The sequence below is a fragment of the Providencia sp. genome, assembly GCF_052096715.1.
Taxonomy (GTDB): domain Bacteria; phylum Pseudomonadota; class Gammaproteobacteria; order Enterobacterales; family Enterobacteriaceae; genus Providencia.
The window spans coordinates 215635-273305 of sequence record NZ_JBQDNB010000002.1; the positions used below are offsets into that span (position 1 = coordinate 215635).

The 57671-nt window shown below is 37.9% G+C and carries 46 protein-coding genes, 3 pseudogenes and 1 other annotated feature (1 of these 50 running past the window's edge); of the genes and pseudogenes, 26 read left to right on the forward strand and 23 right to left on the reverse strand.

Annotation, left to right across the window (positions count from 1 at the left end; translation table 11 throughout):
- The 7 genes and pseudogenes from ACTH6U_RS02775 to osmB all read left to right on the forward strand — a co-directional run.
- Window positions 1-487, forward strand: a pseudogene (locus ACTH6U_RS02775) (electron transport complex subunit RsxC); the annotation flags it as partial.
- Window positions 488-497: 10 nt separating this feature from the next.
- Window positions 498-1583, forward strand: coding sequence for an electron transport complex subunit RsxD (gene rsxD, locus ACTH6U_RS02780; protein WP_441831543.1), 1086 nt, complete (start codon window positions 498-500; stop codon window positions 1581-1583).
- Window positions 1584-1592: 9 nt separating this feature from the next.
- A complete protein-coding gene (rsxG, locus tag ACTH6U_RS02785; RefSeq protein ID WP_294106161.1) occupies window positions 1593-2222 on the forward strand; it encodes an electron transport complex subunit RsxG in 630 nt (209 codons plus the stop codon).
- Between the two features lie 2 nt (window positions 2223-2224).
- Window positions 2225-2938, forward strand: a complete 714-nt coding sequence (locus ACTH6U_RS02790; protein WP_294106158.1) for an electron transport complex subunit E — start codon at window positions 2225-2227, stop codon at window positions 2936-2938.
- Between the two features lie 18 nt (window positions 2939-2956).
- The gene (gene nth, locus ACTH6U_RS02795) at window positions 2957-3598 is read left to right on the forward strand and encodes an endonuclease III (RefSeq protein ID WP_294106155.1); all 642 of its coding nucleotides are present in this window, start codon (window positions 2957-2959) and stop codon (window positions 3596-3598) included.
- A 149-nt stretch (window positions 3599-3747) separates the two neighbouring features.
- Window positions 3748-5691: an exoribonuclease II gene (locus ACTH6U_RS02800; RefSeq protein ID WP_441831544.1), complete on the forward strand. Its 1944-nt coding sequence runs from the start codon at window positions 3748-3750 to the stop codon at window positions 5689-5691.
- Window positions 5692-5886: 195 nt separating this feature from the next.
- Window positions 5887-6102, forward strand: coding sequence for an osmotically-inducible lipoprotein OsmB (gene osmB / locus ACTH6U_RS02805; protein WP_294106150.1), 216 nt, complete (start codon window positions 5887-5889; stop codon window positions 6100-6102).
- An 87-nt stretch (window positions 6103-6189) separates the two neighbouring features.
- Here the strand turns inward: osmB and yciH are convergent, their stop codons facing one another.
- The 5 genes and pseudogenes from yciH to pgpB form a co-directional block, all read right to left on the reverse strand.
- A complete protein-coding gene (gene yciH, locus ACTH6U_RS02810; RefSeq protein WP_441831545.1) occupies window positions 6190-6516 on the reverse strand; it encodes a stress response translation initiation inhibitor YciH in 327 nt (108 codons plus the stop codon).
- Window positions 6516-7250: an orotidine-5'-phosphate decarboxylase gene (gene pyrF / locus ACTH6U_RS02815; protein ID WP_294106201.1), complete on the reverse strand. Its 735-nt coding sequence runs from the start codon at window positions 7248-7250 to the stop codon at window positions 6516-6518. The genes yciH and pyrF overlap by 1 nt, the downstream gene beginning before the upstream one ends.
- A gap of 45 nt (window positions 7251-7295) precedes the next feature.
- The gene (lapB, locus tag ACTH6U_RS02820; protein WP_336430066.1) at window positions 7296-8465 is read right to left on the reverse strand and encodes a lipopolysaccharide assembly protein LapB; all 1170 of its coding nucleotides are present in this window, start codon (window positions 8463-8465) and stop codon (window positions 7296-7298) included.
- 6 nt (window positions 8466-8471) lie between these two features.
- A pseudogene (locus ACTH6U_RS02825) lies at window positions 8472-8789 on the reverse strand (LapA family protein).
- Between the two features lie 132 nt (window positions 8790-8921).
- On the reverse strand, window positions 8922-9656 hold the full coding sequence (gene pgpB / locus ACTH6U_RS02830; protein ID WP_441831546.1) for a phosphatidylglycerophosphatase B: 735 nt from the start codon (window positions 9654-9656) through the stop codon (window positions 8922-8924).
- Between the two features lie 215 nt (window positions 9657-9871).
- Here pgpB and ribA point away from each other — a divergent pair, with 215 nt between their 5' ends.
- A complete protein-coding gene (gene ribA, locus ACTH6U_RS02835; protein WP_294106199.1) occupies window positions 9872-10468 on the forward strand; it encodes a GTP cyclohydrolase II in 597 nt (198 codons plus the stop codon).
- A gap of 212 nt (window positions 10469-10680) precedes the next feature.
- Window positions 10681-11658 carry a porphobilinogen synthase gene (gene hemB, locus ACTH6U_RS02840; protein ID WP_294106139.1) on the forward strand — a complete coding sequence of 326 codons (978 nt, stop codon included), beginning with the start codon at window positions 10681-10683 and terminating at the stop codon, window positions 11656-11658.
- Window positions 11659-11731: 73 nt separating this feature from the next.
- Here the strand turns inward: hemB and ACTH6U_RS02845 are convergent, their stop codons facing one another.
- From ACTH6U_RS02845 to cysB, 4 genes are all read right to left on the reverse strand, one after another.
- Window positions 11732-12853: a hypothetical protein gene (locus ACTH6U_RS02845; RefSeq protein ID WP_441831547.1), complete on the reverse strand. Its 1122-nt coding sequence runs from the start codon at window positions 12851-12853 to the stop codon at window positions 11732-11734.
- Between the two features lie 280 nt (window positions 12854-13133).
- Complete coding sequence (locus ACTH6U_RS02850) at window positions 13134-13577, reverse strand: hypothetical protein (RefSeq protein ID WP_294106134.1); 444 nt, start codon at window positions 13575-13577, stop codon at window positions 13134-13136.
- A 302-nt stretch (window positions 13578-13879) separates the two neighbouring features.
- Window positions 13880-16552 carry an aconitate hydratase AcnA gene (gene acnA, locus ACTH6U_RS02855; protein WP_441831548.1) on the reverse strand — a complete coding sequence of 891 codons (2673 nt, stop codon included), beginning with the start codon at window positions 16550-16552 and terminating at the stop codon, window positions 13880-13882.
- Window positions 16553-16929: 377 nt separating this feature from the next.
- Window positions 16930-17904 (reverse strand): HTH-type transcriptional regulator CysB, encoded by a 975-nt coding sequence (gene cysB, locus ACTH6U_RS02860; protein ID WP_336430048.1) that lies wholly within the window; start codon window positions 17902-17904, stop codon window positions 16930-16932.
- 308 nt (window positions 17905-18212) lie between these two features.
- On the opposite strand from cysB, the gene ACTH6U_RS02865 reads away from it, so the two are divergent.
- The gene (locus ACTH6U_RS02865; RefSeq protein WP_441831549.1) at window positions 18213-20246 is read left to right on the forward strand and encodes a M13 family metallopeptidase; all 2034 of its coding nucleotides are present in this window, start codon (window positions 18213-18215) and stop codon (window positions 20244-20246) included.
- 206 nt (window positions 20247-20452) lie between these two features.
- On the opposite strand, the gene sodC is transcribed toward ACTH6U_RS02865, so the two are convergent.
- The 3 genes from sodC to ACTH6U_RS02880 form a co-directional block, all read right to left on the reverse strand.
- Window positions 20453-20977 carry a superoxide dismutase [Cu-Zn] SodC gene (sodC, locus tag ACTH6U_RS02870; RefSeq protein ID WP_441831550.1) on the reverse strand — a complete coding sequence of 175 codons (525 nt, stop codon included), beginning with the start codon at window positions 20975-20977 and terminating at the stop codon, window positions 20453-20455.
- Window positions 20978-21284: 307 nt separating this feature from the next.
- Window positions 21285-22475 (reverse strand): cystathionine beta-lyase, encoded by a 1191-nt coding sequence (gene metC / locus ACTH6U_RS02875; protein WP_441831551.1) that lies wholly within the window; start codon window positions 22473-22475, stop codon window positions 21285-21287.
- Between the two features lie 35 nt (window positions 22476-22510).
- Window positions 22511-23755 carry a dicarboxylate/amino acid:cation symporter gene (locus ACTH6U_RS02880; protein WP_294106119.1) on the reverse strand — a complete coding sequence of 415 codons (1245 nt, stop codon included), beginning with the start codon at window positions 23753-23755 and terminating at the stop codon, window positions 22511-22513.
- A 225-nt stretch (window positions 23756-23980) separates the two neighbouring features.
- Between ACTH6U_RS02880 and ACTH6U_RS02885 the strand changes: the two genes are divergently transcribed.
- Window positions 23981-24907, forward strand: coding sequence for a LysR family transcriptional regulator (locus tag ACTH6U_RS02885; RefSeq protein WP_294106117.1), 927 nt, complete (start codon window positions 23981-23983; stop codon window positions 24905-24907).
- 60 nt (window positions 24908-24967) lie between these two features.
- Here the strand turns inward: ACTH6U_RS02885 and topA are convergent, their stop codons facing one another.
- The gene (topA, locus tag ACTH6U_RS02890) at window positions 24968-27577 is read right to left on the reverse strand and encodes a type I DNA topoisomerase (protein ID WP_294106115.1); all 2610 of its coding nucleotides are present in this window, start codon (window positions 27575-27577) and stop codon (window positions 24968-24970) included.
- A 290-nt stretch (window positions 27578-27867) separates the two neighbouring features.
- Between topA and ACTH6U_RS02895 the strand changes: the two genes are divergently transcribed.
- Window positions 27868-28122 (forward strand): DUF2498 family protein, encoded by a 255-nt coding sequence (locus ACTH6U_RS02895; RefSeq protein ID WP_336430033.1) that lies wholly within the window; start codon window positions 27868-27870, stop codon window positions 28120-28122.
- Between the two features lie 78 nt (window positions 28123-28200).
- Here ACTH6U_RS02895 and sohB read toward each other — a convergent pair whose 3' ends face one another.
- Complete coding sequence (gene sohB / locus ACTH6U_RS02900; RefSeq protein WP_294106113.1) at window positions 28201-29247, reverse strand: protease SohB; 1047 nt, start codon at window positions 29245-29247, stop codon at window positions 28201-28203.
- Between the two features lie 178 nt (window positions 29248-29425).
- Between sohB and ACTH6U_RS02905 the strand changes: the two genes are divergently transcribed.
- Complete coding sequence (locus tag ACTH6U_RS02905; RefSeq protein ID WP_294106110.1) at window positions 29426-30190, forward strand: YciK family oxidoreductase; 765 nt, start codon at window positions 29426-29428, stop codon at window positions 30188-30190.
- Window positions 30191-30194: 4 nt separating this feature from the next.
- Window positions 30195-30785, forward strand: a complete 591-nt coding sequence (cobO, locus tag ACTH6U_RS02910; RefSeq protein WP_441831552.1) for a cob(I)yrinic acid a,c-diamide adenosyltransferase — start codon at window positions 30195-30197, stop codon at window positions 30783-30785.
- Between the two features lie 60 nt (window positions 30786-30845).
- Here cobO and ACTH6U_RS02915 read toward each other — a convergent pair whose 3' ends face one another.
- Window positions 30846-31748 (reverse strand): hypothetical protein, encoded by a 903-nt coding sequence (locus tag ACTH6U_RS02915; protein WP_441831553.1) that lies wholly within the window; start codon window positions 31746-31748, stop codon window positions 30846-30848.
- A 721-nt stretch (window positions 31749-32469) separates the two neighbouring features.
- Between ACTH6U_RS02915 and ACTH6U_RS02920 the strand changes: the two genes are divergently transcribed.
- Window positions 32470-34617, forward strand: coding sequence for a two-partner secretion domain-containing protein (locus ACTH6U_RS02920; protein ID WP_441831554.1), 2148 nt, complete (start codon window positions 32470-32472; stop codon window positions 34615-34617).
- Between the two features lie 125 nt (window positions 34618-34742).
- Here ACTH6U_RS02920 and rluB read toward each other — a convergent pair whose 3' ends face one another.
- The 3 genes from rluB to rnm form a co-directional block, all read right to left on the reverse strand.
- Window positions 34743-35666 (reverse strand): 23S rRNA pseudouridine(2605) synthase RluB, encoded by a 924-nt coding sequence (gene rluB, locus ACTH6U_RS02925; RefSeq protein ID WP_294106102.1) that lies wholly within the window; start codon window positions 35664-35666, stop codon window positions 34743-34745.
- A gap of 176 nt (window positions 35667-35842) precedes the next feature.
- Window positions 35843-36463: an L-threonylcarbamoyladenylate synthase gene (locus ACTH6U_RS02930; RefSeq protein ID WP_294106101.1), complete on the reverse strand. Its 621-nt coding sequence runs from the start codon at window positions 36461-36463 to the stop codon at window positions 35843-35845.
- A 279-nt stretch (window positions 36464-36742) separates the two neighbouring features.
- Window positions 36743-37615: an RNase RNM gene (gene rnm / locus ACTH6U_RS02935; RefSeq protein WP_434719012.1), complete on the reverse strand. Its 873-nt coding sequence runs from the start codon at window positions 37613-37615 to the stop codon at window positions 36743-36745.
- A 191-nt stretch (window positions 37616-37806) separates the two neighbouring features.
- Window positions 37807-37908, forward strand: a sequence feature (Trp leader region).
- 27 nt (window positions 37909-37935) lie between these two features.
- Between rnm and ACTH6U_RS02940 the strand changes: the two genes are divergently transcribed.
- From ACTH6U_RS02940 to ACTH6U_RS02970, 7 genes and pseudogenes are all read left to right on the forward strand, one after another.
- Window positions 37936-39510, forward strand: coding sequence for an anthranilate synthase component 1 (locus ACTH6U_RS02940; RefSeq protein ID WP_294106098.1), 1575 nt, complete (start codon window positions 37936-37938; stop codon window positions 39508-39510).
- Window positions 39510-41143: pseudogene (trpD, locus tag ACTH6U_RS02945) on the forward strand (bifunctional anthranilate synthase glutamate amidotransferase component TrpG/anthranilate phosphoribosyltransferase TrpD). Before ACTH6U_RS02940 ends, trpD begins: the two are co-directional and overlap by 1 nt.
- Before the next feature lies 1 nt (window position 41144).
- Complete coding sequence (gene trpCF, locus ACTH6U_RS02950; RefSeq protein ID WP_441831555.1) at window positions 41145-42521, forward strand: bifunctional indole-3-glycerol-phosphate synthase TrpC/phosphoribosylanthranilate isomerase TrpF; 1377 nt, start codon at window positions 41145-41147, stop codon at window positions 42519-42521.
- A gap of 63 nt (window positions 42522-42584) precedes the next feature.
- Window positions 42585-43775, forward strand: coding sequence for a tryptophan synthase subunit beta (gene trpB, locus ACTH6U_RS02955; protein WP_441831556.1), 1191 nt, complete (start codon window positions 42585-42587; stop codon window positions 43773-43775).
- Window positions 43775-44581 carry a tryptophan synthase subunit alpha gene (trpA, locus tag ACTH6U_RS02960; protein ID WP_441831557.1) on the forward strand — a complete coding sequence of 269 codons (807 nt, stop codon included), beginning with the start codon at window positions 43775-43777 and terminating at the stop codon, window positions 44579-44581. Before trpB ends, trpA begins: the two co-directional genes overlap by 1 nt.
- 571 nt (window positions 44582-45152) lie before the next feature.
- Window positions 45153-47297, forward strand: coding sequence for a two-partner secretion domain-containing protein (locus ACTH6U_RS02965; protein WP_441831558.1), 2145 nt, complete (start codon window positions 45153-45155; stop codon window positions 47295-47297).
- A 202-nt stretch (window positions 47298-47499) separates the two neighbouring features.
- Window positions 47500-49176 (forward strand): ShlB/FhaC/HecB family hemolysin secretion/activation protein, encoded by a 1677-nt coding sequence (locus tag ACTH6U_RS02970; RefSeq protein ID WP_441831559.1) that lies wholly within the window; start codon window positions 47500-47502, stop codon window positions 49174-49176.
- Window positions 49177-49574: 398 nt separating this feature from the next.
- Here the strand turns inward: ACTH6U_RS02970 and ompW are convergent, their stop codons facing one another.
- The gene (gene ompW, locus ACTH6U_RS02975) at window positions 49575-50213 is read right to left on the reverse strand and encodes an outer membrane protein OmpW (protein ID WP_441829186.1); all 639 of its coding nucleotides are present in this window, start codon (window positions 50211-50213) and stop codon (window positions 49575-49577) included.
- A 415-nt stretch (window positions 50214-50628) separates the two neighbouring features.
- Between ompW and ACTH6U_RS02980 the strand changes: the two genes are divergently transcribed.
- Window positions 50629-51381 carry a YciC family protein gene (locus ACTH6U_RS02980; RefSeq protein WP_441831560.1) on the forward strand — a complete coding sequence of 251 codons (753 nt, stop codon included), beginning with the start codon at window positions 50629-50631 and terminating at the stop codon, window positions 51379-51381.
- A gap of 93 nt (window positions 51382-51474) precedes the next feature.
- On the opposite strand, the gene ACTH6U_RS02985 is transcribed toward ACTH6U_RS02980, so the two are convergent.
- Window positions 51475-53292 carry a SulP family inorganic anion transporter gene (locus ACTH6U_RS02985; RefSeq protein WP_441831561.1) on the reverse strand — a complete coding sequence of 606 codons (1818 nt, stop codon included), beginning with the start codon at window positions 53290-53292 and terminating at the stop codon, window positions 51475-51477.
- Window positions 53293-53518: 226 nt separating this feature from the next.
- Here ACTH6U_RS02985 and ACTH6U_RS02990 point away from each other — a divergent pair, with 226 nt between their 5' ends.
- Window positions 53519-54076 (forward strand): septation protein A, encoded by a 558-nt coding sequence (locus ACTH6U_RS02990; RefSeq protein WP_294106073.1) that lies wholly within the window; start codon window positions 53519-53521, stop codon window positions 54074-54076.
- A gap of 94 nt (window positions 54077-54170) precedes the next feature.
- On the opposite strand, the gene ACTH6U_RS02995 is transcribed toward ACTH6U_RS02990, so the two are convergent.
- Window positions 54171-54359, reverse strand: coding sequence for a YqaE/Pmp3 family membrane protein (locus ACTH6U_RS02995; RefSeq protein ID WP_294106197.1), 189 nt, complete (start codon window positions 54357-54359; stop codon window positions 54171-54173).
- Between the two features lie 300 nt (window positions 54360-54659).
- Here ACTH6U_RS02995 and yciA point away from each other — a divergent pair, with 300 nt between their 5' ends.
- Window positions 54660-55076 carry an acyl-CoA thioester hydrolase YciA gene (gene yciA, locus ACTH6U_RS03000; protein ID WP_294106070.1) on the forward strand — a complete coding sequence of 139 codons (417 nt, stop codon included), beginning with the start codon at window positions 54660-54662 and terminating at the stop codon, window positions 55074-55076.
- 121 nt (window positions 55077-55197) lie between these two features.
- On the opposite strand, the gene ACTH6U_RS03005 is transcribed toward yciA, so the two are convergent.
- Together ACTH6U_RS03005 and ACTH6U_RS03010 are read right to left on the reverse strand one after the other, a co-directional pair.
- Complete coding sequence (locus tag ACTH6U_RS03005; RefSeq protein ID WP_441831562.1) at window positions 55198-55917, reverse strand: TonB family protein; 720 nt, start codon at window positions 55915-55917, stop codon at window positions 55198-55200.
- A gap of 123 nt (window positions 55918-56040) precedes the next feature.
- Window positions 56041-56214, reverse strand: coding sequence for a YciY family protein (locus tag ACTH6U_RS03010; RefSeq protein ID WP_294106063.1), 174 nt, complete (start codon window positions 56212-56214; stop codon window positions 56041-56043).
- A gap of 311 nt (window positions 56215-56525) precedes the next feature.
- On the opposite strand from ACTH6U_RS03010, the gene cls reads away from it, so the two are divergent.
- On the forward strand, window positions 56526-57671 hold the 5' portion of the coding sequence (gene cls / locus ACTH6U_RS03015) for a cardiolipin synthase (protein ID WP_294106060.1). It continues 315 nt past the right edge of the window; the window shows 1146 of its 1461 coding nt (coding positions 1-1146); it begins with the start codon at window positions 56526-56528; its stop codon lies off the right edge, out of view.

The window sequence follows — 57671 nt, forward strand, 5'->3', positions numbered from 1 at the left end:
TGACCCACGCAAAGCGGCAGTCGCAGCTGCGATTGCACGTGCAAAAGCCAAAAAAGCGGCACAAGGGCAATCTCAACCTGAATCGATAGCCACAGAAACAGTGACAACATCAACCGAAACGGAAGTTGACCCGCGTAAAGCGGCGGTCGCAGCAGCGATTGCGCGTGCAAAAGCCAAAAAAGCGGCACAAGAGCAATCTCAACCTGAATCGATAGCCACGGAAACAGTGACAACATCAACCGAAACGGAAGTTGACCCACGCAAAGCGGCAGTCGCAGCTGCGATTGCACGTGCAAAAGCCAAAAAACTAGCCCAAGCACAAACGGAATTAGCGACACAAGTGACGATTGAAGATGAACTAGCTCCTGCCGCGCAGATGCCAATTGAAGAAGAAACTGATCCCCGTAAAATTGCAGTAGCTGCAGCAATTGCCCGCGTGAAAGCGAAGCAAACTCAGAAACAAAATGAACAGACAACTACAGAGTAAGTGATAAAAGATGAAATTTAGGCCACTTGATGCGAAAAATCGCCGATTAAAAATAGCTAGTGCCCCATTTACTCATGATAGGCAAAGTACCAGTCAGATAATGTTCTGGGTTTTACTTGCAGCAATCCCCGGTATTGCTGTTCAAACCTATTTTTTTGGTATCGGTACACTTTATCAAATTATTTTAGCGATGGTGACGGCGACTATAACAGAAGCTATTGCAATTCGCTTACGCAAACAACCTATACTTCCCGTACTGAAAGATAATTCAGCGATTGTAACTGCCTTATTACTTGGCGTAAGTTTACCGCCATTAGCACCTTGGTGGCTTATTGTACTCGGTACTGTATTTGCCATTATTATTGCCAAACAGTGTTATGGTGGATTAGGGCAAAATCCATTTAATCCGGCAATGGTTGGTTATGTTGTCTTACTTATTTCATTTCCCGTCCAAATGACTAACTGGTTACCCCCACAAGAATTACAAACGCTTTCTATTTCTGCAATGGATAGCTTATCTGTCATTATGAGTGGTCATACTCCCACTGGAGTTACTTTAGAGCAGTTACGGATGGGTGTCGATGGCATGAGCCAAGCAACACCTTTAGATAGTTTTAAAACAGGTTTATTAACCCACTCTATATCTGAAGTATTACAGCAACCTATTTTGCAAGGGTCTCTTGCTGGTATAGGTTGGCAATGGGTCAATATTGCTTATCTTATTGGTGGTTTGATTATGCTTAACCGCCGTATTATTAGCTGGCAGATCCCTGTCGCATTTATCGGCACTTTAGCATTTTTCTCTATCATCAGTTGGTTAATTGATGATGGCCGTTATTCGCAACCTTTAGTTCAATTGTTATCAGGCGCAACGATGCTTGGAGCATTTTTTATCGCAACCGACCCAGTCACCGCCTCAACGACACCTAAGGGCCGAATTATATTTGGTATCATGATTGGATTTTTAGTCTGGGTAATACGCGTTTATGGTGGATATCCAGATGCCGTCGCCTTTGCGGTATTATTGGCCAATATTACAGTGCCATTAATTGACTACTATACGCAGCCTCGCGCGTACGGACATGGACATAAGTAGGAAACCAATATGTTAAATACGATGCGACGCCATAGTACAATTTTAGCACTATTTGCTGCGGGAACTACCGCACTAAGTGCCGCAGTCTATACTTTGACTAAAGAAACTATTGCGGAACAAGCAGCTCTCGTACAAAAGAAATTACTCGATCAAGTCGTGCCATCTGAGCTATATGATAATGATTTGGCCAAAGAGTGTTATCTTGTCACCAATGAATCTGTTTTAGGTAATAAACTACCAAGACGGCTTTACATAGCCCGAAAAAATGGTGAACCCGTTGCAGCCGCATTAGAAAGTACCGCTCGCGACGGTTATTCAGGTGCTATTCATCTTTTAGTTGGTGCGGATTTCAAAGGTACGGTACTAGGAGTCCGAGTGACTGAGCATCATGAAACACCAGGTCTTGGTGATAAAATTGAAACACGTATTTCTGATTGGATAACCCATTTTAGTGGTAAAAAAATGGAATCCGATAACGACCCTAAATGGGCAGTAAAAAAAGATGGTGGTGAATTCGACCAATTCACTGGCGCAACGATAACCCCCAGAGCGGTTGTTAATGCCACAAAACGTACCGCTGTATTTATGCAACATATACAGCAAGAATTATCGAGTTACCCTATTTGCGGGGATGAATAATAATGAGTGAATCGAAAGATCTGATGGTTCAAGGGTTATGGAAAAATAACTCTGCTCTAGTGCAATTATTGGGTTTATGCCCATTATTAGCGGTTTCTTCAACAGCAACCAACGCATTGGGGCTTGGATTAGCCACGACGTTAGTTCTAATTTGTACTAATGTCGCTATCTCTGCCTTTCGCCGCTGGGTTCCGGCAGAAATACGTATCCCAATTTATGTTATGATCATCGCTTCGGTTGTTAGTGCTGTTCAAATGCTTATTAATGCCTATGCCTTTGGCTTATATGAATCACTTGGAATATTTATCCCTCTTATCGTTACAAACTGTATCGTCATTGGGCGCGCCGAAGCTTATGCGTCACGAAATCCTGTCCATTTATCTGCGATAGATGGCTTAGCAATGGGACTTGGTGCTACCGCTGCACTTTTTGTGCTTGGCGCAATGCGTGAAATTTTAGGCAATGGAACCCTATTTGATGGTGCCGATTTATTACTAGGATCATGGGCTAAATCCATAAGAATTGAAGTCTTACACCTTGACTCACCATTTTTACTCGCTATGCTGCCCCCAGGTGCATTTATTGGCTTAGCCTTAATGTTAGCCTGTAAGTATTTGATAGATGAAAAAATGAAAAAAAGAGCCGCCCTGAAACTGGATCAACAACCAGCCCGCGAATATGAAAAACAACAAGGGTGCGGTAGTCATATTTCTTAAATTAATATTATGTGAGCAATGAATAAATCAAAACGCCTTGAGATTCTAACTCGCCTACGCGATAACAATCCTCATCCAACAACGGAGTTAAAATTTAACTCCCCTTTTGAGTTACTTATTGCGGTATTGCTTTCAGCGCAAGCAACTGATGTCAGTGTTAATAAAGCAACCGCAAAATTATATCCTGTTGCAAATACCCCAGAAAAGCTCATGGCTCTGGGTGTCGATGGCATAAAATCATATATAAAAACCATTGGCTTATTTAATACTAAAGCTGAAAGTGTTTTTAAAACCTGTAAAATTTTAATTGAAAAACATAATAGCCAAGTTCCAGAAGACCGTGAAGCGCTTGAAGCTTTACCGGGTGTTGGTCGTAAAACAGCCAATGTAGTACTGAATACTGCATTTGGTTGGCCAACAATTGCTGTTGATACGCATATTTTTAGAGTTTGTAATCGTACCAATTTCGCATCAGGTAAAAATGTCGTTGAAGTCGAAGATAAGTTATTAAAAGTCGTCCCAGCAGAGTTTAAAGTTGATTGTCATCATTGGTTTATACTACATGGCAGATATACTTGCATTGCGCGAAAACCGCGTTGCGGCTCTTGTATTATCGAAGATTTATGCGAATTCAAAGACAAAGTATATCCTGAAAATTAATAAATTTGACTCTCAGCTAATCGTTATTAACCTTTAGTTAATTCCTATTAGCTCTCAGATATGGTTAAAAGCGCATTTTTTTCTTGCCCTAATACTTTGTCTTACGTAACAATAGAGTCAAACTCAACCTCACAAAATAAATGGTAAGTATGTTTCAAGATAACCCATTGCTCGCACAGCTTAAACAAAAATTACATGCCCAAACCCCCCGAGTTGAAGGCCTAGTTAAAGGTACTGAAAAAGGTTTCGGTTTTTTAGAAGTTGATGGACAAAAAAGTTACTTTATCCCACCTCCGCAGATGAAAAAAGTCATGCATGGTGACCGCGTTATTGCCTCCGTACATACAGATAAAGACCGTGAATTTGTAGAGCCAGAAGAGCTTGTAGAACCTTTTCTTGAACGTTTTGTCGGTAAAATTCAGAAAAAAGAAAACGACAATCGATTATTTATTATCCCCGATCATCCTTTATTAAAAGACGCTATTTCCTGTCGCCCAATAGATGGAATTACACATCAATTCAAACAAGATGACTGGGCCGTCGCACAAATGCGTCGCCATCCCTTAAAAGGTGATAAGGCATTTTATGCAGACATCACTGAATACATTACTGATGGCGCTGACCATTTTGCTCCTTGGTGGGTAACGTTACGCCGTCACCAATTAGACCGTGATGAACCACAAATGGTTGACTGTGAACGTGATGATCAGGGTATTGAACGTGTTGATTTAACTGAGCTGCATTTTGTAACTATTGATAGTGCAAGCACTGAAGATATGGATGATGCGCTTTATATTGAAAAAACTGAAAACGGCGATTTAAAATTATTTATCGCCATTGCTGACCCAACTAGCTATATCAGCGAAGGAAGTGAGCTCGATAAACTCGCCCTTTCCCGCTCTTTCACTAACTATTTACCGGGTTTTAATATCCCGATGCTACCGCGCATATTATCTGACAATCTATGTTCCTTACGTCCAAATGAGCGTCGGCCAGCCTTAGTTTGTGTTGCCTTGATCCACCAAGATGGTTCTATTTCTGAAAATATTGAATTTTTCAGTGCATGGGTAGAGTCAAAATCTAAGCTAGTTTATGATGAACTTTCTGATTGGCTAGAAAATACAGGTAGTTGGCAGCCAAAGAATGAAAGCGACAAGCAACAAATTCTGTTATTAAAAGAGATGGCAGATAAACGCCTACAGTGGCGTGATGATCATGCACTCGTGTTTAAAGACAGACCGGATTACCGCTTTGTGTTAGATGATAAAGGTGATGTCGTTGACATCGTTTCAGAAAGCCGTCGTAGTGCTAATCGCATTGTCGAAGAAGCCATGATAACGTCAAATCTGTGCGCTGCGTCTGTATTAAAAAATAAATTAGGTTTTGGTGTCTTTAACGTACATATGGGCTTTGACCCATTACAAATTGATCAAGTAGTTCAAACCCTTAAAGATAACGGTATTGAAACAACAGCGGAGTCACTACTTTCACTTGAAGGATTCCGCCAATTACGCCTTCAATTAGATTCACAACCTACCCAATTTTTAGATAACCGTATTCGCCGTTATCAGACATTTGCAGAAATTAAAGCCGATCCAGGCCCACATTTTGGCTTAGGATTTAATGCTTATGCAACATGGACATCTCCAATTCGTAAATATACCGATATTGTCAACCACCGCCTGTTAAAGTCCATTATTGCCGGTAAACCATCAACCAATAAGCCGAATGAAGAACTGTCACTTAAACTGGCTGAGCGTCGCCGAGCTAACCGTATGGCTGAACGAGACGTTGGAGATTGGTTATATTCCCGATTCTTGAAGCCATTTGAAGGTACTGATAAAAAATTTCCTGCTGAAATTATTGATATTACCCGTGGCGGTATTCGAGTCAGACTGACTGGCAATGGTGCGGTCGCTTTCATCCCTGCGCCATTCCTTCATAGCGTACGCGATGAAGTTCAATGCAGCCAAGAAACTGGGTGTGTTCTGATTAAAGGTGAAAAAGCTTATCAGCTTAACGACATCATTGATGTCAATATTGCCGAAGTTCGTATGGAAACTCGAAATATCGTTGCTCGCCCTGCGGCATAGTAACAATTGTGCTATTATCTAAAGACTGCTGACAAAATCGTCAGTAGTCTTTTATTTTTTAGCCTTAACACAAAAATCGCATTTAACGTTAAAAAATCTACATTTATTGATATTTATTCCTGATTATTCTTATTTGTTAAATCAACGACCATGATATTTTAAACATGTAATAATTTGAATTTAAGGATCAATAAAATGAATACTCTAAGCAAACGCATTCTATCTTTTGTTATTGTAACGACTATCGCTATCAGTGTGGGCGCATGCTCAAACATGTCGAAACGAGATAAACATACGACAATCGGCGCTGGCGTAGGTGCAGTTGGTGGGGCAATACTCACTGATGGTAGTCCACTAGGAACGATCGGTGGTGCAGCGGTTGGTGGTATTATTGGTCGGCAGGTCAAATAGACCATAGCCAGCTGGGCTCAGATTCAATAATAAGGGGAAACATTTGATTTCCCCTTACTTTTCAATGCTACTGGATTAATTAGCGAATCAACCACCAGCTAATTTAACTTTAAATCCTTTGGCTTCAAGAAGTTGCTTGATAAAGTCACGCTTTTCACCTTGGATCTCAATATTACCGTCTTTAACTGCACCGCCACAACCACACTTCTTTTTTAATTCAGCGGCGAGTAAACTAAGTGCATTATCATCAAGATCAAGGCCAGTCACAACGCATACACCTTTACCTTTTCGTCCTGATGTTTCACGACGAATCCTAACAATGCCATCACCTTTTGGTCTTTCTGATTCAATTTTCTCTTCTTCAATACGACCAACATCAGTGCTATAAACTAAACGGCTATTTGAGTCATTCATTATAACCCCTTGATTGACTGATTAATTTGTTGCAACGTCAAAGTTGGGTTATCACTACGCGTAATGGGACGACCAATGACCATATAATCAACCCCTGCTTTTACCGCATCTTGTGGCGTCATAATACGGCGTTGATCGCCAATATCACTGCCTAATGGGCGAATACCAGGCGTGACTAATTTAAAATCGTTGCCACATAAATCTTTTAGACGAATAGCTTCATGGGCTGAACAGACGACACCATCAAGACCACATTGTTTGGTAAGTAGAGCAAGACGTTCTGCATGTTCCGCGGGGGTTGCATTAATACCAACGCCAATAAGATCAGACTCATCCATGCTAGTCAGCACAGTTACAGCTGTTAATAATGGTGCATCCTTGCCATAGACTTCCAGTGAATTACGCGCAGCTTCCATCATACGAGCACCACCACTAGCATGCACATTCACCATCCACACCCCCATTTCAGCAGATGCTGCGACAGCTCGAGCAACCGTATTTGGAATATCATGGAATTTTAAATCAAGGAAAACATCAAATCCACGCTCATGAAGTGACTTAACGAATTGAGGACCATTGAAAGTAAACATCTCTTTACCCACTTTTAGACGGCAATCACGTGGGTCAAGACGATCAACAAAGGCTAACGCCGCATTTGCATCATCGTAATCAAGCGCAACAATGACAGGCGAATGCGTCATTACGCAGGTCTGGTTCTCAGTTGAGGAAATCATTTCATAGCCTTTAATTGAGTTGTAATAATTGAAAAGGTGACGTTGTCACTGACCATCTAATCCTCTTATTGGCTTGATAGTGTCCCAAGAGCGACAAGATGGACAATGCCAATAGAGTGAATGTGAGGTAAATCCGCATTTATGACAGCGATAATCAGGTTTTGTTTTAATTTGCTCACCAACCATTTTACGCAATAAAATCAAACTTTCTTTCGCCCGACCATCTTCTGCTTCTTGGAGGTGGTAATCCATCAAACGATAAAATAAGCGCATGGTTGGATGACGTTGTATTTGATCATTAACGTAACTGGCAGCCGCTTCTCGATTTTGTTTTTCTGCGATGATATCAGCCAAATACAGTTGGGCAATCGCACCTGAATTGCCTGCAACACATTGACGTAAGTAATCTTCCCACTCATCAGAATCGCCAGTATGTTGGTAGCAGTCATAAAGAAGAGGTAAAGCCTCTGCGACAAGTTCACGATCTTGTTCGTAAACTTGCTTTAAAACATTAATTGCTTTTTCAAAGTTAGCTTGTTCAATAAAAATGCGCCCTTTCATAATTGAAACCCGCGCACAATTTTTATCCGCTTGAGCCGCTTTATTAAGTAAATTCAGAGCATCATCAAGATCATCACTACCGAGTTGCTGAGTCGCAAGTTCACAGTAAAAATGGGCAATTTGTTCACGTAGCTCATCGTTACCTAGCTTGACTAGTTTACCCGCAACATCTATCGCTTTGCTCCAATCACTGGTTAACTGATAAATACTTAGTAAAGATTGTAATGCACTTTGTTTGAAATCGATTTCATCAGTAAGTTGTTGAAACATATTCTCAGCACGGTCATAAACTCCAGCAGTCATATAATCTCGACCTAACTGCTGAGTTGCTAAAAGTCGTTGTTCAAATGAAAGAGAGGCACTTTCCACCAGCGACTGGTGAATTCGAATTGCGCGTTCAACTTCGCCGCGAGAGCGAAATAAATTACCTAAAGTGAGATGGGCTTCAAAAGCAGAGCTATCTTCTTTCAACATATCCAAAAATAGATCAACCGCTTTATCTTGTTGATTGGATAATAGAAAATTCACGCCTGTTACGTAATCACGTGACAAGCGATTCGCATGTTGCTGCTTATCTTGTTGAACGCTTCTACGCCCCATGTACCAACCGTATGCTGCGGCAACAGGTAGCAACAGAAACAGCAACTCAAACATACAGGACTATTCCTTATCCTGAGCTGTCACTATCGAGGTTGACTCTGAAGTTTTTTTATCTCCAACCTCTAATTGTGACTCTAAACGTTTAATTTTACGTCGTGCATTTTTAAGACTTACAACAGTGCGTAAATAAAAGACTGCACAGATTAGCCAACCAAGCACAAAACCGACACCAAAAAGTAATGCAAGCAGAGATGATAAAGAAAAATCCCCTTTTGCTATCAGTTATTTAAATTTATTTACCTTATAATTGCTTGAGCCCAGCTTAATCGAAATGATAAAAAAAGCGACCGCTAGTAATAAAATCAGAAAATATTTCACATTTGTTCCCGTTGTCAGTTCTTATGATCCTAAAATATCTACCTGATAAGGTAGCATTTCCGGCGCATTCAGACAAAGTAATTTATTTTATACAAACTACTTTAACTAAAATAAAACACCTATTTTCAGTCTCTAATTGCAATCACGATCAACCATCTTATTTGAGAGTTTATAATCGAATAATGCATACCCAAAAATGGCAAAACAACCGCTAATAATAATAGAAACAATTATATCTATTGGCCAGTGCATCCCCAAAATCATACGACTAAATCCAATTCCTTCTGCCCAAATAGCTAAAAATAAACAAAATGTATATTGGCGACGTTGCCATAACAGCCCTATCAGTAGCAATGCCCAACCAGCAGCAAATAACATATGCCCAGAAGGAAATGAGTAACCAGTTTCTGATTGCCAATGCGCAAGCTGCCAGTTTGGAACGTTTTCATTTTGGTTCACCGTTGTTTGAACTAGCTCTGCACGTTGTAGCCGTGTTAAATCATAAAATTCTGAATTTGAAATATCATATTGTTGTTCTATCCAAACAATATAGGGTCTAGGCTCTTGAAAATAACTTTTAAGTATCGACTTAAGACCCTGCATGGCTAATATGCAAAAAATCATAATAGCGATCAATTTAACGAATAAATGACGTTGTGAACGGAACACAAATAATGTGATAGAAACGAAAATGAGAGAAGTAACAATGCTATAAGGTGCGCCTGCCGTATCGGTTAGCCAAAGTATCCACTTCATCGATTTTGGCTGATTTTCAGGTGACCAATTCCATCCTATCATCATTAATATAATCGGTGGAATTAACAACAACACAGCAAAACAGGTAACAATATAAACGTTTTTTTTCATCTCATGTATTCCATACAGATAAGTTATTTCCTATACATAAATATTACATTCACTCTTCCTTAACTCTGCTATAGTAATATACCGCTGGCAGTGTGCAAAGGTGTCAGCCTCTATATGCTAAACGTTATAGAGTATCGATATTTTAAACTCAATGTAGTTTATATCGATTAACGTTAATAATTAAGCAAGAGTTACTTTAACTAATGAATGAAAATATGCAGCTAAAACGCGTAGCCGAAGCAAAATTACCCACTCCATTTGGCGAATTTCTGATGGTTGGCTTTGAAGAAATCGCCACAGGTCATGATCACGTAGCACTAGTTTTTGGTGATATTACCGGCTCTGTGCCTATTCTTAGTCGTATTCATTCTGAATGCTTAACGGGTGATGCATTATTCAGCTTACGTTGTGATTGTGGATTTCAATTAGAAGCCGCACTCTCTCAGATTAGCAAAGAAGGTCGAGGTGTTCTTCTTTACCATCGTCAAGAAGGTAGGAATATTGGCCTACTCAATAAAATTCGTGCCTATGCATTACAAGATCAGGGTTTTGATACCGTAGAAGCTAATCTCAAACTGGGTTTTAAAGCCGATGAGCGTGATTTTACGCTTTGTTCTGACATGTATAAACTATTAGGCATAAATGAAGTTCGTTTATTGACCAATAACCCGCAGAAAATTGATATCATGCGTGAAGCCGGAATTAATGTTGTAGAACGCGTACCTTTAATTGTTGGACGTAATCCTAGCAATGCGCACTACCTTGATGTCAAAGCTGAAAAAATGGGTCATTTGTTATTTAAGCATCAATAATCGTATCTAAAGGAAGTGCGCCCCCGCGCTTCCTTCCTCCAATTACGCCTTATTTATATATCCGATTATAACAATCAAATGTTAGACATTTACGCATTGTCATATTCACATTCTTTTTATAAGGTTTATACTGTCTGCAATATTATTACCTTGATAAATATGTCAATAATTGCTGCCAATTATACCTATTTTTCATACTGCAAGGAGATATTGTGAATAACCTGCATTCCATTCAGCGCATGAGAAGATTGCGTAAAAATGAACAATTTCGCGCCCTATTTCAAGAAACTCACCTATCACTAAATGACTTGTGTTTGCCTATTTTTGTTGAAGAACAACTCGATGATTATATGCCAATTAAAAGTATGCCGGGCGTCATGCGCATCCCTGAAAAGCGTTTGGCTTATGAAATTGAACGCATTGCCAACGCAGGCATTAAATCCGTAATGACATTTGGTGTTTCGCATCACCTTGATGAAACAGGGAGTGATGCATGGCATGAAAATGGCCTAGTTTCACGTATGTCACGTATATGTAAAGACACAGTTCCTGAAATGATTGTCATGTCAGATACATGTTTTTGTGAATATACCTCTCATGGACATTGCGGCGTAATGCATGGTGATATCGTTGATAACGACACCACTATTCATAATCTCGGTTTACAAGCTGTTGCCGCAGCGCGCGCAGGGGCTGATTTCATTGCGCCATCCGCAGCAATGGATGGACAAATTGCAGCAATTCGCCATGCTCTTGATACCGCGGGTTTTACAGATACCGCTATCATGTCTTACTCCACTAAATTTGCCTCAGCACTTTATGGCCCATTCCGTGATGCCGCAGGTTCTTGTCTTAAAGGTGATAGAAAAACCTATCAAATGAATCCAATGAACCGCCGTGAAGCTATTCGCGAATCATTAATTGATGTACAAGAAGGCGCTGATGCATTGATGGTTAAACCCGCGGGTGCGTATCTTGATATCATTCGTGATTTACGTGAATGTACACAATTACCCATTGGGGCTTATCAAGTCAGTGGTGAATATGCGCAAATTAAATTTGCAGCTCAAGCTGGTGCTATCGATGAGACTCGAGTAACACTTGAAACATTAGGCTCAATTAAACGAGCGGGTGCTGACCTCATCTTTACTTATTTTGCATTGCAACTTGCTGAAGATAAAATTTTATAATTTCCAATTTTAATGTATATGGCCGCCAATATATTCATGCGGCCATATACAATTCAACGCTTATAACTAAATTTTACTTGCCCATAAATTTAGTTAAATCATTTTGCTTTTTACTATTTTCGGTTAATTTTTCATCTAAACGTTGAATCTTCGACTCTAACATTCTAATATTTTTTTGATTTTCTAACTTAGACTCATTCAGTACTATTTTATCTTGTTCAAATACCTTAATTTCATTTTTAAGATCATCTACTGAAGTGAACTTTTTATTATTTTCCAACTCAGTTAGTTGGTTATCTAACTTTGCAGTGAACTTTTGTTTTTCCATTTTCAGGTTATTTACTGTAGATGATGGATCTAAATAGTTCTTCACTAATTCATTAAATTTCGATGCAGTAGAATTTAGTTCTTTGCCTTTACTAGAGTATTCGCGGTGCCCGCTAACAAGTTTAAAGCCAAACTTTTCCATTGCATAGCTACTATCATTAATATGAGCTTTCCACGAAGTAGCCCCTAAACCATTTTTATCAGACTCAAAAATTTTTCCAGCCTCAGCCTTACGTAAGTCCTCTTTAATACCGGAAAATTTATCACCAGCTATTTGCTTTATCTGACCTAATAAATTGCTTTTTACATTCTTAATCTGGTCATCCATTTTTTTAATTTTATCACTACCTTCTGATTTTTTCTGAGTAATTTGATTATCAATCGAGCTATTCTTTTCTTTGAAACTTTTCAATAATTTGGCAGACTCCGAAGGGTCACTGCAAATTTTCAAATTGTTATCATTATCTTTTACTTTGTTTTCAATCTGCTTCAAATTTTGCTGAACATCTGTTAAGGCAGTGCTACTCAATGACAACTCTTTGGTTAAGGTTCTTTTTTCATTTGCTAGCTCGTTACCTTCAATTTTACTCAATGATTTTAAAAATGACTGTTTAATACTTTCTAATTTTGTACTTTTTTCTTTTAGCATTCCTGAATTTTGTTTATTTAATTTAATATCGAGTGCATTGAAACGTGATTCTAACGACTTAGTTCCAGCAAATGTTAAACTTTTAGCTTCAGAACTATTCACTATTTTTTCAATGTTGTTAACGAGTTTACTGAGTTCATTGAGTGGCTTTTTAGACACTTTATCAGAACTTTCCAGCTTGTTAAATGCAGCAACAAAACGACTTGCTTGACTTATCATAGTATTAATTTCCTTTATAAAATAAATAATTTTTCCGCAAAAATATATTGCACAAGGAGAATATTCACCTAATGGATACAAGACAATTTACTTACTATGAAAAGCAATGATTTATTCGGAAAATAACTGACTTATCCGGAAAAGAAGTGAAGCGACCAAACAAAAAAGTAATATAAAGCTAATAAAAAAACCCAACCACTGTACGTAAATACAGTGACTGGGTTTTTGGGCACTTATGACTAAACTTCATACATAACTAGTATGGTTTATATTCTTTTTTTTATTTTTTACGCTGTAATTCAAGCTGTTTAGATAATGACTGCGCATATACTTGAGCTGATTCCTCAGTTAATAAGCCTGCAATAAGTAAATCTGATTTACCCGCTGATGTTTTTGCTATCACTCCCCATGAATCAACTTCAGCGGCAATGCTATCAATGCTTTGATCTAACATAGGAAAAATTTCGAAGAAATCTTTTAGGGGGGCAATTGAGATTGAGGAATAATCAGCATTCATTCCTAATGGAAATTCTTTATCGGCATATAATCGTAAATCGTGGACTTCAGTTTCTGGCGTTTGCATCACAATGGAATATAAATTGGGAATATGTTCTAAAATATCTCGGACTTCATCATTCGCTCCCACACAATGGGAAGTACTTACAAGAATATCTGCTGCCCATAAAGCACCTTTATAAAAATCAATTTCATGGATCTCTGCCATATTTATTTCCTTTACGTTATTTTCAATAGATGCTGTTACTTCATTAAATCAGACTACAAGCTATATATCGTAAATGTAATCAAAAAAAACAAACTGGTTCATGGTTAACTTCACATAAAGCACTAAAAGTACAATATTTGATGTTCAACAGGTTTAATTCATTTCTCCCAACAACTCAAACAACTGCTATCACCATAACTTAGAAACAACATTAAAATATTGAGAAAAAACAATATTCATCAAGCAATATGAAATAAAAAACGCCTGCGATGTAAGTTCATGCAGGCGTTTACACTTTGGTGCTAATGAAGCATTTGTCTAATCACATAATGCAATATTCCGCCATGACGGTAATATTCCATTTCTGTTGCCGTATCAATACGACAACGAGTGGTTATTTCTTTAATATCACCGTTTCCATAAGTAATTCTAACGATGATATCTTGCCCTGGTGTCAATGATTGCAACGATGCCACATCGATTCTTTCATCGCCTTTCAAACCTAATGTTTTACGTGTCATCCCATGAGTAAATTCAAGGGGAATCACGCCCATACCAATAAGATTAGAACGGTGAATACGCTCATAAGATTCCGTTATTACCACCCTAACGCCCAGTAAATTGGTTCCTTTCGCAGCCCAGTCACGACTAGAGCCTGAACCATATTCTTTACCCGCAATAATCGCTAATGGTCGTTTTTCTTGCTGATACAACATAGCCGCATCATAGATTGCCATTTGCTTACCTGTTGGAATATGTAATGTATATCCCCCCTCAACACCCGGCACCATTTCATTACGGATACGAATGTTAGCAAATGTACCGCGCATCATCACTTCATGGTTACCACGACGTGAACCATAAGAGTTAAAATCAGCAGAATTCACACCATGCTCTTGGAGATAACGTCCCGCTGGGCTGTCTTTTTTAATGTTACCCGCCGGCGAGATATGGTCAGTCGTGACCGAATCACCCAAAATGGCTAAAATACTTGCCCCTTGAATATCTTCAATCACATCAGGGACTGCACGCATATTTTCAAAAAATGGCGGATGACGAATATAAGTAGAATCAGCTTGCCAATGATAGGTTGATGAACTTTCAACTTCTAATGAACGCCATGCATCATCACCATCAAAAACTGCGCTATATTCTTTACGGAACATATCCGTTTTCACTTTTTCAACCGCTAAAGCAATTTCTGCACTTGTTGGCCAAATATCTTTGAGATAAACATCATTACCTTGTTTATCTACTCCTAAAGGCTCTACTTTAAGATTGATATTCATATTACCTGCAAGCGCATAAGCAACAACTAAAGGTGGTGAAGCTAACCAGTTGGTTTTGACTAATGGATGGATTCGGCCTTCAAAATTACGGTTACCCGATAATACAGCTCCTACTGTCAAGTCGGTTTGTTTTATCGCATCTTCAATTGGTGTTGGTAATGGCCCTGAGTTACCTATACAGGTAGTACATCCATAACCCACTAGGTTAAAACCTAATTTATCAAGATAAGGCGTTAATCCGGCTAAGGCGAGATAATCAGTAACAACTTTAGAGCCCGGTGCCAAAGATGATTTCACCCATGGCTTACGCGATAACCCTTTTTCAACCGCTTTTTGCGCTAAAAGCCCTGCGGCCATTAAAACACTTGGGTTCGAAGTATTGGTACAAGATGTAATAGCGGCAATCACAACTGCACCATCGGTTAATTCAAAGGATTGATTTTTATAATTAACCGTTGGATGTGCGTTTCTATCTTTTTTATTCACTTCTAATTCAACCGCACCGCGAAATGCGACTGGAACTTGGCTCAGTTCGACTCTATCTTGTGGGCGTTTTGGGCCTGCAAGGCTAGATTCTACGGTAGACATATCCAATTCTAATGAGCTGGTAAATATGGGCTCATCCCCTTGATGGCGCCAAAGTCCCTGCACTTTACTGTAAAGCTCCACCAGCGCAATATCATCTTCACTGCGACCCGTTAATCTCATATAGGCAAGTGTCACGTCATCCACAGGGAAGAATCCACAGGTTGCACCATATTCTGGGGCCATATTGGCGATAGTTGCTCTATCAGCCAATGGTAAATCAGCTAATCCATCACCATAAAATTCAACAAATTTACCAACGACACCGTGTTTTCGCAGCATTTGCGTGACAGTTAACACTAAATCCGTTGCCGTTATACCTTCGGGCAACTTACCGATTAATTTAAATCCAACCACATCTGGAATTAGCATCGATACCGGCTGACCTAGCATTGCGGCCTCAGCTTCAATACCACCAACACCCCAGCCAAGTACGCCTAATCCATTAATCATCGTGGTATGTGAGTCGGTTCCCACTAAAGTATCTGGATAAGCATATAACTTACCGTCGGTTTCTTCATGCCACACCGTTTTACCTAAATATTCAAGGTTAACTTGATGGCAAATACCGGTTCCCGGTGGAACAACTCTAAAACGATTAAACGCTTTTTGACCCCAGCGTAAAAATAAGTAACGTTCATGGTTACGTTGCATTTCTATTTCAACGTTTTCCCCAAATGCATTTTTTGACCCAAATTCATCCACCATCACGGAATGGTCGATAACAAGGTCTACTGGTGATAAGGGATTAACTTGGTTAACATTTCCACCCAATGACTTAACCGCTTCTCGCATTGCCGCGAGATCCACTACAGCAGGTACACCTGTAAAATCTTGCATGAGAACCCGCGCAGGTCGGTAGGCGATTTCTCTTTCTGCATGGGCTTCTTTTTGCCAATCAATAATGGCTTGTAAGTCCTGTTCAACCACTGACTTACCATCAATATTACGTAATAGATTTTCGAGTAGAACTTTGAGGGATTTAGGTAACCGAGCTCCATCACCTAACTTTTTTTCGGCAAGTGCTAAACTAAAGTAATTATATTGCTTGTTTCCAATATCGAGCACCGCTGCACTTTGTGTTTTTAGATTCAACGACATAACTCCTCCTTGGTTTTTTATGACGATGGCAATACCACACGTCAATCACCATTATTTTTTATAAACCTCTTTTAATCATAGTTGCTCAAAAAATTTCATTTATTGATTTCGTGCCAAATACACAATGAAACACACTTTAGTGTAGGATAATTTAGGCTAAGATGTGAACTTAAGGCAAATAACCACCTTTATCATTACATTTCGAAGGGATTTAAATTTGATTTTTAATTTTTGAACAATGTACATTTAAATTATTTTCAAAGCATTTTAGCCCATAACTAGGCGGCAAAAACACAAATCCCTAGGAGCGTAGATAACTACGTGACTAGGGTTTATGTTTGAAGCCAACAACGCTATGGGCTAAAAGGCAAAGAAAATCAAATTATAGGGAGTTTTATATCTTTAAAAAACGCTTCTATATCTTCATTATTTCGCAATGCAACTGCTTTATCTACCACATCTCGGGTTAAATGCGGTGCAAAACGCCACATAAAATCATACATGTAGCTACGTAAGAAACTGGTTTTTTTGAATCCTATTTTTGTAGTGCTATAACTGAATTTATCACGCATATCAATAATAACTAAATCACTATCATTAACGGGATCAACTGCCATACTTGCGATAATCCCAATACCAAGCCCTAACCGAACATAGGTTTTAATCACATCAGCATCCGTTGCAGTAAAAATTATTTTTGGCTCTAATCCTATTTTTTGAAATGCAATATCCAGTTCTGAACGACCTGTAAAACCGTGGGTATAGGTCACAATTTGATATTGTGCGATATCTTCAATAGTCACGTTCTTTTTGGTGGCTAATGGATGATCTTTTTGTACGACCACACAACGGTTCCAGTGGTAGCAAGGTAACATGATCAAATCGCTATAAAGGTGTAATGCTTCTGTTGCGATTGCAAAATCACTATTACCTTTGCACACTTCTTCTGCTATCTGTGTTGGCGTCCCTTGCTGCATATGTAAAGAGACATTAGGGTAACGCTCAATAAACCCTTTAATCACCGGAGGTAATGCATAACGAGCTTGTGTATGCGTAGTTGCAATGCTAAGGCTGCCTCTATCTGGGTAAGTATGTTCCCCCGCTACTGAGCGTATCGCATCAATTTTAGACAAAACTTCCCTTGATATACGAACTACCTCTTCACCTGCGGGAGTGACATGTGTTAAATGTTTACCACTACGAGCAAATATTTGAATACCAAGCTCATCTTCAAGCATACGAACCTGTTTACTGATCCCCGGCTGTGAAGTGAATAATCCTTCGGCTGTAGAGGAGACATTCAAGTCGTGATTGACGACTTCAACAATATAACGCAATTGCTGCAATTTCATTTTTAGGTCTACCTCTTACAAAGCGACTTGCCAATCGCTATAGCTAAAAAATATTAGTTATAACTAAAAGAAATATAGATTATGTTCTATATAACTAATATATCATTATTTAGATAAGAATAAATAGCATGATGATAAAATTTCATCTAAGTCATACAAAATCATCAGCCGACGTAAGATTTTGCAAAGTAGAATTAAATTTTTTCTGAAGTATGATTGAATAATAAAAATATTATGTTGTTAGATTCACCTTAGCTTTTACAACTTAAAGGTGAATATACAAATCCTTAATAAAGAGAGGTTTATGCATGCGTATCAACGTATTGGCTTTACTTATTGGCATATCAACTGTTTCCCTTGCATCTAATTTGTATGCAAAAGAAGTTTCATACGGTCAACAAAAAATTGTGCTATCTGATTCGATTCAACCAGGAAATGATTTTTATCGTTATGTTAATGAGGATTGGATAAAAAAAGCAAAAATACCTACAGGTATGCCTCGTATTAACTCCTTCGTTGATTTGTATCTCAATACCGAAAAACAAACACAGGCAATTATTGAACAGTTACAAGCCTTACCAGAAAGCGCTCTTAGCCATAACCAACGTAATATTCGAAATTTATATTTAAGTTATTTAAATGAAGATGCGATTGAAAAAGCGAATATCTCGCCGATAAAAAGCGACTTAGACGCAATTAAGCAAGCAAAAGATCATAATGATATAAGCCGTTTAATGACCTTACCCGCATATAACTCACTCATTTCCTATTGGGTCGATTTAGATGCAAAATCACCTGATACTTATGTTCTTTATATCGGTCAAGGTAGCTTAGGGTTACCAAATCGTAACTACTATCTTGATGATACCCCGCAAATGGAAGCAATCCGTAAAAGCTATATTGCCTACATTGAAACTATTTTAAAATTAGCGGGAGAAAAAGATGTCGATAAGAAAGCGCAGCAAATATTTGACCTCGAAAAATCAATAGCTAAAGTACAATGGAGCCCAGAAGAACGCCGTGATACCCTCAAAAATTATCACGCAATGACCTTGCCAGAAATGAAAGCATTCACTAAAGGTTTTGCATGGGAAAACTTCATTAATCATTGGCAACTTTCAGATAAACAATTAGAAAAAATTGTCGTAGAAACCGATACGGCTGTAGAAAAGACAGCACAAATTTATGCGCAAACACCAATATCGGTACTAAAAGACTATCTAATTTTCCAATATGTTAGCAGTAATGCCCGTTATTTAAACCAACAATTTGTTGATGCCAATTTTGATTTTTACTCGAAAAAACTCAATGGGATAGAAAAACAACGTACCCGTCAGGAACGTGCGTTACAAACAGTTAACGCCCTGCAAGGTGAACCTTTAGGGCAAATCTATGTTGAACAGTATTTTGATCCGAAATCAAAAGAAAAAATTAAAGATCTGGTCAGTTATGTGAGAGGAACATTCAATTCACGTCTGAAAGTTAATGACTGGATGGATGACGCGACTCGACAAGAAGCACTCAAAAAATTAGACCAATTTACTGTAAAAGTAGGATACCCAGATCAATGGAACAACTTTGATAGTATTAATCTCAAACAAGATGATTTACTTGGTAATTACAAACAAGTGAATGAATGGTCTTACAAAGACGCCATCAGCAAAATAGGTAAACCAGTTCGCAAATGGGAATGGGGAATGACACCACAAACCGTTAACGCTTATTTCAATCCAGTACAAAATGAAATCGTTTTCCCTGCGGCGATCTTACAAGCACCGTTTTTTGATCCTAACGTTGACCCAGCCTATAACTATGGCGCTATTGGCGCAGTTATTGGTCATGAAATGGGGCATGGATTTGATGATCAAGGTAGTTTATATGATGGTACGGGCCAATTGCGTAACTGGTGGAGTGAAAGTGCCAAAACGCATTTTAAACAAAAAACTGACAAACTCGTCGACCAATTCAATGCTTTTGATGTAGATGGGCAAAAAGTCAATGGGCAGCTAACGTTAGGCGAAAACATTGGTGACTTAGGTGGGCTTAATATTGCATTAAGTGCCTACAAACAGTTTGTCAAAGAAAACTACCCAAATGGCGAAGCCCCTATCATTGACGGAACTACTGGATTACAACGCTTCTTTATTTCATGGGCGAGAACATGGCAAGAACTGTCAAACAAAGAGTCAGAACGTAATAAAATCTTAACCGACCCGCACAGCCCAAATCAGTTTCGTGCAAATGGCGTTGTCCGCAACATCGATGATTGGTACCAAACCTTCGGTGTTGATAAAAACAACCAACTCTATTTAGAGCCTGAACAACGTATCCGTATTTGGTAAATATTGACTATAAGGCTCTAACTTTTCTTAAAAAATGGAAAATGGAGTTACCTATTTAATTCAGTAGAAACTAGTAGAATATTACTCTAAATAATTCGTGCTGTGGCAAGGCGGCGAGCGAGGATAGCTCGGGGAGCATACAAAAGTATGTGACCCAAGTAGCCGAGTGCAGCCAACACCGCCACAGCGCGAAGTATGAAGAGTAATTATTTGATTATCCCACAGGCCATCCTCGCCCCCCCACCACCGAGTACTTCAGGATTGTCTGAATAATTATCACCGCCAACATGTACCATTAATGCATGATTTCTCACATCATTAAGCGACTTTAACCGTGGTGCGAGAACCGCATAATCCGCATTACCTTTAGCATCTGCCACTAAGCCCGGTAAATCGCCTAAATGGCCGCTATTATCATAAGGACCTTTATGCACACCTGTTTTCTCAGGATCCATATGACCACCAGCTTTTAATGCAGGCACTATTTTGCCCTCTTTTTCACCCGGTTCACAACTTGGGTTGGCATGAATATGAAAACCATGAATACCTGCTTGTAGCCCAGTTATTTTCGGGGTGAACAATAATCCATATTCAGTTTCAGAGATAACGACTTCACCGATTGCTTTACCCTCTCCAGTTGTGGTCGCTTCTTTTAATACGACAGTTGTGTCAGCGGCAAAAGCCGCACTTGTCGTAAATAATGCAGCAAGTAAACAAATCTTGAACTTCATTTTACCTCCAGTAGATAAAATTTATCTATCGTTCCATCGACTTACCTCATATTGATATGAAGTAAGAACCGTTTTATTGTTGAACGCAATAATGCACAGCGCTATTTCACGTTAGCACATTTAAGTTAGTACTTTTGTTCAAATGATTTCTTTAGTGAATAAATGATAGTTACATCACAATCATTTAATTAATGAGTACATTGAAGGAAAGGAAATGTTTACTAAAAAAATGGCTAGATAAACAATTATGTTCTCTAGCCATTAATAGACATGTAATTTTAGGTTAATTCTATCTATCAGACTTCAATTAACTAATTCGAGCAAAACCTGCATCAAGATCAGCGATTAAATCATCTATATTTTCAAGGCCAATATGAACTCGAACTAACGTACCGGTGAAGTCCACATTGCTGACTGGGCGGATCTCATTTAATTCTTCGGGTTGATTAGCTAAAATCAATGATTCAAAGCCACCCCATGAGTATGCCATATGGAACAAGGTAAAATTATCCAAAAAAGCAGACATCTGTTCATCGGACAGGCGTTTTTTAAGAACAAAAGAAAACAAACCTGAACAACCAGAAAAATCACGACAATAAAATTCATGCCCAGGGCATTGTTCTAATGCAGGATGATTCACTCTCGCAACTTCAGGGCGGTCAGCTAACCATTTAGCAATCGCAATACTACTTATCTCATGTTGTTTTAATCTAACTGAAAGTGTACGTAAACCACGGCTTCCCATATAAGCTGTATCGGCATCGAGAGTTTGTCCCATCAGATACGAATTTTCACGTAATCGTTCCCAACAACGCTCGTTAGAGACGGCTGTACCTAACATCGCATCAGAATGCCCAATCGTGTATTTAGTGCCAGCTTGAATAGAAATATCAACCCCGAAATCTAATGCTCGAAATAATATTCCTGCTGCCCAAGTATTATCTAACATAATTACAATTTCAGGATTAACGGCACGAATCGCCTTTATCATTCCCGGAACATCTTGTACTTCCATCGTAATAGAACTTGGCGACTCCAGAAAAACAACTTTTGTATTTGGTTGAATGAGTGAAGCAATTCCTGCGCCGATCATTGGTTCATAATACGTTGTTGATACATTATATTTGCTAAGGATCTTATTACAAAAATCTTGTGTAGGCTCATATGCACTTCCCGTCATCAAGATATGGTCACCGCTTGCCACAAATGAAAGAATTGCATTTGTCACTGCCGCTGCACCGCATGGATAAAGGGCGCAACCAACACCACCTTCCAAATCGACCATCGCTTTTTGGAATGAAAAGTGTGTAAGAGTACCTCTGCGTCCATAAAATAATTCGCCATTTGCCCGATTTGCTGTTGCAAATTTCTTATCTTTTACGGTATCAAAAACTAATGATGATGCACGTTGAATAACCGCATTAACCGAACCTTGTGTATAGCGTTTTTCTCGCCCAGCAGTCACTAACTGAGTTTCAATGTTCAAGTTCTCTTTCATTAAATTTACCTTTTAATTCATTATGTTTGAATAGCTTATTCAGTTACGTTTTCTGAAACTGATAGGTCATGAATATTCGAATTTGCTGATTTTTTCCCTGCAAAGCGCTCAACTATCTGAGCTGCATTTAAATCATGAATAACGTTAATCAGTGTAGCTGGCGCATCGGTGATCGTACCGAGAACCACTAATATCGGGATCGCTTCCATTGGCAAACCTAATGTTGTCACAATAAATATTTCCCCAAGGAATGCGCCACCAGGTACGCCCCCTACGATAATGGCGGATAGTACTGCGATTAACATGGCCAAAAAGAAAGTTTCTGTCGTAAATGGCAGACCTAATACCGAATAAATAAAGACAATTTTTAGCGCTGCAATCATTGCTACGCCGCCTTTATTTAGATTAACAAGCAAGGGAATTGAAACATCCACAATCTCAGGATTAATTCCCATCGCTTTTCCTGCGCGGATAGTCACGGGTAATGTTCCTAAAGAAGAACAAGTTCCCAATGCAGTCGCAGAAGGTTCAATCGCATTACGCCAGAATGCTTTCACACCCGGTATACCACCACCAATCCACGAGTAAAAAATAGAGCCAAAAACATAGTAAATTAGGGTCGCAACCATAAATAACCCAATAGCACGAGCAAATGTCATTAATAGCGCCGCGTCCTGACTTGCCATAGTCGCCGCAAAATAACAGCCCAACCCAACAGGTGCGACTTTCATAATAATTGAGACTATCTTCATCACAATAGTATTGGCATCATCAAGAAATGCAGCGATACGCTTACCTGCATCAGCAGATTGACCAATTGCGATACCTGCAATAATGGAAATCATGATAAGCGCTAAGATATTTGACTTAGAAAATAGACCGACAAAGTCACTGGTCGTTATCATGCTGACAAAATCCATATTTCCCGCGCCTGCATTTACAGACTTAGGAAGATCAATCGTGACGCCTTGCGCTGGGTTATACCATAACGCTAATGCAACGATACCCGCCGCTGGGATAAGTGCCATGGCTATAGAGACAATAAAAATAATACCAATTATTCGACCCAAGCGTTTAAGGTCGGTCATTCCAGCAATTGATGACATCACACTGATCCCAACTAACGGAACAATGATCATAAATAGTAGATTAAGAAATATTTGTCCCACTGGTTGCAGTTGGATAGCAAATGTTGGGGTATAAATACCAAGTAATCCCCCAAGGATAAGAGCAAAGAGTAGAATAAGAGACGATTTGTAGGGTTCTAGTCGAGTCCACATATCGGATTACCTTTTAATTAAAATTATATTTATCAGGATAGAAATCACATTTATAAGTTTTGTAATTTCCCTTCCCTGTATTTTGTGATGCATATCACTTAACTTGTTTATTTTTCATATTGTTATAGCTTTCTTTCCTACAGGGTAATAGTTACACTTTTAAAAAGGGATTTAAATGGCATATTGATACTGTTTTCTCAAATCACTTGTGAATTAAAGGAAAGAATGAGCTCGCCAATTTCACTCAAGAATTTAGAGTTTTTTGTTAAAATTGTTGAATGTGGAGGTCTTTCTGAAGCCGCCACACAACTTAATGTTTCGCCTTCAGCGGTCAGTAAAAATTTAGCAGCGATGGAAAATACATTAGGAACAACATTAATTAAAAGAACAACGCGTAGCATTACATTGACGGATGCTGGACAGTATTTTTTTAATCGGGCACTTAAGTTATTGAAAGAATTCGATGATACGTTGAATGCAACATCTAGCTATTACGAATATCCTCAGGGAGAATTGCGTATTACCTGTTCCATTGCTTTTGGCTATTCTCGTCTAGTTAATTTAATTGATAAATATCGTGAGCAGTGTCCAGATGTTAATTTATACATTGACCTTAACGATGACTTTGTTAATTTAAATGATACCGACTTTGATATTGCATTAAGAATATCGTCATCTCCCCCACAGAATTACGCCATGCGTAAACTAGCGCCTATTCGATGGGCTTATTGTGCAACATCAGATTACTTGGCTAAAAAAGGTTTTCCGATGAGGCGCACTGATTTGGTAGATCACGATTGCCTTATTTATCCAGGGCTGACGCCCCCAATAAAAATGACCGATGAACATAACCGCCAGCATCAATTGAAAGTTAGAGCTCCTATTCAGGCAAATAGCAGCTTAGTTCTACTGAAATCTGTGCTAGAAAACCAAGGTGTTGCTTGGTTACCCACTTATCTTATTGGCGACCATATTCAAAAAGAAGAATTAATACCGTTATTACTTGATGGGAATGTGACTTATGAAACTCATGCTTTATATGCGCTTTATTTCCCAAGTAAATACAGTAATCCTAAAATAAGATCATTTATTGATTTTCTTATCTCAGAATTGCAACCTGTTCCTGCTTGGGATTCTTGGATACCCCAATAAAAAAATACCAGTCAACTTAGCTGACTGGTATTTTTATGAGTTTCATTTTTTCAAATGCAATTACTTTTCTTTAACTACCCACTTACCATCGACATAAAAAGCACTCCAACCCGTTGCTTTGCCATTCTTTTCAGAAGACACATATTGCTGTTTAGTCTTGCGACTAAAACGTACAACAGTTGAATTACCTTCAGGATCTTTCGCTGGTGCTTCCGCTAAGTAAGCTAATTTTTCAGGTAATCTATCTTTAAATCGTTGTAACTCTTCAACTAATGGTGCTCTAGTTTCCCTCGATTTAGGGAATGTATTGGCAGCGAGGAATACACCTGCGGCGCCATCACGTAGAACAAAATAAGCATCTGACTTTTCACACGGTAATTCCGGCAACGGAACAGGATCTTCTTTCGGCGGGGCTATTTCACCACTTCTTAAGATTTTACGTGTGTTTTTACATTCTTCATTAGTACAACCCATGTACTTACCAAAACGCCCCATTTTCAAGTGCATTTCAGAACCACATTTGTCACATTCAATGACTGGGCCATCATAACCTTTGATACGGAATTCGCCTTCTTCGATCTCATAACCTTCACAAGCTGGATTATTACCACAAACATGCAGCTTACGTTGATTATCAATCAAATAACTATCCATCGCAGTACCACATTTTGGACAACGACGTTTTGCTCTTAAAGCATTAGTTTCAGCGTCTTCACCTTCCAGAATATTAAGCACTTCATCTTCTGGAATTAAATTAATTGTTTTCTTACAACGTTCTTTAGGCGGTAAAGCATACCCAGAGCATCCGAGGAATACACCAGTAGATGCTGTGCGAATTCCCATATGGAGAGAACAATCAGGACAGGTGATAGATGTGATAACCATTGGATTGGTACGCATTCCGCCTTCTTCCGGATCTTTTTCTGCAACTTCAAGCTGCTTACTAAAGTCGGAAAAGAACTCATCTAATACCGCTTTCCAATCTGCACTGTGATTCGCTACATGGTCAAGTTGGTCTTCCATTTTAGCTGTAAAATCGTAGTTCATCAGATCATTGAAATTCTCTTCCAATCTATCTGTGACGATTTCACCCATCTTTTCTGCATAGAAACGACGGTTATCAACTTTCGCATATCCTCTATCTTGGATAGTCGAAATGATGGCAGCGTAAGTAGATGGACGTCCAATACCTCGTTTTTCTAATTCTTTAACTAACGATGCTTCACTAAAGCGAGCAGGTGGCTTAGTAAAATGTTGCGTTGGTAATAATTCAACTAAAGATAGCTCTGAACCCACTTGAATAGGTGGCAAAGTTTTATCTTCATCGTTTTTACGTAACGCAGCCATCACTCGAGTCCAACCATCAAAACGTAAAGTACGTCCTTTGGCTTTTAACTCAAAATCACCCGCTTTAACTGTCAGCGTCGTCGAATCATATTTTGCTGGTGTCATTTGACAAGCAACAAACTGATTCCAAATAAGCTGATACAACCGTTTGGCATCATTTTCCATATCCTTCAGTGTTTCAGGTAGAACATCTACACTTGAAGGTCGGATAGCTTCGTGCGCTTCTTGAGAATTATCTTTACTGCTATAAACGTTGGCATCTTTTGGTAAATACTTTGCACCAAAATTGTCATTTATATAGCCACGAACCATATCTAATGCATCCTGACTCAAATTAGTTGAGTCAGTACGCATATAGGTTATATAACCGGCTTCATAAAGGCGTTGAGCCATCATCATCGTTTTCTTCACACCAAAGCCAAGGCGCGTACTGGCTGCTTGCTGTAAGGTTGAAGTGATATATGGCGCACTTGGCTTACTTGATGTCGGCTTATCTTCACGGTCAATAACCTGAAAACGAGCTTTTTCAAGCAATTTAACTGCCGCATCTGTTTGTGCTTTATTGACTGGCTTAAATGCTTTACCTGCTTGAGAAGTGACTTCCATACGTAAGTTTGTCACATCTTTATCAGATAAATCTGCATGTAATTCCCAATATTCGACAGGAACAAATGCTTTAATTTCGCGTTCACGCTCAACAATTAATCGTACTGCAACCGATTGTACTCGACCAGCAGAAAGACCACGAGCCACTTTTTTCCATAATAATGGCGATACCATGTATCCCACTACTCGGTCCATGAAGCGACGAGCTTGCTGAGCATTTACCCTATCGATATTCAACTCGCCAGGGCTTTCAAACGCTTGTGTGATCGCATTTTTAGTTATTTCATTAAATACGACACGGCTAAAACGTGATTCATCACCACCGATAACTTCACGCAAATGCCAAGCAATCGCTTCCCCTTCGCGGTCGAGATCCGTCGCGAGATAGACATGGTCAGCATCTGCTGCCAATGCTTGGAGTTCAGAAACGACTTTTTCCTTACCGGGCAAAATTTGATAATTTGCTTTCCAACCATGGTAAGGGTCAATCCCCATGCGTTTAACTAACGCTTCTTGAGGATCTTTTTTCACCTTTTTGGTTTTATCGGTAGATGAGTCTGTACTCTTTTTTTGTGAGCCGGTTTGTGAACTAGAGCCGCTTTTCGGCAGATCACGAATGTGACCAACGCTGCTTTTCACAACGTAGCCACTTCCAAGATACTTATTGATTGTCTTGGCTTTTGCCGGGGACTCCACTATAACAAGAGCTTTACCCATAGTTACCTTTACCTAAATATCAACAATGGCGCATTTCTGCATTAAAATGCGCAAAATGGAAATCTCTTTTTTATATTGCGACACAATCACAATATATCAATATGTTTTTGTACAATAATTTGTATTGAAACAAAACTTCTAATCTCAGTCACGTTATTATAAAAAACAGATAAAACGCTCTAATCAACTGATTTTAACCGGATTATGTTGTTTAAATACTATTGAAAAACACACACTGTACCTGATAAAATGCTATAAGCAACCAATTATTTTTTCAAGGGAGCGATTCAATGCAAGATAATATCCAATACATTACAAAAAAAGAACTACTTGAAAAAGCCAATGATATCATACAGAAACACGATGATTATATTCATGGCATGTTTGTGAATACTGTAGAGCAACATCGCAATACTTTAGTGTTCAAAGGCGAGTTCTTTTTAGATGACAATGGAATTCCTACCATTAAAAGTACCGCAGCTTTCAATATGTATAAACACCTAGCACATATACTTTCAGAACAGTATCGTCTGAATGATGAATGACCTGAAAAAAATTACCGGCTTGACGCCGGTAATTTATATATTAGTTTGATAATAAAATATTTGCGAATTATCGAGCAATTATAAAAATGGTTTTTGGCCACGCTGCCACCAGCGCAATAATAATTTGTCAATATTTTCTGAAACGCTACCTGTAAACCTATCCATCACTTTTTTACTTATTACGTAACGAATACTGATAATTTCTTTGGTATCAATCGCATTAATTATCGCATCATCGCTCACACCAATTTGGTCAACTAAACCTTTCTCTATAGCTTGCGAACCATACCAATATTCACCCGTGGCGACTGCATCGATATCAAGCGATGGACGGTTCATATGCACAAACTGTTTAAACAATTCATGAGTTGAATTTAAATCTTCGACAAATTTTTTGCGACCTTGTTCGGTATTTTCACCTAACATGGTTAACGTTCTTTTGAATTCACCAGCTGTATGCAATTCAACATCAACATCATGTTTTTTGAGTAAACGATGAATATTAGGAACTTGGGCGACAACACCAATCGATCCAATAATAGAAAATGGCGCGGCAATTATTTTGCTTGCGATACAAGCCATCATATATCCCCCACTCGCTGCCACTTTGTCAACAGCGACAGTTAGCGGGATATTTTTTTCTTTTAATCTCACTAATTGAGAAGCCGCCAAGCCATAACCATGGACCATTCCACCTGGACTTTCCAAACGCAGTAAAACTTCATCTTGTTGATCCGCAACCGCAAGGATAGCGCTGATTTCTTCTCTTAAAGAAGTCACTTCACGCGCGTCCATACTTCCTTTGAAGTCTAATACATATAAACAAGGCTTTTTAACCGCAGTTTGTCCTACTTTAGCGCCAGATTTCTCACTTTTTGATTTTAATTTAAGCTGTTTCTTAAATGCTTTTAACCAAGCTTTTTGCTCAGAATCATTCATTTTGATTTGCTGCATTTGACGCTGACGCTCACGGTAATTTTCACCTAAATCAGTGATTTTTAAAGAACCTTTAGCACCTTGACGACGCATTCCTGCACCAAATACAAAAACGGCAAGTAAAACAATAGCAACCACAATTGTGACAACTTTTGCTAAAAATAGTCCATACAAAGAGAAATACTCCACAAATTGATCCTTCTAATATTAATCTTTAATAAAAAATAGTCTCATGATTGTAACCAAACAACCAGAAAAAAGTCATATTGCCACATAAAAATAGACTAACATCTATGTAAGATTAGCCAAGAAACACGATTAGTGCGATGATACCGACAATATGTTAATAAATATGATAGGAAAGAATATGCTTCAATATCAGCCAAGACAAGACCTTTTAAAGGGTAAAACTATCTTAGTAACAGGCGCAGGTGATGGCATTGGTCGTGAAGCGGCTTTAACTTATGCCCGCTTTGGTGCATCGTTAATATTAGTCGGAAGAACTCGACAAAAACTGGAATCGGTCAGTCAAGAGATAACAAACTTGACAGGTAAACCAGCCCAAATTCATATTTTAGATTTACTAACAGCAACGAGTGATGACTGTCATTCTTTAGCTAATAACGTTGCAAAGATATCTCCTCACCTTGATGGCGTGTTACATAACGCAGGTATTCTTGGTGTTGTTGCACCCATCACAGAACAACCAACTCAATTATGGCACGACGTTATGCAAGTTAATGTAAATGCCACTTTTATGCTGACTCAAGCCCTATTACCTTTATTGTTAAAAGCACCTACGGCTTCATTAATCTTTACTAGCTCTAGTGTTGGCAAACAAGGTCGTATAGGTTGGGGAGCATATGCTGTCTCTAAATTTGCGACCGAAGGTTTAATGCAAGTTCTTGCAGAAGAATATAAACATACTCAATTACGCGTAAATTGTATTAATCCAGGTGGAACACGCACCAGTATGCGCGCAAGTGCTTTCCCTGAAGAAAACGCTCAGAATTTGAAAACTCCCGAAGAAATTATGCCAATCTATATTTACTTAATGGGTGACGATAGCTTACGTAAAACAGGCACTAGCTATGATGCACAGCCTGGACGTAAAGCAGGTCCAGCGGAGTAACTTTATGTCACAAAACCGACATGAAACACGTCAACAACGCTTAAAAGAAAAAGTTGATGCACGCATTGAAGCGGCGCAACTTGAACGCGGTATTCTGCTCGTATTCACGGGAAATGGTAAAGGGAAAACAACAGCGGCTTTTGGTACCGTTTGTCGAAGTGTTGGTCATGGCAAAAAAGCGGCTGTAGTCCAATTTATCAAAGGTAGCTGGGACAATGGCGAACGTGAGTTACTTGAACCTCATGGAGTTCCTTTTTATGTGATGAATACCGGTTTCACGTGGGACACTCAAAATCGAGAAACAGATACGCTCGCGTGCCTTGAAACATGGCATCACGCTAAACAGTTGTTAGCTAACCCTCAGATCGATTTAGTTATCCTTGATGAATTAACTTATATGGTTAGCTATCACTACCTTCCCTTAGAAGATGTCATCACTGCATTACAAAATAGACCTGATAACCAATCCGTTATCATAACGGGTCGTGGTTGCCATCGAGATTTATTAGCTCTCGCAGATACCGTCACTGAAATGCGCCCAATAAAACATGCCTTTGATATTGGCGTTAAAGCTCAAAAAGGGATTGATTGGTAATAAACTTAATAGCCAATAACGTTGTTATTGGCTATTAAACTCGTCATAAACTCATTCAAACTAATTAAGCATCAGAATTCCTGCATTAAATATCGCCCTTGTCTGGCTCATAAACGTAAGATATTTTTGCTTTTCCACCATCGAATACTCTTCACTACCTAATTGCCCATAAATACGTGTCATTCGAGAAACTAGTTTATGGTATTGGTTATAATAAAATTGCTTCTTATCTGAATCTGTTGAACCTCTATAGTCATTAAGAAGTTCAAATATATCTTGTGCATACATTTGCAAATTTTCATCAGTAAAATTAGGTGCAGTTAACGGATAATCAAAGATTAATGTGACTGACTCTTTTTCATTATAAAATACCTTTTTTACTAATAACTGCGATATCAAAGCATCATCACTACGAAGCAAATCAAGTAATTCTTGGCGAGAAAAACATTTCGTTTTCACTTGGCTGACCCCTGTATAAGTTGTCAGAATATTAGGCACTTCATCACCAATAGCAAAATCACAGTTAAATGCATTATTATCAATAACATAATGATTGCTACTATTAATTTTCCCCTTGAGATGATAATCACTCACGATCACATCCTGAGTAGTTAAGTGATAAATTGAAGGGATACCATTCGTACCATGTACGAAATTGTAGCTGTAGTATAGCTGGTGCTGCGGGTTTAATATTCCACCTTTATTATCTGGATAAACCATAAATTTGATTAATTGATTATCTCTCGTTGACATAGTATGCATACCAACACCTAAAAATAGACTTCCAACCGTATGTTTGGGGATAACGACAGATTTTTCATCAATTAAAAAAACGACATCTTCCCCCATATCATTACTAAAATAAAACCGACCACTTTCAGGCTGTATTGGTTGATAAACATCGCAACCAGAGATGCTAATACTCAATATTCCTAGCCAACGCACTAATTGGAAAGCCGTCATAAAAAGCCATAACCTATTTTAATTTTGATCTACATCAAAATAGTGTATAAATGAAATTATCTCAATCTAAATTGAACAATTTTGTGATAAAACATAATTAAAATTAATGTAACCACGAGAAATTTTTCTAATATGAGGTAATTACAGCACTGACGTAACCTTAGAATTTCAGCCAATTTATACCGAGAGATTTTAAACGATAAATTGATGTGTTTCTCATCAAATATGGGAATTTAATTCAAAAAAACAAAAACACTATTGAGTAAATTAATTTTTATATTTTAAAAATATCAAAAAAATGAATTTAAATATTACATTTAATAGACATTATCCTATAAAAGCGTTAATTATATTTAATAAATCACAACATCAAAAAAAATATTCATTAGATTAAATATCAGTTAGATTATCCTTATTAGAATAACTTAACTATAAATACAAAAACATCATTTATACATAAGTGTAATTACCTTAGTATTAATCCCCATTATGTCAATACTAGAGTAATTGCTACTTATTGAACAAAAAGAAATTTATTTATTTAAATATATTTAATCCTGCATATTTGTGATTGAACTTACTTTCAACCACCGTACAATTTCATAATCAACTTTAATATTATTAATTTTTATTTAAAGTTTTATTGCATCATAATTTAACTGCAATAATGGATTGTTAATTATTTTAGATTCTGTCTATTTTAAGTTTAAAGGATATATATATGAAAAATTATTTAAATAATAGTTCCAATACACCAATATTGAAAATTAAACCTGTATTTTTATGTGTTTCAATTATATTAGGATTATCGACCGTTGCTCAAGGTGCAATCACATCAACAAATGGTGCGGGTATCTTAACCCAAGGAAATGGCCCTACTATTGTTCATATCAAAGCACCTAGTCAAAATGGCGTATCTCATAATATTTATAGTGCATTTGATGTTGACCAAAAAGGTGTTATTTTAAACAACAGTGCAAATAATAGTAATACACAAATAGGCGGTAGAGTTGGTGGTAATGCTAATCTTACAAATGGCAGAGCTAAAGTTATTTTAAATGAAGTTAATTCAGTATCTGCAACCACCTTAAATGGCATGATTGAAGTCGCTGGTGGTAAAGCACAAGTCATTGTTGCCAATGCTTCTGGAATAACCTGCAATAACTGTGGATTTATTAATACCAATCGCGCAACACTCACTACCGGTAATGTTATTTTAGCCAATGATGGTTCAATTACAGGTTACAATGTTGAGAAAGGAAAAGTGACTATTAATAGCCATTTTGATACTAACTCACCTACCGATATTATCGCTCGTTCAATTGCCGTCAACGGAGTTATTAGTGCAAAAAATATCACCGCAACTGCCGGTAATAATATTGTCAATAATAATGGTCAAGTTGTTGGACGTACAACGGGAGCGGGAGCTCAACCCATCGTTGGCATTGATGTATCTGCTATAGGTGGTATGTATGCTGACAAAATTTATTTAATCACAACTGAAAATGGTGTTGGCGTCACTAACGCTGGTAATATTTCTGTTGGTAATGGCGGTTTATTGATCGATACTTCTGGAGGACTAATCAATACTTCTGCCAATATAACCTCCTCAGGTTCGATCAACATTAAATCAATGGGTCTAACCAACAATAGCGTCATAAATGCAAATAATGATATCGATATCACCATATCTAATCCCAATACGTTAAATAACAATAATGGTAGAATTGAGGCAAATAAAGGAAATGTAAATATCACCACATTAGGCTATATTACTAATGCAAATGGCGTGATTAAAGCCGCTAAAGATATTAACACGATTTCAAATACACTCGTGAATGATAATGGTTTATTTAAATCAACTAATGGTGATATTAACATTCACTCTACGGGTGCCATATATAATAGAGATAGTATTCAACTTCCCAACAATCCGAATAAAGGCTTTATTGCTGAACGCGATGTTTCTATCAATGCAATTAGCTTACTTAACGAAAACTCGAATGTCACCGCTGGTAGAGATCTTAATATCAAGGCTCAATCAACCGCTGATAATATCTCCAATAGTAAAATAACGGCTAAACGCAAAGTCAGCGTAAGTGCGATGAATCTAACTCAATTGAGCTCTGAGTTAAATGCACAAAATGGTAAAATGGATATTGATGCTTCGGTTTCACTAACTAATGATTCTGTCTCTAAAATTCATAGTGGTAAATTAATCAATATAGATACTTATAAATTAGTTAATACGGGTTCTATCATTTCTGATAATGGCCTAAGTAATATAACCACATCAGTATTAAGCAATAATGCAGGTTATATTAAAGCTAAAAATTTAGATATAAAGTCTCATGACCTCAATAACCTAGGTGGTTTGATCAATGCTGAAAGTAACTTAAACATTGAAACAAGTGCATTGAATAACACCTATAGTGATGAATTCCAATATGTTAACACCAAGTTTGGATTAACAAATCAAAATGGTGGATTACAAACCAATGATGGTGCAATTACCATTAAAGGGGATACTCTTTATAACTGGTATGGTTCCATTGCTGCTAATATTAACAAGCAGAATATAGCTCGAAACGATATTGATATTATTTTAAAAGCTGGATTGCAAAATAATTATGGAGCAATCACGGGTGCTAATAATCAAAAAATTAATGTCGGTAACCTTGATAACTACGCCGGAAAAATTGCAGCAGGTAAAAACCTTACTGTTGATTCTGCTATTAGAATTGAAAATAGTTATGGGATACTAAGCTCAAATAACACCACAAAAATCACTAGCCCAACAGTAACAAATGGAACTACGGGTACGATTTCTGGCAATAAAGTTATTGTGAATGCAATTCAAAAAAATTAATTTAAAATCAATGAGACAAGAAAAGTAATTACATTTTCTTCATTATCATAAATTAATATAACAAAAAAGGTTATGGGTAACTGACTCAATCCCATAACCTTTTTGTTCAACACAACACTCTCAAACTAAATGCGTGTACGGCGTTTCGCAGTTGGTTTCGGTTTTGATGCCTGGCGCTTAGATGCAGGTCTTGAAGCTACCTCAGTCGCACGCTTAACCGCACGACGAATTTGATTCGCTTTCAGACGTCGCTGATCACGTTCAACAGCAACCTTGCTTTCCGTTTCAACGGAAAGCCCAACTAATTCTCTTAGGTAATTTGTTTGCTCGAGACCTAATTCAGTCCAACCACCACGAGGAAGCCCTTTAGGTAAATCAATATCACCGTAACGTACACGGATCAAGCGACTAACTTGAACACCTACAGATTCCCATAAGCGACGAACTTCACGGTTACGTCCTTCAGTTAAAGTCACGTTATACCACTGGTTCATACCTTCACCACCACGGTATGAAACAGTTTTAAAAGAGGCAGGACCATCTTCTAATTGAACACCCATCGTTAATTGACGAATTTTCGCATCATTAATTTCACCGAAAACACGAACCGCGTATTCACGTTCAACTTCACGACTTGGATGCATCAATCTGTTTGCTAATTCACCATCTGTCGTAAACAACAACAGACCACTCGTATTAACATCGAGACGCCCTACCGCTATCCATCTTGCTCCTGTGAGCTTAGGCAAACGAGTAAATACTGTTGGACGACCTTCAGGATCATGGCGTGTACATAATTCACCTTCAGGCTTATAGTACGCCATAACGCGGCAAATTTCTTTTTCAGGCTCTTTAATCGCTAACAAGCGACCATCTAACCGAATTTTAGTTGATGCTGTAACTTCAACCCGATCGCCCAATGTTGCAATTTTACCATCAACACTGACTCGACCAGCTTGTAAAAATGTCTCAACTTCTCGACGGGAACCATGCCCAGAGCGAGCTAGAATTTTTTGTAACTTTTCAGTCTTTTGCGATTTATCGCTCATATAACCCTCTTACTGTCGCCTTCACAGGCGTCAAATAACTTGCTGTACTAAACTTAAGGCCTAGCACAAAAAAGTATAAATTTAAAAACCCGCGCATTATACACAGGTTTGCAGTGAACCCCTATTACTAATCTTTGCGACTCTTTGCAACAATAAATCTCAGTACAATCGATTTCTTATTCAAATGGTGATGGGTCACCAGTACCGACTCGCAGAACAACAGGAGTATCATCGGTAAAATCAATAACTGTTGTTGGCTTTTGCCCGATATAGCCACCATGAATAACTAAATCCACTTGTTTATCAAGTAAATCACGGATTTCTTCTGGATCTGATTGGGTAAAGTCATCACCAGGCATAATAAGACTCGTGGACATTAATGGCTCGCCAACCGCCTCTAACAAATCCCGTGCGATTGGATTTGAAGGCACTCGTAACCCAATCGTTTTACGTTTTTCATTCATCAAACGGCGTGGGACTTCTTTCGTTCCACGCAAGATAAAAGTATAGTTGCCAGGCGTATTATTTTTAATCAGGCGAAATACCGTATTATCAACATGCGCATAATTAGAAATCTCAGATAGATCACGACACATCAAAGTGAAATTATGATTAACATCGATTTTGCGGATGCGACAAATTCGTGCAAGTGCGTCTTTATCTTCTAAGCGACACCCGATGGCATAACCAGAATCTGTCGGATAAACAACAACTCCACCTTTATTTAAGATATCAACACTTTGGCTAATTAATCTAGCTTGTGGATTATCCGGGTGAATGTAAAAAAACTGACTCATACATACCTCTAATATTTGATATCGATGCATCACTTAGTAAAATGATTATAGTAATGCCATCTACTTTCAAAACTTTAATGTATTGAGAAAAATAAGGTAATTATCAATACATTTATCTAATAGATTATCTAATCCAAACCCCAATCTAATCAAATAACATCATCGTTTTGGGTGTAATACCGTATTGCAACCTATAGTAAGCTTAATTTACGGTAAGTTAATATTATTATTCTACACCGCATCGATAAGACATCAAAGTTTCAAACTGTTTTACTTGATTTAATCTGTTTTGACCTCATTCCAAAGCGTCCAAACAGCTTGAGTATCATCTGGCAGCCATAAATTCCGACCTAACTCTATCCATGAACAGGGGCGGTGAAAATCTGAACCCACTGACGTTCTCAAATCTGCTGTTTTCGCAAGCTCAGCCAAAAATTGTTTTTCATGTGGGGGTTGCTGACAATGTGAAACCTCCATCGCATCACCCTGACATTCTTTAAAATGAGCAATGACTCGCTTTAACCATTTATTTGATAGTTGATACTTAGACGGATGGGCAAGTACAGCAACACCGCCCGCAGCATGAATCGCTTCTATCGAATCTTGAATACTGCACCATTGAGCTGGTGCATAGCCTGTTTTACCTTTCGATAAATAACGTTTAAATACTTTATTAATATTTTTTTCTTTACCAATTTGAACCAAATGTTGAGCAAAATGTGCGCGTGTTACTTGCCCTCCACCTGATAATTTAACCGCATTCTCCCAAGCATCATCGATACCTGCTTTTTGTAATCGCCTACCTATTTCTTGCCCTCGTTCTAGCCGACGTGCCGATTGTTCATTCAACAAATTTTTCATTGAGTTAGCAGAGACTGAGAAATTTAACCCCACAATATGAATTTCTATATTTTCCCATAGAGTCGAGATTTCAACGCCATTAATTAGTTCGATTGGCCGTTGATTTTCAAGAATATAATCTCTGGCTTGAATAAGCCCATCACAAGTATCGTGGTCGGTAATCGATAGAATATTTATGCCCATTTCTATCGCACGCTCGACTAATTCAGCAGGGGTCAGATTGCCATCTGAAGCATTCGTGTGACTATGCAAATCATAGCGAGTTAGTAATGGTGTCGAGACTTGCGACATAATTATAGCTACTCCATTTTTTATATTTTAACTATTTTTCTGAAATCACATTTCTGAAATCATTAATAAAAATCCTTGACACAAAGCGCGCGATCCAGTTTACTAGTACGCAAGATAGCTTATAGCGAAAAGATTTAAAATTAAACCCTGTTTATCCAGTGAGGCATTATATGAATTTATGTAATTTATCAAATCGTTGGTGGCGTGACTTCCCAAATTGGGCGGAAGCTGCACACGCATAGATTAATCATGCCTCAGTGCCGAACCCGCTCTTATATAGCGGGTTTTTTAATGTCTGAAATTAGCGTAAAGGCAACAAAATGAACAAACAAAACACCACATTAGCACATTTTAATTATCTGGATAGCCCAATTAACTACCAACCAGATCCAACATTGCTGTTTAATCACTTATGTCAAAATAAGCCTTCAACCATGTTGTTGGAATCTGCTGAAATTAATAATAAAGCAAACCTACAAAGTTTATTGATTGTTGAAAGCTCGTTACGTATTCGTGCCTTTGGCCAACGTGTTGAAATTGAAGCCTTAACAGATAACGGCCGTGCATTATTACCTTTAATACTCTCACAATTAACCGACCATATAGAAAGTAGCACAATAACTATTGATAATTTAGTGGTTATCTTTACTACGCCAAATAATGATATAGATGAAGATAGTCGTTTAAAAGCTTCATCTTGTTTAGATGTATTACGTTCGTTACCTGCACTGGCGCAAGCCCATTCAAGCAAACCTGAAAATATTTTTATCGGTGGATTATTTGCTTATGACTTAGTGGCAAATTTTGAGTCATTGCCTCGTGTTAAAACAATTAATAACTGTCCTGATTACTGTTTTTTTGTCGCTGAGCACTATTTAGTGATCGACCATCAGAACCAAGCTGCTCGTATTAAAAGCTGCATTTTTACTGATAACAAATTACATATTGAAACACTGACACAACGTCATCATCAAATAATTGCTGCTTGCCGCCCTTTTTTACCCGCACTACCACCTGAGTCTCTGGTGAATTTTACGGTTAGCATTAATAAAGATGATAGCGAATATGGCACCGTGGTTTCTTCATTAAAAGAAGCTATTTATCGTGGCGATATTTTTCAAGTCGTCCCATCACGTAAATTCACTATGCCATGCTTATATCCGCTCATCGCTTATCAGAAGCTTAAAGCACAAAACCCAAGCCCTTATATGTTTTATATGCAAGATAGCGATTTCACATTATTTGGTGCCTCTCCAGAAAGCGCGTTGAAATATAACGCTGACAGCCGAAAGGTAGAGATCTACCCTATTGCAGGAACGCGGCCTCGTGGCCGTAATGCACAAGGAGAAATTGACCTTGATCTCGATAGCCGTATCGAACTGTCTATGCGTACCGATGAAAAAGAACTCGCAGAACACATTATGTTAGTTGACCTTGCTCGTAATGATCTCGCTCGTATATGTGAGGCGGGTAGCCGTTATGTCGCTAATTTAACGAAAGTGGATCGCTACTCTTTCGTTATGCACTTAGTGTCGCATGTAGTAGGTAAATTACGCAGCGACCTTGATGTTTTCCATGCATATCAAGCTTGTATGAACATGGGCACATTAACAGGAGCACCAAAAGTGAAGGCGATGCAATTGATTGCACAATATGAACAAGAACGTCGTGGCTCTTATGGTGGTGCTGTTGGTTATTTCAACGGAAAAGGTGATTTTGATACTTGCATCGTTATTCGTTCGGCTTATGTCGAAAATGGCATTGCGACGGTACAAGCAGGCGGTGGCGTTGTTCTTGATTCCTCTCCTCAAGCTGAAGCTGATGAAACCCGTAATAAAGCACGCGCGGTTATTCGCGCTATTGCCCAAGCACACCAAGTTAAGGAGTTATTCTAATGGCGAATATTTTATTGCTAGATAACGTTGATTCCTTTACTTACAACTTAGTCGATCAACTCCGTTGTAGTGGTCATCAAGTCGTGATTTATCGTAACACTGTACCGGTTGAACATATTTTATCTGTCTTAAACGGTATGGAGTCGCCTATTTTGGTTTTATCTCCAGGCCCAGGAAAGCCAAGTGAAGCTGGCTCAATGCCTGAAGTCCTAAGCAAAATAAAAGGTCAAATTCCTATTATTGGAATTTGCTTGGGTCATCAAGCCATTATAGAAGCATACGGCGGCACCGTTTCAGCGGCAGGAGAAATACTGCATGGTAAGTCATCAATGACAACCCATGATGAATTAGCGATGTTTTCAGGTTTAGAGAATCCAATTTCTGTTGCTCGCTATCATTCACTGGTCGGTAGTCAAATTCCTGAATCTTTAACTATCTGCGCGCAATCAAATGGCATGGTCATGGCAGTACGCAATGATAACGACCGCGTTTGCGGTTTTCAGTTTCATCCTGAGTCTATCTTAACCACACAGGGAAAATTGTTGTTAGAAAATACAGTGGCGTGGGCTCTTTCTGCTCCCAATCAAAAAACAACACAACATTCGCACTAATGGGAAAGAGAGAATCAATCATGCAAAATATTTACGATAAATTATTTAATGGCAAAGCAATAACACAGCAAGAGAGCCAATTTTTATTTAATGCCATTATTCAAGGTGAGCTGACCGAATCACAACTAGCTGCCGTGCTTATCAGTATGAAAATGCGGGGTGAGCAACCACAAGAAATCGCAGGTGCTGCATTAGCTTGTTTAGAAAACGCGCAGCCTTTCCCTCGTCCCGATTATCAATTTAGTGATATTGTAGGTACGGGTGGTGATGGCGCAAATAGTATCAACATTTCGACAGCGAGCGCGTTTGTTGCCGCCGCATCGGGGATCAAAGTGGCGAAACATGGTAACCGTAGTGTTTCTAGTCGCTCAGGTTCATCAGATTTATTATCTGCATTTGGTATTGCATTAGATTTGAGTGCACAAAGTGCGCGTGATGCTCTTGATGATTTAGGCGTGTGTTTTCTATTCGCGCCGCAGTATCACAGTGGATTTCGCCATGCTGCACCTGTACGCACTCAATTAAAAACAAGAACACTGTTTAATGTACTCGGCCCATTAATTAACCCTGCGCGGCCGCCGCTAGCGTTAATTGGCGTCTATCAAGCATCCCTTGTAGAGCCTGTAGCCAAAACATTACAAATGCTTGGTTTCACCCGTGCAGCAGTAGTTCACAGTGGTGGAATGGATGAGGTTTCCTTGCATGCCACGACCCAAGTTGCAGAGCTTAAAGATGGAGCTTTACGCCAATACCAACTCACTGCCGATGACTTTGGTTTAATGCCTTATCAAATCCGTGATTTAGAAGGTGGAACGCCCGATGAAAATCGCATTTTACTCAGCAATCTGCTACAAGGTCATGGTGAAGCTGCTCATGAATCTGCGGTAGCAGCAAATGTGGCCATGTTAATGCGCATTAATGGTCATGAAAACTTGAAAGAAAATAGCGAACACGCATTAAATATTATTCGTAGTGGCAAGTCTTTTGATCTTGTCACTGCACTAGCTGCAAGGGATCACTAAAATGAAAGCAACCGTATTACAAAAAATTGTTGATGATAAATTTGTTTATCTCGCAGAGCGAAAAATTACGCAACCATTAGATAGTTTCATCACTAAAGTTGAACCGAGTCGTCGTAATTTTTATCAAGCGTTAAGCGCAAAACGCCCTGTATTCATTTTAGAGTGTAAGAAGGCTTCTCCTTCAAAAGGATTAATTAGACAGGATTTTAATCCTGAACTGATCGCTAAAACATATGCGCCTTACGCTTCTGCAATTTCTGTATTAACTGATGAAAAATATTTTCAAGGTAATATGGAGTATTTAACGATAGTGAGTAATACCGTTAAGCAACCTGTGTTATGCAAAGATTTCATCGTTGATTCATATCAAATTTATCTTGCTCGTTACTATCAAGCAGATGCTATTTTACTTATGTTATCCGTGCTTAATAATGAGGAATATATTGCACTAGCAGATGTTGCGCATCAATTAAACATGGGTGTACTAACTGAGGTTAGTAATGAGGAAGAGTTAGAGCGCGCGATAAAATTAAACGCTAAAGTCGTTGGTATTAATAACCGAGATTTACGCGATTTATCTATCGATTTAAATCGTACTCGTCAATTAGCACCCCGCTTAGCCAAAGAGACTATTGTGATAAGCGAATCAGGTATCAACCGACATCAGCATATTCGAGAATTAAGTGATGTTGCTAATGGGTTTTTAATTGGTAGTGCGCTGATGGAACAAGATAACCTAGAGTTAGCACTACAAACATTACTTGTGGGTGAGCATAAAGTCTGTGGCTTGACCCGAGAGCAAGATGCAAAAGCGGCGTTAACTGCAGGCGCCAGTTTTGGTGGGCTAATTTTTGCTGAAAAATCCCCACGAAAAGTGACATTGTCACAAGCAAAGCAGATCGTTCACTCAGTTCCATTAAAATTTGTAGGTGTTTTTCGTAATCAATCCATAGACTTTGTTTCACATATAGCAAGCCAACTCGCACTATCCGCGGTACAGCTTCATGGTAGTGAATCCGCAGATTATATTGAACAACTCCGCGATCTCCTTCCTGGGCATTGTGAAATCTGGAAAGCCGTTGATATGTCACAATCTCATTTTTCGGACTATGAACAAGCACAAGTCGATGTATTACTACTTGATAACGGCAATGGTGGTACAGGAAAAACTTTTGATTGGACGACAATCCCGACAACCATAAAGCATCGGATCATGATAGCTGGTGGTTTGAATATAGAAAATTGCCGACAAGCCGCGCAATTAGTGTGTAACGGACTCGATTTCAATACAGGTGTTGAAATTGAACCTGGAATTAAAAGTGAAGAAAAAATAAATCAAATTTTTACATCACTAAAAGCGGAACAAACCCTTATTTAAATATCGTTGATTCAATATCAACAATATATTATTAAATTTAATTGACGAAATGGATAACAAAAAATGAGCAAATTAGACCCCTATTTTGGTGAATTCGGCGGGCAATATGTCCCAGAAATTCTGATCCCAGCGTTGAATCAGTTAGAAGATGCCTTTATTGAAGCCCAAAGTGATACCGCGTTTCTAAAAGAATTTCATGACTTACTTAAAAATTATGCGGGACGCCCTACAGCACTCACCTTATGCCGTAATCTTACGGAAGGTACCAAAACTAAGCTTTATTTAAAACGCGAAGATTTATTACACGGTGGCGCGCATAAAACGAACCAAGTTTTGGGTCAAGCTTTACTGGCTAAACGAATGGGAAAAACTGAGATCATTGCAGAAACAGGTGCAGGCCAACACGGTGTTGCAACTGCACTGGCTTGCGCTCTACTCAATATGAAATGTCGCATCTATATGGGTGCAAAAGATGTCGAACGCCAGTCACCAAACGTCTTTAGAATGAGACTGATGGGCGCAGAGGTTATCCCTGTACATAGCGGTTCAGCCACCTTAAAAGATGCATGTAATGAGGCACTAAGAGACTGGTCTGGAAGTTATGAAAATGCCCATTATCTGCTGGGAACAGCCGCAGGCCCACACCCTTATCCAACGATTGTACGTGAATTTCAACGTATGATTGGAGATGAAGCCAAACAACAAATCTTAGAACGAGAAGGACGTCTACCTGATGCTGTCATTGCTTGTATTGGCGGTGGCTCTAATGCAATTGGTATGTTCGCTTCTTTTATCCCTGAAGAGCAAGTTAATCTTATTGGTGTCGAACCTGCGGGTTTAGGCATTGAATCAGGCCAACATGGCGCGCCATTAAAACACGGTCGAGTGGGTATTTACTTTGGTATGAAATCGCCGATGATGCAAACAGATGAAGGTCAAATCGAAGAATCTTACTCTATTTCAGCAGGTCTCGATTTTCCCTCTGTTGGCCCTCAGCATGCCCATTTAAACAGTATTGGACGTGCTGAGTATGTTTCTATCACGGATGATGAAGCTTTAAATGCATTTAAATTACTGTCGCGCAAAGAAGGTATTATACCCGCACTCGAATCTTCACATGCTTTAGCTTATGCTTTAAAAATGGCTGAAAAAGAGCCAAATAAAGAGCAATTGCTAATCGTAAATTTATCCGGCCGTGGCGATAAAGATATTTTTACTGTGCACGATATTTTAAAAAGTAAGGGAGAAATCTAATGGAACGTTACACACAACTTTTTCAACGTTTAGAAAATAAAAATCAAGGTGCTTTCGTTCCCTTTGTTACTTTAGGCGATCCTGACGCTGAGCTTTCTTTAAAGATAGTTGATGCCTTAATTTCTGGCGGAGCAGACGCATTAGAAATTGGTATTCCCTTTTCTGACCCACTTGCCGATGGCCCAACGATTCAAAATGCCAATTTACGTGCTTTTAAAAGTGAAATAACACCAACAATTTGCTTTGAATTATTAAAACGAATTCGAGAAAAACATGCTGAAATTCCGATTGGTTTATTAGTCTACGCAAATCTTGTATTCAGCAATGGAATTGAAAACTTTTTTATTCGCTGCCAAGAAGCCGGTGTCGATTCAGTTTTAATTGCTGATGTTCCTATGAGCGAGTCTAAACCGTTTCGCGATGCTGCTTTGAAGCATAATATTGCCCCTATTTTTATCTGTCCACCAAATGGCGATGATGAATTATTGCAGAGTATCGGACAGCACAGCCGCGGTTATACCTATTTATTATCAAGAGCGGGTGTTACAGGAACTGAGAAACGTGCTGAAATGCCATTAACCCATTTAATAGACAAACTTAAACAATACAATGCCGCCCCTGCTCTGCAAGGATTTGGTATATCTGAACCTGAACAAGTTGCTCAAGCAATAAAAAATGGTGCTGCTGGTGCTATTTCAGGTTCAGCTGTAGTTAAAATTATTGAGAATAATCTTAATAGACCCGATGTTATGCTAGCCGAATTAACCCAATTCGTTTCTAATATGAAGTCAGCAACTTTTAAATAATGTGTAAAAACCGTCAAGATAATTTGTTGGCGGTTTTTTAATTTAAAACCCTTTTTCTTCTCTCTAATTAAAAACCCCTTCATTATTCAAATACAAAATACACTATTTAAGGATATATTTAGTGTTTATTTAAAGTAGATTAATATTTTAATTCTATTATTGACAAGACCACTTTCACTCTCGATGAATAAACAATCAATTTAAACTAAAGCTTAGATAAAAAACATCATCAAGCAGTATAAATAACTAAACCTAATAACAAACAATAAATAACTCTTACTAATAGCATCTTATTATAATTTAAAGATAAGTATTAATTCATGCGTAATAATAACTACAATATCCATATCGGAGTAATTGCAATGCAATGATTAATAAGTAAAAACTTAATCTTAATATATTTACACCTTACATTCTAATTATTGTAGGTATTTATGTTACATATATATTAACCATAGGACTTAAAAATAATTAATTTTTATTTAAATTACATTTAAAGCATAATTAACTGGCTGTAATGGAATTTAAGTATGCTATTTTAATTAATTTATAGTCTAATTTAGGGATATATATGAAACAAATTAACAATAAATCACTCAATAGCCCGACATTGAGAATTAAACCCGTGTTTTTAGGTATCTCAATTGTTTTAGGGCTCGTCTCTGTCGCTCAAGGCGCAGTCACTAATATTAATGGTGCTGCTGTTATTAACCAATCTAATGGCCCCACTATTGTTCACATCAAAGGGCCAAGTGCGGGTGGTGTTTCTCATAATATTTATAGCCAATTTGATGTTGACCAAAAAGGTTTAATTTTAAATAACAGTCAAACCAATACAAGTACTCAACTTGGTGGCCAAATCAACGGTAATCTTAATTTAAGCGGTGGGACAGCTAACGTTATACTCAATGAAGTTAACTCAAATAAAGCAAGTACCTTAGGCGGTATGATTGAAGTTGCCGGTGATAAAGCACAAGTGATCGTGGCAAACGCGTCAGGTATTACCTGTAACAACTGTGGTTTTATCAATACTGAACGAGTTACTCTAACGACAGGAAAAACACTAGTAGCTGGTGGTCAGGTTATCGGTTATAACGTAGAAAAAGGTCAAATTGTTATTAAAAATCGTTTAGTATCAGATTCTCCAACTGATATTATTGCTCGTTCAGTCGCCATAGGTGGAGATATTCGAGCGAAAGAAATTAATGTTGTTTCTGGTAACAACTTTGTTGATGCCGCAGGCAACTATATAACCAACGTTACAGGCGTAGGTTATGGCTATAGCGTTGGCATAGACGTTTCTTCAGTGGGCGGCATGTATGCAGATAAAATCACTTTAGTTTCCACTGAAAATGGTTCAGGTGTTAATAATGCAGGTATTATTAGCGCTGGCACTGGTGGGCTGACCATGAGCTCAGTTGGAAACTTATTTAATGGTAATAAAATACAATCGGCTGGTGCTATAAATAGCGAGTCTTATGCTTTTAAAAATCAATCAAGCATGACTGCAATTGATGATGTAAATATTACATCAAAAAATTCCAACTTTGATAACGTGAACGGACAAATCGCCTCATCAGGTGGTAGTATTAATTTATCTAGCGCTGGTACATTGAATAATTACGGTGGAGTCATCAATGCACAAAAAGATATTAATATTAAATCTGACCTATTAGTTAATACCAATGGAAGCATCAAGACAACTAAAGGTGATATTAATTTACGAGCCACTACCGGTATTCAAAACTATCATACACTCAGAAATAATGTAAACATTCCTGACAATAGAGGCATTGTTTCCGGTAATGATTTAGTTATCAATGCGGGCTATGTTTATAATAACAATTCTAATATTACAGGTCGCGATGTAACCATCAACGCTCGTAATTTAATCGATAATAGTAATAATTCAACAATAGTTGCTAAGCGCAAAGTTAATCTTGATGCAACGAGCATTAATAATAAGTCTTCATTAATAAAATCAACTAATGGAAAAATGGATATTGCAGCGGGCTATCAGATCGTTAACGATAGATATGCCTCAATTAACAGTGGTAAAGGGTTAACGATTAAATCAAATACACTGACTAACTCAGGTTCTATCATATCTGGTGCTGGTAAATCTGTATTTGATATTGTATACCTCACAAATGCTTATGGTTATATCAAAGGTTATAATTTAGACTTTAACAATCAAACTTTCTCTAATGAAAGTGGTCTTATTCAAGCCGAAAACGATTTGAATATAGAAACATATAACTTACTTAATCGAAGTTCAATTTCATTTAAAAACTATAGTTCTAATTTTGGGCTAGCAGGAACAACTGGTGGTTTAAAAGCCGATAATGGGTCCGTTGCTATAAAAGCAAATAGCTTAGATAATTACTATGGCGAAATTTCAGCTAATATCTCAGAACGAGGTAATACTAAAGGTGATGTTAGTATTAATTTAAGAAATAACCTAGATAATCGTTATGGTAAAATAACAGGAATGAATACTGTTAAAATTAATGCTGATAAGCTTAACAATACATACTCAGGACTAATTGACGCAGGAAAAGATGCAATCATCGATGTATTCACTCGAATTGATAACGATCGTGGCAGAATTAGCTCATTAGGAACAACTAAAATTACTAGCCCAATAATCTATAATGGTTATAGTGGACTGATTTTAGGCATGACAATTATTCTTGATGGTAGAGTTTATAATTGATAATATATTCTAAGGGCCTAACCAGCCCTTTTCATTTTAATGAAAATTTATATTACTAATTTAAAAATGAATAACTATTTGTATATCCCTCACAAGATAGTTGCAAATTATAAAATTAACCATATGGGTTTTAACTAAAATAGTAATTATAATATTAAGCTTAGGGGGAGCCCCCTATTTCTCTACTATATAAGTGGTGCCTATGAAGTTTCGTTATGTGCTATTATCTATTTCATTATTTCCTTTTTTTTCGTCAGGTAACCAACTACCTGTTATCGATCAACAAATTAACAATCAAATTAGTCAAGATAAATCTCGTCAGCAACAAACTCAGTTAGAAACTAAAGATACACTCAATAAAAAAGTGGAAAAGTCGAATAACATTTTAATATTCTCAGAAGAAAAAAACTGTTTTGAAATAAAACAGGTTACTTTAATAATAGAACCTAAGTTACCGTCTATACGGCCTCTTCAGATGTATGCAAATCAAGTCATCGGACACTGCATTGGTATCAACGGTGTCCAAACACTAGCGAAAGGTTTGCAAGATAAAATAATTAAAACAGGTTATATCACAACGCGCGTCACCATCCCCGAACAAAATATTGGTGATGGTAATTTAATACTTCAAATTATTCCGGGAAAAGTCGCAAACATAAAACTAACCGACGATAGTGATAAATACATTAATTTATCCTCTGTCATGCCGACTAAAAAAGGGGATATTTTAAATCTGCGCGATATTGAGCAAGGCTTAGAAAACTTAGAAAGAATACCAAATGCAAAAATTGACATAGAATTATCGCCTAGCAGCGAACTTTCAAGCTCAGACATCACTATTAAACGGGGTAAATCACCACATTTCAATGTCGGCGGCTATTACAGTAACTCAGGGAGTAAACAAACAGGTAAAGACCAAGTGGGCGTCACGCTGTATGGGAATAATCTCACGAGCTTAAATGACACACTCTATGTATCGGCAGGTAAAAACTTAAACAACAAAGCTCGTCATAGTTCAAATAACCAATCAATTTACTATGCTGTTCCCTATAACTATTGGCTTTTTTCTGTTTATGCTAGTCAAAGCGACTATAAGCAAACTATTAAAGATACCGTCATGAGCTACAAATACTATGGTGATAGTAAATATTTGAATGCGACTGCTAGCCATATCTTAGTACGTGGTCAAACTTATAAAGATACGGTATCAATGCAATTAATGAAACGAAAATCCAAATATAAGCTTGAAGATGTCACTTTACTGTCGCAGGAAAGAAACCTTACCAACATTAAATTAGGCGTGAATCATCGACAAAATATTGATAATGCAACCATCGATGCCTCACTAAATTACCAACGTAATGTTCCTTGGTTTGGTGCTGAAGAGAGTTGGGATATGAAATATGGTGATGTCAGTACACTAGGGCGAGTTATTACATTTGATGCCAGTGGCATGATCCCTATCGTATTTGATAATTTCGTCATGAGCTATAATCCTCAGCTATTCCTACAATACTCCCGTGACCGTTTAACTATTCAAGACCAATTCTCTCTGGGAAATCGTTGGACTGTAAGAGGATTTGACGAGGAGTTTTCCCTTATTGGAGACAAAGGCTTTTATTTTCGTAATGAATTCAATTTTTATTTCCCTGGGATCTCCGTCTACCCGTACTATGCTATAGATTATGGACGCATTATTGGCGATATCTATCCTATAGGCCTTTATTCTGATGACCAATTAATCGGTACGTCCATCGGTATGAGAGGCAACATTAATATCTTTAGCTATGATCTCTTTTTGGGAACACCGCTGTATAAGCCTGATGAATATGAAACAAGTAGTATCAATGCAGGTTTAAATGTTCAATGGTTCTGGTAGTCATCTAAAATCACATATTCAAAAATCTAAAGGGTTAATTTAATTGCGCCTCACATTAGATTAGCCCCTTCCTATTTTCATTTAACAGAAATTAAATCATCAATAATAATTTTCAATAATTTACCATTACATTTATCACAGAATATGATTACTTTAATTAATTATTGCACAGGCTTATTTGTTTAATAGCTTTAATTCTGATTATTGTTCTCTATTTGGTAACTGTAAATTAATTGTTATTTTTCTTTTAAAATTATTTCAATATCCTGAAATGGTGATAAATAGAAACGATATAAATAAAAACAAAAAATCCGAGAATATAAATACTCTCGGATTTCCTACTACACTCTAATCCATCAGATTTCAGGAAATATCCTGTTTTGCATCCTGCTAAATACTTAGAAACGGTAACCGGCACCAAACATAAATACAAATGGGTCTAAACGTGTATCAACTTTTTGTTGTACGCCACCTGCTTTAAATTTAACGTCAGTTTCGATATTCATCCACCAAACAGAGGCGTTTAGCATCCAGTTATCAGTTAACATATAGTCCATACCTGCTTGTGCGGCAAAGCCCCAAGAGCTAGATAAGTCTAAGTCACTTAAACCTGCTGTTTTACCTGTTGAATTAAATTTTTCATCAAAGAAGAAGGTATAATTGACACCTGCGCCTAAATAAGGACGCAGTTTGTCTTCTTTACTACCAAAATAATATTGAGCCATTAACGTTGGTGGTAAATGTTTAACTGTTGCAATTGTTCCTGTTGGACCAGTACCGACTTTATGTTCAAAAGGAGTTGCAGCTAATAATTCAACACCAATATTATCGGTAATCATATAACCGAAAGTTAAACCTAATTGAGTATTATTATTAACATCAAATGAACCTAAAGAACCTAAAACACTTTCCGATCCTGCATTAGGTCTTACGGTTGCAGTACCCGCACGAAATAAAAAATCGCCAGCTTCGTGAGCAATTGAAATTGCCGGAGCTAGAGTTGCAGCAGCTAAGATAAGCGCAGTGAGTTTTTTCATTATCAATCCCATTCCTGTATTTTTATTTTAGGCAAATATACCTTATTATATAAATTCATGTTCAAATCAAGATCACATCTTTTACTAATTTACAGACAACATAATAAATATGATTATATTATTTCATTTATATTTTTTTAAATTTTGATTTAAATCAATTTTTGACAAATAAGCATCGAAATATAAAATGATTTTTCATTTCATTATATTTCCGTCACGTTTATAACTTATATTTGAAATACATGTTAAGTGTATTTGATTATAAAAAACATTATTAACACCTATTTAGCGTGTTAATTTCAAATAACAATTATTGCTAACTCCCAGACTTTTCTTATCTTTCTCTACCTATGAGCAGGATACTCAGTTACAATTAGCTAAAATTATGATCTCATTTGTAGATAGGAGCAGTTAGATGTCCATTTCGGCCAATTCACTCATCAGTGACAGTATCAATTTTTTTAAAAATCAGTTGAGTGGCCTATCCACAATCGTACTGTTAGCAACTGCGGTTAGCCTGATTTTTTACGCTGTCATGATCCCAAATGAGCAAATGATAGGGGTACTTATTGAAGCGCAAAGTAAGCTAGTCGAAGCGGGCAATTCAGGCTTGCAAGACTGGGTACTTAGCCTTTCTGAAGCGGATAAAAGCAGCATTTTACGTGTATCTTTTGGGTTGATATTATCAGTAACACTCGGCAGTCTAGTATTGATTTGTGGTGTACTATCTTATATAGCAGGAATGTCTCAAGGTGAGGAAATGACGGGTACGCAAGCCATTGTATCGTCATTATCTAAAGCGCCATCCATGTTTCTGTTATTAGTGGTTTGCTCGCTGCTTATTCAACTAGGCATCACTATTATGGTGCTTCCTGGTATTGTGCTTGCCATTGGTTTTTCGTTAGCCCCAGCGATTCTTATCAGTGAAAAAACTAATCCATTTAGTGCTATGGGTAAAAGTTGGAAGATGGCTTATGCCAATTGGCGAATTGCATTACCAATGGTATTAATCTGGATGGCGTCACAAATGCTAGTGAGTGTTTTACTCAGCAGTGTCCAATTAAATCATATTGTTGCTAACGGTATTTCGTTCCTAATAAATAATATTATTGCCGCTTTTGCACTAATTTATTTCTACCGTTTATACATGCTGATTTACAAAAACTGACTTAGCATCAATTCAAATATTCAGGGCGCATAATAAATGCGCCCTTTTTTTGACTCACTAAATAACAATTTTTGTTTTGCTATTTTTTAAGAATTATCTGTCTTCATGTTTAATTTGTTCAGTAAGTGGCATAACACCATTATATTTTAGCGTACCCGCAGTTTGTTCTACCTCATCAATTACTCGCTCTTCTACTGCCTTTCTATCTTCTACACATTTTATTTGTATTTGCTGCTTACTCTGAATTAAGCGGATTGCAAAATAAATATCTGGCACAACTAATAAATCATCATCAGAACGTATAATTTTATTTTGTTCTAACCATCGATTAACAGAGGTACGCCGCCCTGCTAAAACCAGAGTAACCCCTTTTGCTTTCAATGAGGTCACAATGTCATTTAGGGCAGAAAAAACGCTAACATCATTATGCGTAAAGCTCACCGCAGCATCGACGATGATCCAAGCGGGCCTTTTAGGCTGATTATCTAAATGTTTATTTAAGCGTTCTTTGAAATAATTAACATTAAAATAAGTCAGCGGAGAATTAAAACGATAAATCAAAACACCGTCTACTGGTTGGATGTCATTACCCGGCGTTATAGAGTGCAACATGCCTTGGTCATCAACACCTAAAAGCTGATCAGTCGGACGAAAAATAATACGAATAAATTGCAACAAACCTAATAATACCGCAAGTCCAACGCCACTAATAAGCCCAACGACTAATACGGCACACAGCGTAAATATGCAGAGGAAAAAAGCCTCGCGATTACGTTTACGCATTGAAAATATACTTCGGAAATTAATTAATGATAATGTCGAAATAACAAGCACCACACCCAATGCGGGCATCGGTATATAACCGAGTAAGTCCATAGAAAAAAGTAAAACAGCCAATATTGTTAATGCTGCAACTATTGAAACTAATTGTGTTTTCCCGCCCATCATATCATTAACAGCTGTTCGGCTACTTGCCGCGCTCACAGCAAAGCCTTGCGACAATGCCGAGGCAATATTCGCCAATCCCAAAGCACGTAATTCCTGATCAGCATCGACGGTATAACCATTTTTACTTGCAAAGCTACGCGCCGTCATCATAAAACTCACAAAGCTTATCACCGCAAGGTTTAAGGACGGAATGACAAGATCGCGAATTAATCCGGGAGGGAAATCAGGCATAGGGATTGATGGCAATCCATTACCAAGATTTCCAACAATACTCACCCCATATTGTTCAAGATTAAATAACAGACTCGCAGCGGTAGCTAAGACCATAGCAATTAATAATGAAGGCCATTTACTGCGAATTTTTCGAATCACAATCGTGATAGTTAATGTTGCCACTGCAATAATTAACGTTGGAATATGTGTTTGAGATAACGATAAAGGAAATGCAATTAAGCGCTCAATAAAACCAGAAGGTAGGGTCGTAATACCAAAAATTTTGCCCAATTGACTGACAACAATCGTCAATGCAACCCCATTGAGTAATCCTTGTAGAATCGGGCGAGACAAAAAATCAGCAAAAGTCCCTAATCGAAATCTTGCCGCAATTAAACACCAGACCCCCGTCATCAAGCTCATCACAATGATCAATTGCCACCGCGTATTGGCATCACCCATTGCTAATGGGCTAACGGCTGCCGCTATTACGGCGCACGTTGCCGCATCAGGCCCAATAATAAGCTGTTTTGAAGTACCAAATAAGGCATAAACAAACATCGGCAATATACAGGCATATAAACCCACGATTGCATTAACACCCATCAGTTCTGCGTAGGCGATGGCAACAGGCAATGCCACAGCAGCAACCGACAACCCCGCCTTCACATCAGGCCCTAAGTCTGCAAGTTGATATTTGAACAGTGTTTCTAATCCTGGCATCCAGGCAAATAGCCTAGCTTTAATCATGTTCTGAAAAACCCCTATAAATTAGGTAGTTAAAATAATATACACACTATTTATATATCAACCGCACAAGTTAATCTAGAAGTAAGTCAAATAACAGTAAGATTGTGCAAATATAATTGGTAACAATGCGTGTTTATTGGTAAAAAGATGCAAACTTTTAACAATCCAAGCAAAAATCAGTTAAACTACTCCATTATCTTGACGTTGAGGCTATGTATTCACTGTTATGAAACAACTTATTGATTTTATTCCTTTAGTCATCTTTTTTATCGTCTATAAGCGATATGATATTTTTTATGCGAGTGGCGCCTTGATGGTTGCGACTCCTCTGGCATTACTTGCGACTTATCTGATCTATAAAAAAGTAGAAAAAGTGGCGAAAATTACCTGCGCTATTGTTATGGCCTTTGCCGCATTAACACTTATTTTCCATAGTGATGTCTTCATTAAATGGAAAGTAACTATCATTTACGGTCTTTTTGCTATCGCGCTACTAGTAAGCCAGTGGTTCACTGAAAAACCATTAATTCAAAGAATGCTCGGTAGTAATCAAGAAATTAAATTGGCTGATAGTTATTGGGCAAAACTCAACAGTGCGTGGGCTATCTTTTTTATAGTCTGTGCAATCGTTAATATCTATGTTGCCTTTTGGATGGCACAAGATATTTGGGTTAACTTTAAAGTCTTTGGTTTAACGGCTGGTACACTTATTTTTACAGTTCTCAGTGTGGTTTATATTTTTAAAAATATGACCAAAGAACCTGTAGAAGAACATAAAGAATAGGCTTTATAAATTATATTTAGCTTCGAAACATAAAAACCTGCTATTTAATAAAAGCAGGTTTTTTTATTTAGATGACAACATCATTATTCAGTCATTATCGACCAAACGCTTTATTTATCTTTTTATCGGTATTGTATTGAGATAATGCATATACCGACCATATCGCTGCGGGTATCCAGCCAATGAGCGTAATCTGTAAAATTAAGCAGATAATTCCCGCAAAAGGCCGCCCAATGGTAAAGAACTGAAACCAAGGTAGTAATAGTGCCAATATTAATCTCATCATGAATCTCCCTAATTATCTTTCATCGATAACATGTCATCTTTTTAGTATAGACAATCTAACCTGTTAACTAAATGTAAAAGACGTTTCTTGTTTTTTCTTTGCATTAATTTAGTTTATTACAGGAGGCGTTTGACACACTATAGTCAATATTGATGATTAACGTATTTTCTTCATACAAAAATCATTTGGTTATAAATCATCGTGGCAGAAGATGTTGTTCTAGTTTACTATTGTCACTATAATTTGCTATAAAAGTATAATTATCCTTTAAATCATTATTTTAACTAAGAGTTGGATATGCAATTACCTAACGGGGAACTCGTCTTACGCACGCTGGCTATGCCTGCGGACACCAATGCAAATGGCGATATTTTTGGTGGTTGGTTAATGTCTCAAATGGACATTGGCGGCGCTATTCTAGCGAAAGAAATCGCACTGGGACGTGTTGTCACCGTCGCGGTTAATGGTATTAAATTTCAAAAGCCTGTTGCTGTGGGTGACGTCGTTTGTTGCTATGCACGTTGTGTAAAAACAGGAAAAAGCTCGATCACTATCAATATTGAAGTTTGGGTAAAAAAAGTGGCTACAGAACCCGTAGGTCAACGTTACCGTGCAACTGATGCCATTTTTACTTATGTCGCAGTCAATGACGACAGTACACCTCGTGAATTGCCAAAAGAAAAACAACATTTTCAGTTAGAAAGCTCAGATTAAGCTAGCTTTACGACTTGCAAATATAGCCATAAAATAAAAAATACCGCTGTGAAATAATTATTCACGGCGGTATTTTTTATCAAGAAAGTAATGGGGTAACTTTATAATATGACTTCTATTCTTATACTTGGCTAACCGTACCATCAAGTTTGAAATAAATTTCTGTCACATAACCTTTAGCGGGTTGTTTTTCATATGCCCAACGATTCATCGTGCGTTTAACATCTCGCTCAAATAATCCTTTTGGTGAAACTTCCACAAACTCAATATTCGTCACACGCCCATCTTCATCAATATCATAACGGACTTTAACATAACCTTCTTTACCCAGTCGTCGTGCGCGATCTGGATATGGAGGAGCCTGCTTACGTAACGCTTTAGGCCCACTCTTACTCGTTGATTGGTTGTTAGCCGGGCCATTATTTTTGGCAGTCACATTCGATTTTTCTGCCTTCGATTGTGAATTAGACTCTGTGTTTGAATTATTTGTTGCCAGCTGCTTTTCAACAGGCTTAGCCTCTTCTTTAATTTTTTTCTTTTCTTCTACTTTAGGTTTTGGTTTCTTTTTAACTTCAGGTTTTTTTTGCGGTAAAGCAATAGCTGGCTCAACAACGGGTTCAGGTTCCACGATAGGTTCTGGTTCTGGCTCAGGTTCCACCGGCGTTTCTACCTGCGGTACAGGCTGAGCTGCGGGAGCCTCCTCTTCAAACGCTATCATTGCAATGCTCATAGGTTCTGGATTTTTAACCAAATTTGGTTGATTGAAAATCCAAGCCATCGCGAGGCCTGCATGTATAGATAACGAGATAACAATAATGAAAACCCAACGGATCCAGCGCATATGCAATTTCTACCCTACACCTGTACTTAATGAATATGACTGATAGTTTAAATGCAAATAGCAATCATATTCAATAAGCTTTATCACTCAAAGTGAAAAATGTGAATAAAAGCCTTAATAACCCTACTCACACCATTGAGCAAATAACAGAGAATGACGACGTTTATAAATGTCAATTTTACGCATTGAGTAGATGTGCATATTACGCCTAGAATGCCCTTCCAACCAGCGGCGACGGCGTCTAAGAGCCTGTCTTAACATTCTCCAGCGAGCAACTTCATGCCTACTACGTCTCATTTATTGTGTCCTTTTCAGATGAATAATTAATTTTCAAAAAATATTATATTCTTTTGCTCAAAGGAGCCAAGTAGAACTTTTTTAGCCCCTAAATATCCATTTAAATAATTACAACCATAAATAATAAACAAGCTAAATTATAATTTCATTATAGATTTATGCATTTAACAAAGCTTTTGTAACCAATTTTTGCTAAATTCTATTAAGTTTAGTTTTGATCATGATTTTATATGGTGAAATTTAGCTAAACTCTCGTTTTTTGACACTATTTCTTCCATTTTTCACCCTGTCAGTGAGGCATGCAATCAATTATGGCAACAGTCTATACTTTCGTTAGCTGGCTATTTTTTTTCCTTTATTGGCTAATTATTGCAGCTGTTACAGTTCGAATTCTAGTAAAACGAAGACCTGTGACTTCAGCGATGACGTGGTTATTAATTATCTATATCCTGCCATTGGTCGGTATCATTGCGTATGTTGCTTTTGGTGAGTTACATTTAGGCAAGCGCCGTGTCGATAAAGCACATCACATGTGGCCATCAGTCGCAACATGGCTAGAAAATTTACGTCATTCAAAACATATATTCACGTCAGAGAATAGTCCTGTCGCCGAGCCTCTGTTTCAACTCTGTGAAAAACGCCAAGGCATTGCTGGCGTAAAAGGCAACCGAATACAACTCTTAACAACTTGTGAAGACTCTCTCAAAGCGATTGTTAATGATATCAACAATGCGCAACACTCCATTGAAATGGTATTTTATATCTGGCAGCCTGGTGGTCTTGTTGACGGCGTTACAGACGCCCTTCTTAACGCGGCTAAGCGCGGTGTCAAATGTCGTATTATGGTTGACTCTGCGGGTAGCTGGCATTTTTTCCGTAGTGATTATCCAGATAAAATGCGCGCAGCAGGTATTGAGTTCATTGAATCGCTTAAAGTTAATTTAATGCGTTTTTTCTTACGCCGTATGGATTTACGTCAACATCGTAAGATAGTCATTATCGATAATTATATTTCATACACCGGTAGTATGAATATGGTCGACCCACGCTATTTTAAGCAAGATTCAGGGGTGGGTGAGTGGATTGATATACTGGTTCGAATGGAAGGCCCTGTAAGCACCACCTTGGGTATTGTCTATGCTTTTGACTGGGAGATGGAAACCGGCCAACGTATACTGCCACCGCCGCCTGATGCCAATATGATGCCATTTGAACAAGCCAATGGACATACAACGCAAACTATTGCCTCAGGGCCAGGTTTCCCTGATGAGCTTATTCAACAATCTTTAATGACAGCCATGTTTTCTGCACGTAAGCAGTTAATTATGACGACCCCCTACTTCGTACCGAGTGATGACCTGTTACATGCCATTTGCACTGCTGCAATGCGTGGTGTTGACGTCAGTATTATTATGCCTCGTCAAAATGACTCATTTTTAGTACGTTGGGCAAGTCGC

Coding starts and splice junctions, on each gene's coding strand:
- ACTH6U_RS02985 (WP_441831561.1), bottom strand. CDS start 53,292: ATGATTAAAGCTAGGCTATTTGCCTGGATGCCAGGATTAGAAACACTG.
- rsxD (WP_441831543.1), top strand. CDS start 498: ATGAAATTTAGGCCACTTGATGCGAAAAATCGCCGATTAAAAATAGCT.
- osmB (WP_294106150.1), top strand. CDS start 5,887: ATGAATACTCTAAGCAAACGCATTCTATCTTTTGTTATTGTAACGACT.
- cysB (WP_336430048.1), bottom strand. CDS start 17,904: ATGAAATTGCAGCAATTGCGTTATATTGTTGAAGTCGTCAATCACGAC.
- ACTH6U_RS03010 (WP_294106063.1), bottom strand. CDS start 56,214: ATGAGACGTAGTAGGCATGAAGTTGCTCGCTGGAGAATGTTAAGACAG.
- ompW (WP_441829186.1), bottom strand. CDS start 50,213: ATGAAAAAACTCACTGCGCTTATCTTAGCTGCTGCAACTCTAGCTCCG.
- ACTH6U_RS02940 (WP_294106098.1), top strand. CDS start 37,936: ATGAACAAACAAAACACCACATTAGCACATTTTAATTATCTGGATAGC.
- ACTH6U_RS02800 (WP_441831544.1), top strand. CDS start 3,748: ATGTTTCAAGATAACCCATTGCTCGCACAGCTTAAACAAAAATTACAT.
- ACTH6U_RS02845 (WP_441831547.1), bottom strand. CDS start 12,853: ATGATAAGTCAAGCAAGTCGTTTTGTTGCTGCATTTAACAAGCTGGAA.
- ACTH6U_RS02880 (WP_294106119.1), bottom strand. CDS start 23,755: ATGTGGACTCGACTAGAACCCTACAAATCGTCTCTTATTCTACTCTTT.
- ACTH6U_RS02995 (WP_294106197.1), bottom strand. CDS start 54,359: ATGAGATTAATATTGGCACTATTACTACCTTGGTTTCAGTTCTTTACC.
- ACTH6U_RS02980 (WP_441831560.1), top strand. CDS start 50,629: ATGTCCATTTCGGCCAATTCACTCATCAGTGACAGTATCAATTTTTTT.
- metC (WP_441831551.1), bottom strand. CDS start 22,475: ATGAAAGAGAACTTGAACATTGAAACTCAGTTAGTGACTGCTGGGCGA.
- ACTH6U_RS02965 (WP_441831558.1), top strand. CDS start 45,153: ATGAAACAAATTAACAATAAATCACTCAATAGCCCGACATTGAGAATT.
- acnA (WP_441831548.1), bottom strand. CDS start 16,552: ATGTCGTTGAATCTAAAAACACAAAGTGCAGCGGTGCTCGATATTGGA.
- ACTH6U_RS02920 (WP_441831554.1), top strand. CDS start 32,470: ATGAAAAATTATTTAAATAATAGTTCCAATACACCAATATTGAAAATT.
- rnm (WP_434719012.1), bottom strand. CDS start 37,615: ATGTCGCAAGTCTCGACACCATTACTAACTCGCTATGATTTGCATAGT.
- ACTH6U_RS02930 (WP_294106101.1), bottom strand. CDS start 36,463: ATGAGTCAGTTTTTTTACATTCACCCGGATAATCCACAAGCTAGATTA.
- trpCF (WP_441831555.1), top strand. CDS start 41,145: ATGAAAGCAACCGTATTACAAAAAATTGTTGATGATAAATTTGTTTAT.
- lapB (WP_336430066.1), bottom strand. CDS start 8,465: ATGTTTGAGTTGCTGTTTCTGTTGCTACCTGTTGCCGCAGCATACGGT.
- yciA (WP_294106070.1), top strand. CDS start 54,660: ATGCAATTACCTAACGGGGAACTCGTCTTACGCACGCTGGCTATGCCT.
- ribA (WP_294106199.1), top strand. CDS start 9,872: ATGCAGCTAAAACGCGTAGCCGAAGCAAAATTACCCACTCCATTTGGC.
- ACTH6U_RS02790 (WP_294106158.1), top strand. CDS start 2,225: ATGAGTGAATCGAAAGATCTGATGGTTCAAGGGTTATGGAAAAATAAC.
- ACTH6U_RS02850 (WP_294106134.1), bottom strand. CDS start 13,577: ATGGCAGAGATCCATGAAATTGATTTTTATAAAGGTGCTTTATGGGCA.
- ACTH6U_RS02885 (WP_294106117.1), top strand. CDS start 23,981: ATGAGCTCGCCAATTTCACTCAAGAATTTAGAGTTTTTTGTTAAAATT.
- ACTH6U_RS03005 (WP_441831562.1), bottom strand. CDS start 55,917: ATGCGCTGGATCCGTTGGGTTTTCATTATTGTTATCTCGTTATCTATA.
- rsxG (WP_294106161.1), top strand. CDS start 1,593: ATGTTAAATACGATGCGACGCCATAGTACAATTTTAGCACTATTTGCT.
- trpB (WP_441831556.1), top strand. CDS start 42,585: ATGAGCAAATTAGACCCCTATTTTGGTGAATTCGGCGGGCAATATGTC.
- yciH (WP_441831545.1), bottom strand. CDS start 6,516: ATGAATGACTCAAATAGCCGTTTAGTTTATAGCACTGATGTTGGTCGT.
- ACTH6U_RS02905 (WP_294106110.1), top strand. CDS start 29,426: ATGCTTCAATATCAGCCAAGACAAGACCTTTTAAAGGGTAAAACTATC.
- topA (WP_294106115.1), bottom strand. CDS start 27,577: ATGGGTAAAGCTCTTGTTATAGTGGAGTCCCCGGCAAAAGCCAAGACA.
- ACTH6U_RS02970 (WP_441831559.1), top strand. CDS start 47,500: ATGAAGTTTCGTTATGTGCTATTATCTATTTCATTATTTCCTTTTTTT.
- rluB (WP_294106102.1), bottom strand. CDS start 35,666: ATGAGCGATAAATCGCAAAAGACTGAAAAGTTACAAAAAATTCTAGCT.
- trpA (WP_441831557.1), top strand. CDS start 43,775: ATGGAACGTTACACACAACTTTTTCAACGTTTAGAAAATAAAAATCAA.
- ACTH6U_RS02990 (WP_294106073.1), top strand. CDS start 53,519: ATGAAACAACTTATTGATTTTATTCCTTTAGTCATCTTTTTTATCGTC.
- sodC (WP_441831550.1), bottom strand. CDS start 20,977: ATGAAGTTCAAGATTTGTTTACTTGCTGCATTATTTACGACAAGTGCG.
- ACTH6U_RS02895 (WP_336430033.1), top strand. CDS start 27,868: ATGCAAGATAATATCCAATACATTACAAAAAAAGAACTACTTGAAAAA.
- ACTH6U_RS02865 (WP_441831549.1), top strand. CDS start 18,213: ATGCGTATCAACGTATTGGCTTTACTTATTGGCATATCAACTGTTTCC.
- pgpB (WP_441831546.1), bottom strand. CDS start 9,656: ATGAAAAAAAACGTTTATATTGTTACCTGTTTTGCTGTGTTGTTGTTA.
- pyrF (WP_294106201.1), bottom strand. CDS start 7,250: ATGATTTCCTCAACTGAGAACCAGACCTGCGTAATGACGCATTCGCCT.
- ACTH6U_RS02915 (WP_441831553.1), bottom strand. CDS start 31,748: ATGACGGCTTTCCAATTAGTGCGTTGGCTAGGAATATTGAGTATTAGC.
- nth (WP_294106155.1), top strand. CDS start 2,957: ATGAATAAATCAAAACGCCTTGAGATTCTAACTCGCCTACGCGATAAC.
- cobO (WP_441831552.1), top strand. CDS start 30,195: ATGTCACAAAACCGACATGAAACACGTCAACAACGCTTAAAAGAAAAA.